The organism is Streptomyces sp. NPDC052236 (assembly GCF_044548015.1).
Taxonomy (GTDB): Bacteria; Actinomycetota; Actinomycetes; order Streptomycetales; family Streptomycetaceae; genus Streptomyces.
In genome coordinates, this window is record NZ_JBIUBL010000029.1 from 1 (window position 1) to 56,122 (window position 56,122).

54 protein-coding genes and 6 pseudogenes are annotated in these 56,122 nt (G+C 68.8%); 31 read left to right on the top strand and 29 right to left on the bottom strand.

The features are described 5' to 3' along the window. Nucleotides 1–187 precede the first annotated feature (187 nt). Complete coding sequence (locus tag ACIHCQ_RS35345; protein ID WP_399672005.1) at nt 188–367, top strand: hypothetical protein; 180 nt, start codon at nt 188–190, stop codon at nt 365–367. Between the two features lie 119 nt (nt 368–486). Here the strand turns inward: ACIHCQ_RS35345 and ACIHCQ_RS35350 are convergent. Together ACIHCQ_RS35350 and ACIHCQ_RS35355 are read right to left on the bottom strand one after the other, a co-directional pair. After that, nucleotides 487–711: pseudogene (locus tag ACIHCQ_RS35350) on the bottom strand (helicase associated domain-containing protein); the annotation flags it as partial. A 1,443-nt stretch (nt 712–2,154) separates the two neighbouring features. Further along, complete coding sequence (locus tag ACIHCQ_RS35355) at nt 2,155–3,129, bottom strand: AraC family transcriptional regulator (protein ID WP_399672007.1); 975 nt, start codon at nt 3,127–3,129, stop codon at nt 2,155–2,157. A 95-nt stretch (nt 3,130–3,224) separates the two neighbouring features. Between ACIHCQ_RS35355 and ACIHCQ_RS35360 the strand changes: the two genes are divergently transcribed. Beyond that, nucleotides 3,225–4,061: an NAD(P)H-binding protein gene (locus ACIHCQ_RS35360; protein WP_399672009.1), complete on the top strand. Its 837-nt coding sequence runs from the start codon at nt 3,225–3,227 to the stop codon at nt 4,059–4,061. Nucleotides 4,062–4,148: 87 nt separating this feature from the next. Next, the gene (locus ACIHCQ_RS35365) at nt 4,149–4,577 is read left to right on the top strand and encodes a pyridoxamine 5'-phosphate oxidase family protein (protein ID WP_399672011.1); all 429 of its coding nucleotides are present in this window, start codon (nt 4,149–4,151) and stop codon (nt 4,575–4,577) included. Nucleotides 4,578–4,611: 34 nt separating this feature from the next. On the opposite strand, the gene ACIHCQ_RS35370 is transcribed toward ACIHCQ_RS35365, so the two are convergent. Further along, a complete protein-coding gene (locus tag ACIHCQ_RS35370) occupies nt 4,612–4,791 on the bottom strand; it encodes a hypothetical protein (RefSeq protein ID WP_399672013.1) in 180 nt (59 codons plus the stop codon). A gap of 298 nt (nt 4,792–5,089) precedes the next feature. Between ACIHCQ_RS35370 and ACIHCQ_RS35375 the strand changes: the two are divergent. Together ACIHCQ_RS35375 and ACIHCQ_RS35380 are read left to right on the top strand one after the other, a co-directional pair. After that, nucleotides 5,090–6,553: pseudogene (locus ACIHCQ_RS35375) on the top strand (NF041680 family putative transposase). A gap of 34 nt (nt 6,554–6,587) precedes the next feature. Further along, nucleotides 6,588–6,932, top strand: coding sequence for a hypothetical protein (locus tag ACIHCQ_RS35380; protein WP_399672015.1), 345 nt, complete (start codon nt 6,588–6,590; stop codon nt 6,930–6,932). 362 nt (nt 6,933–7,294) lie between these two features. Here the strand turns inward: ACIHCQ_RS35380 and ACIHCQ_RS35385 are convergent, their stop codons facing one another. Both ACIHCQ_RS35385 and ACIHCQ_RS35390 read right to left on the bottom strand, forming a co-directional pair. Beyond that, nucleotides 7,295–8,206 (bottom strand): hypothetical protein, encoded by a 912-nt coding sequence (locus tag ACIHCQ_RS35385; RefSeq protein ID WP_399672017.1) that lies wholly within the window; start codon nt 8,204–8,206, stop codon nt 7,295–7,297. Between the two features lie 492 nt (nt 8,207–8,698). Continuing rightward, nucleotides 8,699–9,580, bottom strand: coding sequence for an ATP-dependent nuclease (locus tag ACIHCQ_RS35390; protein WP_399672019.1), 882 nt, complete (start codon nt 9,578–9,580; stop codon nt 8,699–8,701). A 306-nt stretch (nt 9,581–9,886) separates the two neighbouring features. Here ACIHCQ_RS35390 and ACIHCQ_RS35395 point away from each other — a divergent pair, with 306 nt between their 5' ends. Then, a complete protein-coding gene (locus ACIHCQ_RS35395) occupies nt 9,887–10,534 on the top strand; it encodes a hypothetical protein (RefSeq protein ID WP_399672021.1) in 648 nt (215 codons plus the stop codon). A 133-nt stretch (nt 10,535–10,667) separates the two neighbouring features. Beyond that, nucleotides 10,668–11,495, top strand: coding sequence for a class I SAM-dependent methyltransferase (locus tag ACIHCQ_RS35400; protein WP_399672023.1), 828 nt, complete (start codon nt 10,668–10,670; stop codon nt 11,493–11,495). A 51-nt stretch (nt 11,496–11,546) separates the two neighbouring features. On the opposite strand, the gene ACIHCQ_RS35405 is transcribed toward ACIHCQ_RS35400, so the two are convergent. The 3 genes from ACIHCQ_RS35405 to ACIHCQ_RS35415 form a co-directional block, all read right to left on the bottom strand. Beyond that, nucleotides 11,547–12,110 carry a transposase family protein gene (locus tag ACIHCQ_RS35405; RefSeq protein WP_399672025.1) on the bottom strand — a complete coding sequence of 188 codons (564 nt, stop codon included), beginning with the start codon at nt 12,108–12,110 and terminating at the stop codon, nt 11,547–11,549. Nucleotides 12,111–12,182: 72 nt separating this feature from the next. Next, the gene (locus ACIHCQ_RS35410) at nt 12,183–12,443 is read right to left on the bottom strand and encodes a hypothetical protein (RefSeq protein ID WP_399672027.1); all 261 of its coding nucleotides are present in this window, start codon (nt 12,441–12,443) and stop codon (nt 12,183–12,185) included. Between the two features lie 17 nt (nt 12,444–12,460). Continuing rightward, the gene (locus ACIHCQ_RS35415; RefSeq protein ID WP_399672029.1) at nt 12,461–13,366 is read right to left on the bottom strand and encodes an NmrA/HSCARG family protein; all 906 of its coding nucleotides are present in this window, start codon (nt 13,364–13,366) and stop codon (nt 12,461–12,463) included. Between the two features lie 120 nt (nt 13,367–13,486). Here ACIHCQ_RS35415 and ACIHCQ_RS35420 point away from each other — a divergent pair, with 120 nt between their 5' ends. Then, nucleotides 13,487–14,125: a TetR/AcrR family transcriptional regulator gene (locus ACIHCQ_RS35420; RefSeq protein WP_399672031.1), complete on the top strand. Its 639-nt coding sequence runs from the start codon at nt 13,487–13,489 to the stop codon at nt 14,123–14,125. A 273-nt stretch (nt 14,126–14,398) separates the two neighbouring features. On the opposite strand, the gene ACIHCQ_RS35425 is transcribed toward ACIHCQ_RS35420, so the two are convergent. Together ACIHCQ_RS35425 and ACIHCQ_RS35430 are read right to left on the bottom strand one after the other, a co-directional pair. Then, entirely contained in the window at nt 14,399–14,689 is a 291-nt protein-coding gene (locus ACIHCQ_RS35425; RefSeq protein ID WP_399672033.1) for a hypothetical protein, read from the bottom strand. Nucleotides 14,690–15,117: 428 nt separating this feature from the next. After that, entirely contained in the window at nt 15,118–16,419 is a 1,302-nt protein-coding gene (locus tag ACIHCQ_RS35430; RefSeq protein ID WP_399672035.1) for a relaxase domain-containing protein, read from the bottom strand. A gap of 366 nt (nt 16,420–16,785) precedes the next feature. On the opposite strand from ACIHCQ_RS35430, the gene ACIHCQ_RS35435 reads away from it, so the two are divergent. From ACIHCQ_RS35435 to ACIHCQ_RS35475, 9 genes and pseudogenes are all read left to right on the top strand, one after another. Further along, a complete protein-coding gene (locus ACIHCQ_RS35435; protein WP_399672037.1) occupies nt 16,786–18,549 on the top strand; it encodes a HEAT repeat domain-containing protein in 1,764 nt (587 codons plus the stop codon). A 298-nt stretch (nt 18,550–18,847) separates the two neighbouring features. Beyond that, nucleotides 18,848–19,156, top strand: a pseudogene (locus ACIHCQ_RS35440) (nuclear transport factor 2 family protein); the annotation flags it as partial. Between the two features lie 285 nt (nt 19,157–19,441). Continuing rightward, nucleotides 19,442–20,248 carry a nucleotidyltransferase gene (locus tag ACIHCQ_RS35445; RefSeq protein WP_399672039.1) on the top strand — a complete coding sequence of 269 codons (807 nt, stop codon included), beginning with the start codon at nt 19,442–19,444 and terminating at the stop codon, nt 20,246–20,248. Between the two features lie 827 nt (nt 20,249–21,075). Then, nucleotides 21,076–21,738, top strand: a complete 663-nt coding sequence (locus ACIHCQ_RS35450; RefSeq protein WP_399672041.1) for a DUF7019 family protein — start codon at nt 21,076–21,078, stop codon at nt 21,736–21,738. Nucleotides 21,739–21,743: 5 nt separating this feature from the next. After that, a complete protein-coding gene (locus ACIHCQ_RS35455) occupies nt 21,744–26,099 on the top strand; it encodes a protein kinase (protein WP_399672043.1) in 4,356 nt (1,451 codons plus the stop codon). A 254-nt stretch (nt 26,100–26,353) separates the two neighbouring features. Next, nucleotides 26,354–26,515 (top strand): hypothetical protein, encoded by a 162-nt coding sequence (locus ACIHCQ_RS35460; RefSeq protein WP_399672045.1) that lies wholly within the window; start codon nt 26,354–26,356, stop codon nt 26,513–26,515. 21 nt (nt 26,516–26,536) lie between these two features. Further along, nucleotides 26,537–26,941 carry a hypothetical protein gene (locus ACIHCQ_RS35465; RefSeq protein ID WP_399672047.1) on the top strand — a complete coding sequence of 135 codons (405 nt, stop codon included), beginning with the start codon at nt 26,537–26,539 and terminating at the stop codon, nt 26,939–26,941. A 290-nt stretch (nt 26,942–27,231) separates the two neighbouring features. Continuing rightward, nucleotides 27,232–27,480, top strand: a complete 249-nt coding sequence (locus ACIHCQ_RS35470) for a DUF4158 domain-containing protein (protein ID WP_399672049.1) — start codon at nt 27,232–27,234, stop codon at nt 27,478–27,480. A gap of 33 nt (nt 27,481–27,513) precedes the next feature. Next, a pseudogene (locus tag ACIHCQ_RS35475) lies at nt 27,514–27,731 on the top strand (Tn3 family transposase); the annotation flags it as partial. Nucleotides 27,732–27,917: 186 nt separating this feature from the next. On the opposite strand, the gene ACIHCQ_RS35480 reads toward ACIHCQ_RS35475, so the two are convergent. Further along, nucleotides 27,918–28,853 (bottom strand): NADP-dependent oxidoreductase, encoded by a 936-nt coding sequence (locus ACIHCQ_RS35480; RefSeq protein WP_399672051.1) that lies wholly within the window; start codon nt 28,851–28,853, stop codon nt 27,918–27,920. 80 nt (nt 28,854–28,933) lie between these two features. Beyond that, nucleotides 28,934–29,683, bottom strand: coding sequence for a DODA-type extradiol aromatic ring-opening family dioxygenase (locus tag ACIHCQ_RS35485; RefSeq protein ID WP_399672230.1), 750 nt, complete (start codon nt 29,681–29,683; stop codon nt 28,934–28,936). Between the two features lie 270 nt (nt 29,684–29,953). Here ACIHCQ_RS35485 and ACIHCQ_RS35490 point away from each other — a divergent pair, with 270 nt between their 5' ends. Beyond that, nucleotides 29,954–30,427, top strand: coding sequence for a MarR family winged helix-turn-helix transcriptional regulator (locus ACIHCQ_RS35490; RefSeq protein WP_399672053.1), 474 nt, complete (start codon nt 29,954–29,956; stop codon nt 30,425–30,427). 9 nt (nt 30,428–30,436) lie between these two features. Here ACIHCQ_RS35490 and ACIHCQ_RS35495 read toward each other — a convergent pair whose 3' ends face one another. Then, complete coding sequence (locus ACIHCQ_RS35495) at nt 30,437–30,589, bottom strand: hypothetical protein (RefSeq protein ID WP_399672246.1); 153 nt, start codon at nt 30,587–30,589, stop codon at nt 30,437–30,439. A gap of 757 nt (nt 30,590–31,346) precedes the next feature. After that, complete coding sequence (locus ACIHCQ_RS35500; RefSeq protein ID WP_399672055.1) at nt 31,347–31,568, bottom strand: hypothetical protein; 222 nt, start codon at nt 31,566–31,568, stop codon at nt 31,347–31,349. Between the two features lie 572 nt (nt 31,569–32,140). On the opposite strand from ACIHCQ_RS35500, the gene ACIHCQ_RS35505 reads away from it, so the two are divergent. Next, the gene (locus ACIHCQ_RS35505) at nt 32,141–32,437 is read left to right on the top strand and encodes a hypothetical protein (RefSeq protein ID WP_399672057.1); all 297 of its coding nucleotides are present in this window, start codon (nt 32,141–32,143) and stop codon (nt 32,435–32,437) included. Nucleotides 32,438–32,632: 195 nt separating this feature from the next. Here ACIHCQ_RS35505 and ACIHCQ_RS35510 read toward each other — a convergent pair whose 3' ends face one another. Then, the gene (locus ACIHCQ_RS35510; RefSeq protein WP_399672232.1) at nt 32,633–33,499 is read right to left on the bottom strand and encodes a replication-relaxation family protein; all 867 of its coding nucleotides are present in this window, start codon (nt 33,497–33,499) and stop codon (nt 32,633–32,635) included. Nucleotides 33,500–34,280: 781 nt separating this feature from the next. Further along, nucleotides 34,281–35,141 carry a helix-turn-helix transcriptional regulator gene (locus tag ACIHCQ_RS35515; protein ID WP_399672059.1) on the bottom strand — a complete coding sequence of 287 codons (861 nt, stop codon included), beginning with the start codon at nt 35,139–35,141 and terminating at the stop codon, nt 34,281–34,283. 128 nt (nt 35,142–35,269) lie between these two features. Here ACIHCQ_RS35515 and ACIHCQ_RS35520 point away from each other — a divergent pair, with 128 nt between their 5' ends. From ACIHCQ_RS35520 to ACIHCQ_RS35530, 3 genes and pseudogenes are all read left to right on the top strand, one after another. After that, on the top strand, nt 35,270–36,265 hold the full coding sequence (locus tag ACIHCQ_RS35520) for an aldo/keto reductase (protein WP_399672061.1): 996 nt from the start codon (nt 35,270–35,272) through the stop codon (nt 36,263–36,265). Between the two features lie 551 nt (nt 36,266–36,816). After that, nucleotides 36,817–37,398, top strand: a complete 582-nt coding sequence (locus ACIHCQ_RS35525) for a hypothetical protein (protein ID WP_399672063.1) — start codon at nt 36,817–36,819, stop codon at nt 37,396–37,398. Nucleotides 37,399–37,654: 256 nt separating this feature from the next. Next, a pseudogene (locus ACIHCQ_RS35530) lies at nt 37,655–37,867 on the top strand (IS110 family transposase); the annotation flags it as partial. Between the two features lie 144 nt (nt 37,868–38,011). Here ACIHCQ_RS35530 and ACIHCQ_RS35535 read toward each other — a convergent pair. The 5 genes from ACIHCQ_RS35535 to ACIHCQ_RS35555 all read right to left on the bottom strand — a co-directional run bounded on the left by ACIHCQ_RS35535 (nt 38,012) and on the right by ACIHCQ_RS35555 (nt 40,626). Continuing rightward, nucleotides 38,012–38,455 (bottom strand): carbohydrate-binding protein, encoded by a 444-nt coding sequence (locus tag ACIHCQ_RS35535; RefSeq protein WP_399672065.1) that lies wholly within the window; start codon nt 38,453–38,455, stop codon nt 38,012–38,014. After that, complete coding sequence (locus tag ACIHCQ_RS35540; protein WP_399672067.1) at nt 38,452–38,748, bottom strand: hypothetical protein; 297 nt, start codon at nt 38,746–38,748, stop codon at nt 38,452–38,454. Before ACIHCQ_RS35540 ends, ACIHCQ_RS35535 begins: the two co-directional genes overlap by 4 nt. A gap of 143 nt (nt 38,749–38,891) precedes the next feature. Further along, nucleotides 38,892–39,404, bottom strand: a complete 513-nt coding sequence (locus ACIHCQ_RS35545) for a hypothetical protein (protein WP_399672069.1) — start codon at nt 39,402–39,404, stop codon at nt 38,892–38,894. 49 nt (nt 39,405–39,453) lie between these two features. Further along, the gene (locus ACIHCQ_RS35550) at nt 39,454–39,942 is read right to left on the bottom strand and encodes a DinB family protein (RefSeq protein WP_399672234.1); all 489 of its coding nucleotides are present in this window, start codon (nt 39,940–39,942) and stop codon (nt 39,454–39,456) included. Nucleotides 39,943–39,999: 57 nt separating this feature from the next. Beyond that, complete coding sequence (locus ACIHCQ_RS35555) at nt 40,000–40,626, bottom strand: SAM-dependent methyltransferase (RefSeq protein WP_399672071.1); 627 nt, start codon at nt 40,624–40,626, stop codon at nt 40,000–40,002. A gap of 88 nt (nt 40,627–40,714) precedes the next feature. Here ACIHCQ_RS35555 and ACIHCQ_RS35560 point away from each other — a divergent pair, with 88 nt between their 5' ends. The 4 genes from ACIHCQ_RS35560 (at nt 40,715) to ACIHCQ_RS35575 (ending at nt 43,911) form a co-directional block, all read left to right on the top strand. Continuing rightward, nucleotides 40,715–41,323 carry a helix-turn-helix domain-containing protein gene (locus tag ACIHCQ_RS35560; protein WP_399672073.1) on the top strand — a complete coding sequence of 203 codons (609 nt, stop codon included), beginning with the start codon at nt 40,715–40,717 and terminating at the stop codon, nt 41,321–41,323. A gap of 291 nt (nt 41,324–41,614) precedes the next feature. Then, a complete protein-coding gene (locus ACIHCQ_RS35565; RefSeq protein ID WP_399672075.1) occupies nt 41,615–42,361 on the top strand; it encodes a hypothetical protein in 747 nt (248 codons plus the stop codon). 375 nt (nt 42,362–42,736) lie between these two features. Then, nucleotides 42,737–43,501, top strand: a complete 765-nt coding sequence (locus ACIHCQ_RS35570) for a hypothetical protein (protein WP_399672077.1) — start codon at nt 42,737–42,739, stop codon at nt 43,499–43,501. A 218-nt stretch (nt 43,502–43,719) separates the two neighbouring features. Continuing rightward, a complete protein-coding gene (locus tag ACIHCQ_RS35575) occupies nt 43,720–43,911 on the top strand; it encodes a hypothetical protein (protein WP_399672079.1) in 192 nt (63 codons plus the stop codon). A 1,238-nt stretch (nt 43,912–45,149) separates the two neighbouring features. On the opposite strand, the gene ACIHCQ_RS35580 is transcribed toward ACIHCQ_RS35575, so the two are convergent. The 3 genes and pseudogenes from ACIHCQ_RS35580 to ACIHCQ_RS35590 form a co-directional block, all read right to left on the bottom strand. Continuing rightward, nucleotides 45,150–45,539: a VOC family protein gene (locus ACIHCQ_RS35580; RefSeq protein WP_399672081.1), complete on the bottom strand. Its 390-nt coding sequence runs from the start codon at nt 45,537–45,539 to the stop codon at nt 45,150–45,152. 30 nt (nt 45,540–45,569) lie between these two features. Next, nucleotides 45,570–46,109, bottom strand: a pseudogene (locus tag ACIHCQ_RS35585) (transcriptional regulator). 78 nt (nt 46,110–46,187) lie between these two features. Beyond that, nucleotides 46,188–46,355 (bottom strand): hypothetical protein, encoded by a 168-nt coding sequence (locus ACIHCQ_RS35590; RefSeq protein WP_399672083.1) that lies wholly within the window; start codon nt 46,353–46,355, stop codon nt 46,188–46,190. A 343-nt stretch (nt 46,356–46,698) separates the two neighbouring features. Between ACIHCQ_RS35590 and ACIHCQ_RS35595 the strand changes: the two genes are divergently transcribed. Beyond that, entirely contained in the window at nt 46,699–47,925 is a 1,227-nt protein-coding gene (locus ACIHCQ_RS35595; RefSeq protein WP_399672085.1) for an MFS transporter, read from the top strand. A 17-nt stretch (nt 47,926–47,942) separates the two neighbouring features. Here the strand turns inward: ACIHCQ_RS35595 and ACIHCQ_RS35600 are convergent, their stop codons facing one another. Then, the gene (locus ACIHCQ_RS35600) at nt 47,943–48,941 is read right to left on the bottom strand and encodes a recombinase family protein (RefSeq protein WP_399672087.1); all 999 of its coding nucleotides are present in this window, start codon (nt 48,939–48,941) and stop codon (nt 47,943–47,945) included. A 445-nt stretch (nt 48,942–49,386) separates the two neighbouring features. Here ACIHCQ_RS35600 and ACIHCQ_RS35605 point away from each other — a divergent pair, with 445 nt between their 5' ends. From ACIHCQ_RS35605 to ACIHCQ_RS35620, 4 genes are all read left to right on the top strand, one after another. Beyond that, complete coding sequence (locus tag ACIHCQ_RS35605) at nt 49,387–49,938, top strand: hypothetical protein (protein ID WP_399672089.1); 552 nt, start codon at nt 49,387–49,389, stop codon at nt 49,936–49,938. 145 nt (nt 49,939–50,083) lie between these two features. Beyond that, entirely contained in the window at nt 50,084–50,608 is a 525-nt protein-coding gene (locus ACIHCQ_RS35610) for a hypothetical protein (protein ID WP_399672091.1), read from the top strand. Nucleotides 50,609–50,886: 278 nt separating this feature from the next. Next, nucleotides 50,887–51,246 (top strand): DUF6093 family protein, encoded by a 360-nt coding sequence (locus ACIHCQ_RS35615; protein WP_399672093.1) that lies wholly within the window; start codon nt 50,887–50,889, stop codon nt 51,244–51,246. Between the two features lie 78 nt (nt 51,247–51,324). Next, entirely contained in the window at nt 51,325–51,627 is a 303-nt protein-coding gene (locus ACIHCQ_RS35620; protein WP_399672095.1) for a DUF6093 family protein, read from the top strand. Between the two features lie 103 nt (nt 51,628–51,730). Here ACIHCQ_RS35620 and ACIHCQ_RS35625 read toward each other — a convergent pair whose 3' ends face one another. From ACIHCQ_RS35625 to ACIHCQ_RS35640, 4 genes are all read right to left on the bottom strand, one after another. Continuing rightward, nucleotides 51,731–52,078: a hypothetical protein gene (locus tag ACIHCQ_RS35625; protein WP_399672097.1), complete on the bottom strand. Its 348-nt coding sequence runs from the start codon at nt 52,076–52,078 to the stop codon at nt 51,731–51,733. 160 nt (nt 52,079–52,238) lie between these two features. Then, nucleotides 52,239–54,128: an ABC transporter ATP-binding protein gene (locus ACIHCQ_RS35630; RefSeq protein ID WP_399672099.1), complete on the bottom strand. Its 1,890-nt coding sequence runs from the start codon at nt 54,126–54,128 to the stop codon at nt 52,239–52,241. Nucleotides 54,129–54,250: 122 nt separating this feature from the next. Beyond that, nucleotides 54,251–54,691 (bottom strand): hypothetical protein, encoded by a 441-nt coding sequence (locus ACIHCQ_RS35635; protein ID WP_399672236.1) that lies wholly within the window; start codon nt 54,689–54,691, stop codon nt 54,251–54,253. Nucleotides 54,692–54,835: 144 nt separating this feature from the next. Further along, complete coding sequence (locus ACIHCQ_RS35640) at nt 54,836–55,633, bottom strand: inositol monophosphatase family protein (protein WP_399672238.1); 798 nt, start codon at nt 55,631–55,633, stop codon at nt 54,836–54,838. Between the last annotated feature and the right edge of the window lie 489 nt (nt 55,634–56,122).

Genomic DNA, 56,122 nt, shown 5'->3' on the forward strand with positions numbered 1-56,122 from the left:
TCCTACACAGCGATCGAGTCGCGCATCCCAATGAGCGGTCGAGTCGTCGCGGGGTTCCGGGCGGCCAAGTTCTTTCAGCCATCAGACGGCGACAATCGGAGGCCCGCTGGGCCATCAGATCATCAAGCCGCCCGTCGCCACGGGCACGTTCGACCTCGAGGACCTCGCTGAGGATGGGGCACCTCTCGTGGCTGCCACATCTGCCCTCACCACAGGGCTGATCCAGCACTTCGGGTATCCCGAAACCCTGCAGACGACCTCCGACGGCACCATCCGCATCCGCTACTGGGATCAGGGCTACAGCCAGCGCGTGCAGAAGTGGGCAGAGGCGTGCAGCGTGCAGGTCACTCAGGAGACCGTGAGTTGAGCAGGCGAAAGCTCAGAGCCGCAGCTCCAACCTGACAGCACGAGACCCCGGGCATGTGGCCCGGGGGCTCTCTGTGCTCTGGGGTGTCCGACCGGTTCAACGACCAGCCGGCGGGAGTGTCACGCCCACTCCACGCCCAGCTCCCGGAGCGCGTCCAGCTGCTCCTGGGTGAGCTTGTCCCGCCTAGAACGGAGGTTCGATGTCCATACGCCCAGCTCGATGATCACCGGCTCTGGCTCGCCGTCGACCGCGATTTCCTCAGCGTGGCCGCGCGGGACAGGCCGGTGGGCGCCTTCCCGCTCCACCCAGTGCGCGAGGGCCGCCAGACCGCGCTGGAATGCCTGGTATCGCGGTCTTGTGGACATGACTTGCAGAGGTCAGACTCGTGAGCCACCGGCAGGGTAGTTCACGACACCAAGGAGAGTTATGCGGCGTTTAATTTTGGCACTATTCGGGGCCGTAATTTTGGCCATAGGGGCAGGATCGTTTCCGGCTGCTGCGTCCTCCCCCGCGCAGACGGCAGTCAATGAGCAGCAGTGCACCACATTCATCGGCTCCACCTCCAGGGTATGCCTGGCCTTGGTCAGTTCGACGTTCATCGGGCAAGCAACCGTTCACTCCCCTCCCAGCAATTGTGCTGGCTACCGTGTCTCCCTCTATGATTCGTACACTTACAAGGCGGTGGCATCCACCAGTCTCAGGCCCTGCAGCGAGTCTCCCTCAAAACAGGTGACCGCCGACGCCTCGCGCTTCACACAGCTGAGTGCATACGCAATATTCGAAATGTACGACAGTGCTGGCAAAACGCTTGCTTATTACCCAACCCCCGACATCGCTTATCCCTGAATGCGTGATGTCGTCATGGTGGGGCGTGCGTCAAGCCTGCTGACTCTTGCTTCGCTGCGCTGGGGTTTCTCACGAGACGTCCGTCAGTCGTCTCACCATGTGCCGAGGAAGGACCGCGCAGGGCCCGTATCTGGGGACACCGGAGCGAGAAGGCTCTCGGGCACGGAAGTGAGAGTCAGCAGCTCCTCTACCGGCACCGGCCATGCCAACTGCGATGTGCCGGCTTCATGTCAGTGAGCTGTTGGCAGTGACGGTTAATCAGGTAGGACGTGTTCTTGCAGGTTTCTGGTTTATGGCGATGGCTGGCCACTGACACCAGGTGGTGCTTTGTGTCCTGGCGGCTGACGTGGAGCGGTGTATCCGCGGGTGGCTCACTGTCATGAAGGCGGTACATCGCACGTAGGCGGTGCTCTGCGCCCGCACCCACACATCCTGCATCCCCATCAGTTACTGCCCTCCCGTACCACGGCTGCATCGACGCCCGAATCTGCTGCTCCGAAAACACCCGGGGAGTGGACTTCGTGGAAGACCAGCCGACGGGGACAGCACCCGGCACGGTTCTCCCCGGGCTGGCGAGCGACACCAGGCCACGCCACGGCCCGGGGAACCTGCAACGCCAGGTGCAACACAGCGCGTGTTGCGGCCCTGACCTCTGGGAACACCACATGAGTGGGGTACGGGCGAGTGCGTTGCACGTCCTCGCGAGAACCCATGGCCGACCCCCCGACCTGACAGCGCGAGACCCCGGGCCTCAGAGGGCGTTTAACGCGGGCGGGCTCGGTGTCCTTGATCGATTCGGCGCGTTTGACCGTCTTTCCGACGTCGTGGCGCTTGGCCCGGTGTTTGTTCTTTGAGCCGGGAGGCCGTCCCGGTCCTGGGCGGGACGGTTTCGGTGCGGCTGCCGGACGGGCTGCACTGTCCAGCCCGCGCACCGAAACAAATCAGGTCGAGATCGTCCCGCCTGCCAAGACCGCAGACGAACCGGCCGAACCGGTGCGCCGGAACTCGCTCGGGCTGACGCCTCGGATCCGTTTGAACGCCGCGCTGAATGCGAACGCGTCGTTGTAGCCCACGGTGCGGGCGATCTCGGCGACGGTCGCCGCCTCGCGCTCGGCCAGCAGGTCCGCCGCGAGCGTCATGCGCCAGCGGGTGAGGTAGGTCAGCGGCGGTTCGCCGACCAGGTCGGCGAACCGCTTCGCCAGGGTGGAACGCGACACCCCGGTCCGGTCGGCCAGCGCGGCGACCGTCCAGGGTGCCGCCGGTTCGGCGTGCAGCAGGCGCAGCGCGTCACCGACCACCGGGTCCCGCTGGGCGGCGTACCAGGCCGGCGGCTCGCCGCCGGGCCGGTCGAAGTACTCGCGCACCGCGCAGACCAGTAGCCAGTCCAGCAGCCGGTCCAGGACCACCTGCTGGCCCGGGGTGTCGGCGGCGACCTCGGCGGCGAGGTGGTCGAGTACGGCGTCGGCCCCGCCGCCGGAAGCCACGCGCAGCACGACGGGCAGCGCGTCCAGCAGCCTGCGGCTGATCTCGCCGCGCACCGGGTAGGCGCCGACGATCAGCGTCGTCGCTCCGTCACCGGAGTCGCCGCAGGTGTCGTTCCAGCCGAGCCGGTGCCGGGTCCCGCCCTGCTCGGGCGTCGCGCAGAACTCGCCGCACGCGACCGGTTCGGCCCGGGTGCCGACCTCGTCGACGAAGGTGAACGGTGCGGGGCCCCGCACGATGACCGTCTCGCCGGCGCGGAGCTGTTCGGGCGGGCGGTGCTCCGGCACGATCCAGCCCGCCCCGCCGAGGACGGTGCACAACGTCAGCGGCGGGCCGTCCACGAAGTGCAGAGCCCAGGGCGGGGACAGGGTCGAGCTGCCGAACAACGAGCCCTGGGCCCGCATCCCGCGGAAGAGGTCACCGAACGCGTCCACCCCGCCGAGGTTAGACGTCGAGGTTGGACGATGACAAAGGTGATTCGGCTTTTCGCCCATGGATTCGTCCGAGCGGCTGCCGTTGAATCGCTGCCATGAGCAACGACACCACCCTTGTCCTCGGTGCCACAGGCAAGACCGGCCGACGGGTCGCCGCCCGGTTGCGGCTGCGCGGCACGCAGGTGCGCGCCGCCTCCCGATCCAGCCCGACGCGCTTCGACTGGTCCGACCCCGACGGCTGGGATTCGGTCCTGCGGGGCATCACTGCCGCCTACGTGGTACCCCCGCCCGTGCCGGGCCCGGTGCATGAGTTCGTGGCGCGGGCCGAGGCCGCCGGCGTGCGGCGCCTTGTCCTGCTCTCCGGGCATGGCGCCGACACCTGGGGCGACTCCACGTTCGGTCTTGACATGCGCTCGGCCGAGGACGCCGTGCGCGGCTCGGCGCTGGAGTGGACCGTTCTGCGGCCGTCGAACTTCGACCAGAACTTCGACGAGGACCTCTTCCACGCCCCGCTGGTCGCCGGCGAGCTGGCGCTCCCGGCCGGTGCGGTCCCCGAGCCGTTCATCGACCTGGAGGACGTCGCCGACGCCGCGGCCGCGGTGCTGGCCGAGCCCGGCCGGCACGCCGGGCGGATCTACGAGCTGACCGGCCCGCGCGCGCTGACCTTCGCCGAGGCCGTCGAGCTGATCTCCCGGACGTCCGGGCTGCCCATCACCTACAAGCAGGTTTCCCCCGCCGAGTACACCGCGGCGCTGGTCGAGGAGGGCTGGGGCGAGGACGACGCCCACCACGTCGCCGAGATGTTCGTGCTGATGGAGCGCGGGGTGATGGCCGAAACGACGGACGGTGTCGCCACCGTGCTGGGGCGCGCGCCCCGAACCTTCGAGGACTACGTCGTGCGAGCCGCGGCAGCGGGAGCCTGGCGGCCATGACCCTTCCGGCGGGCGGGAGCGCTGCGCGCCGGGGACCCTGCACCGTCACCGTCACCACCACCGTCATCATCTTCTGAAAGGGCCAAGATGAGCACGGCCACCAGCCTGCTGACCGCCGAGGAATTCGAGTTCCTCGGACGCCCCCTGCACGGGTTCCTGTCCGTGGCCGGGGGAACGGAGCCGCCACAGCCCCGGCCAGTGTGGTTCGAGGCCACCGCGGAGGGGACGATCCAGTTGATCACGGAGCCCGACTCGCTGAAGGTGCGGCGCCTACGCCGCGACCCCCGCGCCTCGATCGTTGTCGCGGCACCGGTCGGTGAGCGCGAGCGCTGGGTGTCCGTCGCAGGCCGCACCACGGTGGAAGCCGACGGAGCGCACGACCTGTGCTCCCGCCTCGCCGCTCGCTACTGGGACCTCGACGACCGGACCCGGGCCGATGATCTCGCCACGATCCTGGCCGCCGACCTGCTCCGTGTCGTCATCCACCCGGAGACCGTGCGCCGCTACGGGTACTGACGCGACGCCTCTGAGACTGGTGGGACAGCTCAGCTCAGTCCATCCCCAGGAACGCGGCCGTGGAGAAGGTGACTTGGGGCTTCGCCGCCACCAGGCGCCGCTTCTCACCCGCGTACACTGCGACCGTGTCCTTCGTCTCTCCCAGGTACGTCCGCACGGCCAGGTCCGCGCGGGCGTAGATACAGTCGTAAAACTCGACCCGAAAGCGGGACAAGACGCTCAATGCCTCGCCTGCGGACCCAACGACGGGGAGACTCATACACAGCGGCCGTTCTCTCGTGCTTCGTTACTCGACATCTCGAAGCGTGGAGAACGGCCGCGTCACGTGCCGCCTGTTCCCAGGGATCTCAGCAGGTCGAGTGACCCGCGACGTTAGCTTGTCGTTTAAGGCCCGGCGTCGAACGCGGCTCGAACTTGGTCGAGGTTTTCGCAGTTCGGCGAACGTGAAGGCGGCCTTCGTCTGATCCTGTGCTCCGTCACAGAGGCATAGGAAAAGCACGAAGGCCGTGGTCATGAGTTTGGTGCATCAGGGCGTCCTGCGGGATGCGTTCGCGGAAGTGTCACACTTCCGGTCGGAGTTGTACGCGTGCATGACCGCGCGGGGCGACGCGTTGTTCGAGTTATGCGACGCGCTGTTGTGTACGGACGGTCCGGTGCGGACGCTGGTCGACCTTGCGCTCGCGCCTGAACACCGTCGCGGTCACGGGGCTCTGTACGGCGGGCTCAACCAGGGGCGGATCGACATATCCCGGCTGCGTCGCGCGCTGGCGGGGATGCCGCTGCCGAGGGCGGCGGACGGTCGGCTCGTACTGGCCGTGGACGTCTCACCGTGGCTGCGGCCGGACGCAAACACCTGCGCTGACCGGGCCTTTTGCCACACGTTCGGCCGCGGAGAGGGAAAACACCAGATGGTGCCCGGCTGGCCGTACTCGATCGTGGCCGCGCTGGAAACGGGCCGCACGTCCTGGACGGCGGTGCTGGACGCGATCCGCCTGAAGCCCGGCGCGGACGTTGCTGCCGTGACCGCCGTCCAGATCCGCGAGGTCATCGAGCGGCTTGTCGCCGCCGGCCAGTGGAAGGAGGGCGACCTCAAGGTTCTGGTGGTGCTGGACGCCGGCTACGACGCACCCCGCATCGCCCACCTGCTGGGCGACCTACCGGTGCCGATCCTCGGCCGGCTCCGTTCCGACCGCGTGATGCGGCGGCCCACACCGGCACGTGTCTACGACCCCAAGGGCGGCCGACCGCCCAAGCACGGCAGCGAGTTCATCTTCGGTGACCCCGCGAGCTGGGGTGACGAGCAGGCCGTGACGACCACGGACACCCGCCTCTATGGGAAGGCGACCGCGCAAGCGTGGGACCGGCTGCACCCGCGAATCACCCGCCGCGCGGCCTGGCTCGACCACGACGGGTCGCTGCCCATCATCGAGGGCACCGTCATCCGCCTCCAGGTCGAGAAGCTGCCCAGCTGAGGCGTGAATAAGCCGGTCTGGCTGTGGTGGTCCGGCACCGGAGCCACCGGCACGGACGTCGACCGCTGCTGGCAGTCGTTCCTGCGGCGCTTCGACATCGAGCACACCTTCCGCCTGTTCAAGCAGACACTCGGCTGGACGAAGCCCCGGCTTCGCAACTCATCGGCGGCGGACAGATGGACGTGGCTGGTGATCGCCGCCCACGCCCAGCTCCGGCTCGCCCGCCCGCTGACCAGCGACCTCCGGCGGCCCTGGGAGAAGCCAGCCCCACCGAACAAGCTGACCCCGTCCCGAGTGCGGCGGGGGTTCCGAAACCTGCGTGCGAAGACGGGCTCCCCAGCCGGAGCACCGAAACCGACTCGCCCCGGTCCCGGACGACCACCTGGCTCGAAGAACCGCCACCCGGCCACCCGTCACGACGTGGGTCGAGTGCTCGCCACTGGCGAGGCATACAGTCGGCCGGCCCACCACAAGACGGGCACCAAACCACGCCGCACCACTTGAGCCTCCGCCCAACGTCACAGCCACGAAGCCGGCCATGTTGGATGGCGGCATGGGGAGACGAAAGAAGGAGAAGACGAAGCGGCCACCCTTTGGCATGCCGAAGGAAATCGTCCTGCTGGCGACGCCGGACGGGTGGCGCCACAGCGTTCTCACCGTGGAAGGTGGAATGCTCTGCGGGCGCCTCACCGACGTGCCGATCAACGCCGACCCCCACGAGGCGCGGACCGCCGCGGCCATCATGGTGACGGGACTCGCACGCGACTTCCACGAAACCGACGTCGAAGTGACCTGGGATCCACCCCAGGAACCCTGGTCCTGGACCGGCCAAGTCACCCCCGCTACCGGAGACACGACCGTCCTGTCTGACAGCAGAGGTTAAACGACAAGCTGAGAAGCTGTTTCACAACCTCTTTCCGCAGGTGGCATGGCTATGGCAGGGGGTGTGGAGTCTGCTTGCCGTTCGGTTCAGCGTCGATGGTCGCCGTTCCGAACGGCGGTGGCAGTGCGCTGATCTTCAGGCGGCTGCGAGGGTGACCGGCGGCGCCTCGGTCTGCCGGCGAGGCTGGGCATGCGGCGGGAGCCGCGGGCACCCGGGTCCGCCACTCCCGCAGCATCCCGGGTGCCACAGCGGCGGCGGCACGGTTGCAGTGCCGTCCGGTGGGTGGCGATGTGTGCGCCGCCCGGCGCCCCGAGCGGCGCACACACCTGCGCAGGCCCGAACCGGCGAGGACAGGGCAAGGATCAAGACCCGACCGGTTTGGCCGAGTCCGGCGTTTCGACGATCACGGGTGCCCCGGTGAACGCGTCAAGGAGGATGCGGTCGCCGAGCGGGCGGTCCAGTTTCACCTTGACCTCCTTGATGTACAGGATGCTTGCGCAGACGCCCTCGGCCCTGTTCAGGATCGAGGCGGACAGCACCACGTTGTCCCCGGTCTGGAGGGCCTTGACGGCCGGGCCGTCGTCGCAGGAGCCGTGTCCGGCCGACACCGTGATGCTCCGGCCGTCCTTGGCCACCGACCTGAGGCCCTGGAGTGGCATCAGGTCATCGGTCTGGGCCCGGGACTCCAGCGGTTTGACCGGCGACTTCACCCGCATCGAATCGCTCAACGCGACGTGTTTGAGCGGGGTGTTGTACCCCTTCAAGGTGAAGAACCACGCCGGGACGCGAGCGGGTCCCCGGCTGGTGGTCATCGTGATTTCACCCAGCTTCGCCCCGGTCACGATCAGCGGGTTCTTGTCGTCGTCCCCGTCCGCGCCCCCAGGCCCGTCGCCGTCCAGCTGCTCGAACACCTTCTGCGCCGAGTTGAGGGGGGCGGTTTGCGAACCGCCGCCCTCCCACCGGATCGTGCTCTTCCCCGCCTTGCCGGGCAGTGAGCCCTCCAGGTCGAAGTTCCGGTTCCCGTACGCCACCTTGTCCTCTCCGTTTTGGAAGGTGTGCTGGGGCTCCTGGATCCACAAGTCCAGGGAGAAGAACCCTTCCCTCCACTGCCGGGCGGCTTGCGATCCCTTCCAGGCGTCGGAGACCTGCTGGGCGCGGCCGCCGTCGGGCGCGGCCACTCGAACGATCGGACCGGGGTCCACGTCGGCGGCCACGGTCTGTTCGCCGCATCCGACCACTCCGGCCGCAGCCGGAAGCAGGCAGAGCGCACCCAATCCTCGAACTGTTCGCATATCTCCCCCAGTCGTCGTATCTCACCCGGCGCGGATCGGACGTGCGCCCGGCGCACGGGGTTCCGTCCGCAGCGCATTCCAGCTCGGGGTCGCCCTGCGGGTGCGCGTGGTCGACGGTGATCTCGAACTCGACGCACTGGAATCCTGAGCAGCCTTCAGGAAGCCGTCGAACGCGCCGAGCCGCCCTCGCGGCGTATGGAATTCTCGGTCCGGCTTCGAGCGACTGGGCGTCAGTATGGGCGTCCTCTGACTGGTCCCGCCCGACGACGACCACGCCATGACCGCCTGGAAGGCCGGCGGGGCACGGGGGCAGGCGTCCTGCCGGGTGGCGCCACACCGCGCGGTACGGCGCTGCCGAGCGGTCGGACCGAAAGGGCGCAAATTTGCATGTGCACGCCAAATTGGAGTGTGGCCGGAGTTCGGGAGCTCGGCCAGCGCTGTTGACTGTGCGGCAAGCGGGATCACTACCGCCCTTCATGACCCTGCGGCCTGCGAAAAGAGGATGTGACACAGCTTCTTGGTTTTCTCCCGCGCCTTGGACCCGTCGGGCACGGCGGTGGATGCTGACCTGTTTGCTTCCGCATGGGCCACCGTCGGGGCCGCGGCCTTGGGGGCGAGCGTGCGGCACCGCTTGAGCACCACGAGGTCTTTCACCGTGGTGGCCGCGGCCAGCACCGGGGAGTACGTGGTGATCACGACCTGGATGCGTCCCAGTGGCGTTCCCTCGGCTGCCGGCCGGGGCTGCTGCGAGTGCAGCGCCTGGGTCTTGGGATGGTCCAGCAACAGATTCTGCAGCTGCGGGTGGAGGTGGGCCTCGGGCTCCTCCACCAGAAACAGCGTCAGGTCTGCCCCGCGGGCGGCTTCCAGCTCGGCCAGAACCGTGGCGATGTACAGCAGGTTGGCGTAGCCCAGACCGGAGCGGGCGATGTCCTCAACGTCCAAGCCCTCATCGCTCATGCGCGTGCGCAGAGCCCGCGCGATAGACACCAGCGTCGGATCCGCGAACGACAGCCCCATGTGCTGGGGGTGCGCGCCCGCGGTGAGCACGGCGAGAGGATCATTGATGCGTTTGCGGGTCGCTTTGACCTTGTTGTGCCGCTCCAGTTCGCGGAAGTGCTCGGCCTGTTCTTCCTCGAAGGCCTTGATGGCCTCCTCCCCGCCCAGCTCGGCAGCGAGGATCAGCCGCAGCCGGTTACCGGAACTGGAGGCCAGCTCCTGCTGGGCGTTGCGCATCGGCGGCAGATAGACGTGCCTGATCGTGCGGCGCGCCTCCGGTTCCGGGTCATCCAGCAACCGGCCCGCCGACCACACCGGGCGCTGCGGATGGGCGTCCGCGGCGGGCAGGGCGAACCGCACGGTATATCGAAGTAAGCACACCGCCGACGATGTGCTGTCCGGTGTCTGCGAGCGCTACCTGCACTACGTGCAGACGCGCACTGAGCGTCCTGCCAGCCCGCGCCCCGCCGGGTTCGCCAGCGACGTCCGTGCCTGTCTGCTGGTCCTGCTCGACGGCGACAGCCGTGCCAAGCCCCGGTCCCACACCTGCCTCTACGTCTACTTCGGCTGCGTTCGCCCCCTGCTGGAGAACTGGGCGGCGACCCGTGGGCACCTGCGCGAGATCACCGTCACCGACGTCACGGCCTCGCTGCCACCCCTGCGCGGATGGCAGCGGCGCAACGCGATCGCCGCACTACACTCCCTGTTTCGCTTCGCCAAGAAGCGCGGCCTGATCTTCGCCAACCCCACCACCCGCCTGAAGGCCGAGGACATCCAGCGCAACCTGCTGCCGAGGTCCTCGCCGTCCAGCGGATCGCCGCCACCCCGGCGCAACGGCTGGTCGTCGCGCTGGCCGCCGTCCACGCCGCCCGCGCCACGGCCATCCGACGCCTCACCTTGGACGACCTCGACCTGCCCAACCGCCGGATCACCATCGCCGGACACGCCCAACGGCTTGGCGAACTGTCTCATCAGACCCTGCTGGCCTGGCTCGCCCAGCGTCGCATCACATGGCCGAAGACTCCCAACCGGCATGTATTGATCAACGCGAAGACGGCCCTGGGAACCGGGCCTGTCAGTGCCGAATACCTCAAGCGGCACCTGCTGCACCGGGGCGTCTACCTCAAACGCATCCGCGGCGACCGGGTACTGCACGAAGCACTGACCGTCGGCGCCGACCCGTTGCACCTCGCTCTGGTCTTCAACCTGTCCCACACCGCCGCGAGCCGCTACGCGACCATCGCCCAGAACCTGCTCGACGACCAGATGGGAGTCCGCCGAGATGCGGTCGGAAGGGAGAGCGGGCGCTCTTGACGACTGCCCGTAAGGGGATCCCCGACCGAACGATACTGGCGGAGCAGACAGAAAAGACCAGCACGGCTGCTGTCGAGGAGCTGCCGTTAAACCAGTGGCGTCCCCGTGGACGAGCCTCATAGCTTGTGCGCTCGTGACTGACGACCCGAAGACGCGCCCGAATCGACATGACCTTGGTCGGGTGTTCAACGAGGTGCCGGAGCTCTACGACCGGGTCCGGCCGGGATACCCCGACGAACTGTTCGCGGACCTTGGCGCCATCACCGGCATGGACGAAAGGTCGTCGGTGCTGGAAGTGGGCTGCGGTACCGGCCAGGCGACGCGCTCGCTGGCAGCGCTCGGATGCTCAGTGACCGCCATCGAGCCGGGCGCAGACATGGCCGCACTCGCTCGCCGACGGATGGCCTCCTTCCGCAACGTCGAAGTCGAGACGTCGACGTTTGAGGAGTGGGATGACTGCGGACGACACTTCGATGTTCTTGTGGCTGCGTCGTCGTGGCACTGGGTCGACCCGTCGATTGGCTGGCAGCGGGCGCACGACGTGCTCCGTCCGGGAGGTTGGATGGCGCTGCTCGGCAACGTCGTTGTCCGTCGGCTCGGGGAGCCGGAGGTGTACGCCGAGACCGCCGATCTCCACGAGCGGTTATGCCCCGGGAACCCCGGCTGGGGTCATCCGCCGCTGGAGGACGACGTGCGCATCACCGGCGAGGGTTGGGGAACGGTCGACGATCCCGGAGGATTGTTCGGCCCAACGATCGTGCGCTGGTACCCAACCGTTCAGTGGTTCAACGGGGACGGCTTTGCCGATCTCCTTCGCTCTACGTCGCTGTATCGGCGGCTCGACCGCGACGTCCGTGAGCCCTTGGCTGACGCCGTCGCCGAGCGCATCCGCACGCGGATGGGCGACCGAGTATCACGCCGTTACCTGAGCGTCCTCCGTGTCGGACAGCGCGCCGAGTGAGCCCAGTGGTGAAGGACCTGCCGATTCAGCGGCAACGGACCCACCGCACTTTCATGCCTGCCTGCCGCGCAGGTGGGTCAGGATGTGGTCGTGGCGGGCGGCGGTGTTGTCGTGGGTGCGGCCGGGCCGGGCGGCGGATATCCAGATCAGGCGGCCCTTCTCGTCGGTCAGGGCGAGGAAATGCAGGCCATGGCTGCGGTGCTTGCCGGAATAGTTCCGTCGGTCGGCCCTGCCGGTGCGACGCTGGGTGCGGATGAGGATGCCGTCGATCAGGACCACCTCCCCGCCCTGCTTGGCGACCTTCATCAGGGCGCGGTCCAGGCGCGGCGCCCGGGCGGCGAACAGTGCGATCAGCTCGTCGCGCCAGCGGCGGACCGTGGACTCGGACACGTCGTTGCCGCCGGCCATGTCGGCCAGACGCTGGTCGTGACGCAGCACGGCCAGGACGATCACCGCGATCTTCCCCGGCGGCAGGATCCGCCACCTGGACCGAATCGCCTTCAGATGGCGTCGCAGTAGATCGGCGAGATGGTTGACGGTGCGCGTGGACAGTGGCAGACGGCACTGGTAGACAAGCGAGCAGGTGTCCATGGCGCGCTCTTTGGTATTCGTCACACAATTCCAACGGCCGCCGGGGTCACCCCGGTTACGCCTGTGTCGAGCCGCTCCGAGTGGCGGCGTTCCTGGTCACAGGCGGGTGGTGAACCGGCCGTCGGGCAGTTTCCGGAGCCAGCCGCGATCGACGAGTCTGACCAGCTTGCTGCGTAGTGGTTCCAGCTTGGCCCGCACGCTGACGTCCACTCCCACCGCTTCGCCGACCTCGCGGGCCATGACCGGTCCGGCGGCCTGTCGCACGGCGGCGATGATGCGCTGGTAGTCCGGCGGGAGCATGCTTTCGTCCGCGCCCGGCTCGCGGTACGGGATCAGCATCACCGCCCGGCCGCTCACCGGTGCCGGCCCGCTGCCTACTGGGCGTCCAGGAATGCCGTGATCTGGGCTGCACCGGTTCGCTGCAGCCAGGTGCGGAAGTCCATCGCAGCGGGGTGGATCCGTCGTGCGGCGGCGATGTCGGCGCGGTAGCCGCGTTCGTTGAGCCACTCGTGGGCGAACGCGAACTGCTCGTTGACGGCGCGGATCGTTTCTATCGGGATCTGGACGTACGGAAGCGGGCGCCCGATGGCTGTCTCGATGTGCGCGGCAATCTGGGCCGGGGTCAGTTCGTCGCCGGCCAGATCCGTCGCTCGCCCGATCCACTCCTGGGGCAGGGAGAAGGCCAGCGCGGTGATGAAGCCGACGTCGTCCACGGCCATGACCTGGAGCGGAACTTCGGGGGCGATACCTGAGACCAGATTGCCGCCTTGCAGGGCATATCCACCGGTGTAGTTCTCCATCAAGGACACCGGCCGCAGAATCGTCGCGGGCAGCCCGAGCTTTGCGAGGTGCTGCTCGATCCGCCATTTGCTGACCAGGTTCTGCGGCAGCACCTCACTGCCGTGGCGGCCCGAGCCAGCGACCGAGCTGAAGACGAGGTGCCTGATGCCGACGGCTTGGGCGCCCTCGGCGATGTTCATGCCCCAACGGACCTCGTCCTCGGCGCAGAAGTCCGGCGCCGTGCCGGGAGAGCCCACCGTGGGCTGGACGCTGAACAGTCCGTAGGCACCATCGGCAGCGTCGATCACGGAGGAGATGTCCTCCATCCGCGCGCGTACGATCTGCGCGCCAGCGCTCGCCAGGGCTTTGGCCGGTGCCCCGTCCGGATTGCGAGTGAGGGCGCGCACCCGCCAGCCACCGTCGAGCAGATGCCTGGTCACCGCCCGGCCCTGCAGGCCGGTCGCGCCTGTCACCACGATGGTCTTGTCCGTCGGATCCACTGTCTCTCCAGGATGTCGCACGCAACGGCGAGAACCACGCCCTTAAGTGGGGTGGCACTCCGTTTAATGCTCGATACAATATGGAGGGCCACCCCGGTTAGCAAGCCATCAGGAGCTCCCGTGTCCCAAGACGCCACCGTGCCGTCCTCGCCCGGACGGCCCATGCGCGCCGATGCGCGGCGCAACTATGAGCGGATCCTGGCCGCGGCCGGGGCCGCCATCGCCCAACACGGCGTTGAAGCCTCCCTGGAGGAGATCGCGCGGCACGCCGGGGTCGGCTCAGCCACACTGCACCGGCACTTCTCTTCCCGGCGGGTGCTGCTGGAGGCCGTCTTCAGAGACCGGGTGGAGGCTCTCTGCGCCAAGGCGCGCGACCTGGCCGCCGAGGCCGACCCCGGAGCCGCGCTCGTCACCTGGCTCCACGCAGTTGCGGCCCACGCCGTGACCAACAAGGGCCTGGGAGCAGCCCTGATGCCTGGTGCCGGCGACGCCGATCCGACACTGGGAGAGACCTGCCACACGATGATCGTGAACGCAGGCGGCGAACTACTTGCGCGCGCTCACCAGGCGCACGCCGTACGCCCCGACGTCACCATCACCCACCTGCTCAAACTCGTCGGAGCCATCGCGCTGGCCACCGAACACGACAGTGACGGCGCCGCCGAGACCGAACGCCTGCTGACACTCGTCATCGACGGGGTGTGCCCGCGCGGGACAGGGCGGGGGCGATCCTTCGACACGCCAAGCGAGGACCTATAGCGCATTCCTATCGCCAGGAGATCCCTGGGCTCTCGCACCCCTCTCGCCTATCCTCGGTCGCTCTTAAAGAACTGCGTCATACCGCAGGTTCCGGGATGCGGTAGGAAGTATGCCCCCAGACCCCCGTAGGCGCTTCGCTCGTGTCCTCAAACGCCGGAGGGGCTGAACATCCGGCCCCTCCGGCGTTTGAGTAGCGAGGTCCGGGGCGGAGCCCCCCGATTAGCGGGAAGGGGCGGGGCGGGGAAACAAGCCCCGTGCAGCGGCCGCCCCCCACTACCTCCGCAACCGCCCTGCCACCGCATGCCCCACAAACAAGTAGACGACCGCCGCGAGGCCGTACCCGGCGACGACACGCGCCCAGGCCTCGTCGAAGGTGAACAGGTCGTGGGACCAGCCGGCCAGCCAGCGTGCGGTGTCCTGGACGAAGTTCACCAGGCTGTTGGTCCTGTTGGCGTCCAGCAGGTACATCAGTATCCAGAGGCCGATGATGCCGGCCATGACATCCGCGACGACGGTGATGACCGTCGCGGCCTGACGTGTTCCGTTGCGCAGACGTGGGGACATAGCGCTCTGCTTACCGATTGTGCGCATGTCAAACCTGCCGAAGGCCCCGGCGACGGCGGTTCAGTGGCCGTTCAGCTCAGCCAGCACGCGCAGGGTGTACGGGTCCGGCGCCGTCACCAGCAGGTCGGTGACCGGTCCCTCGTGCACCTGGGGCAAGGAACTGGTGGGCTGAAGCTGTTCTACGACATCGCGGTCGCCAGGGGCTTCGGGCCGCTCAGCCCGTTGACGCGTGACGTCCGGCGATGCCCACCCGGCAGGTAGTCCTGCAACTCAGACATCTTTACGAGACAACATCCAGGTCGGCATCAACGTGATTGATGTACCTCGGCTGTTCGACGCGCACCCGTCCTGTGCCACCTGGACGCGTGATTGCTCGTGTAGCCAATTGATTGTATTTATTTCTTAACGTGCCCTTTGGCCCGTTGTGGCTACGCTGCGACCGGCCACGACTCAAAGCCGCTCAGCAGCCGTCCTGACACAGGAGTTTTCATGTCGCATCGCTTCATCCGCCCCGCGGCTGCCCTGGTTCTGAGTGCTGCGCCCCTCTGCGACTTCGGCTTGCGGGGCCGCTTCCAGATCGGCTCCCAGGACGGCGGCCCGTACGCGGAAGCGCGCTCGCGGGCCCCGTCCTTGACCAGGGCGGCGGCGGCCTGAATCCTCGGGTCGCGTCGGGCGACGTGGTCATGCGACTCCTCCAGTGGGTGTGTTCCTGCCCGGCGCGGGCGGGAGGGCGGGCTGCTGGGTGCGGGGCGGGGTGGGCGCTGCCGAAGCGGGCGGGGGACGTGGGCGACGGCACGTTCGCGAATGCCGTCCCGGAGCTTGGCGGCGGCCTCGATGACCAGCCGGGTCTGCTCCACCGCGGCAACGTCGGTCGCCTGCTCCTGGCCCCGGCCCACCTTGCGGACCTCGCCCCGCTCCGGCCTCGGGCGCGGTGGTGCACCGGCAGGCATGGCGACGGTGTGCGGCAGGGCCCGGGAGCCCAGACGCCGCGAGCGCCGCTCAGCGTGGACCCGGGCGGTCAACGCGCCGGCGGCGAGGCGGGCCCGCTCGTAGCGGGACGCCGACCGGTTGCGGGTCAGCGGGCGCACCACGGCCTGGCCGTCGGTGTCGCGCGGGTACAGGGAGCGCAGATCGGCGGTCAGCCGGCGGCCGATGGATCGGGTGTAGCCGTCGATGGCGGCCCGCAGGATCTGCTCGTCCAGGCCGGGTTCGTGACGTTGGCCGCGCAGGACGTATGTGAGGTGGCGGCGGGCTTCTGTTAGCAGGTGCCGGTGCCGGAACCCGCCGCGCATCACGTACACCACGGCGACCGTGTCAACAGCGGCCAGGGCGACGCCGACCACCGGCCGCACCCTCGCCGCCGCGACCGCCGCACCCGCCCGCTCCGCCAGCCGGTACACGGTGCAGGCGCCCACCTTCCCGATCGCCGAATCCCGCCACGTCGCATACAGCTTCGACAGCGACCTCGCCTCGGACAGCTTCGGCGGACGCGAGCCATCGGCGGCCTGCCGGTCCAGCGCGTAGGCGGCCCGCTCCCCCGGCTCGTGCCCCTGCACCTCTTCGTAGTCGGCCACCAGGACGGGCATCGCGTCCGCGATCTGCTGACGACGGGTCGACTGCCGGCCGACGAGCCCCTGGTCAATGCCCGCGATTTCCATGACCGGCCTTCTGCCGGGCGTCACCTCGCGCGGCTCCCACACCCACCCGAGCCGGGCGGACACCTCCTCCATGAAGGCGATGCGCCACGATGGGGAGACCTGCTGCGCTGGGAGGCCAAGGACGCCGCGGACGGGTGACGTGTGAGGGAGGGTGGCCTGGTACGCCTCGGCGTCGTACGGCTCCTCTGGCCAGGCACGGATCCGAACGGCCGCCAACTGAGGTGTGCCGGGCGCGAGGCCCAGGTAGCGTCGCCCGACCGCGGGCCACGCGCATAGCCACCACCTGAACCGCCCTGCGGGTTCCCGGTTCCGCAGCGAATTCTACGACTGCCCCTGCACCGGGCGGCAGGTCCGCTCCGGCAGGAGCCGTGCATGGCTATGGATCTGTTCCCGCCTCGTGGTTGACCGCGCGGGCGCGGCCATGGAGCGTTGCCCCGTATGAAGGGGATACGGGGGAGCGGCGGCGCCGCCATGGTCGAGCACGCGCGCGCGCTGACCGAACGGCTGATTCGAGAACGTGGCTATGGGTATGTGCGTAACCACTATTGCGAGGAGTATTACCAGAAGGCGCTCGCGCTCGCCGAACTGCTGGCCCGGCGTGGACACGGTCCGCGTGTCGCGTCGGCCGCCCTGCTGCGGTGCGTGCTGCGGTACACAGACGTGACGTACGACGAGCTCCGGGCGGAGGGAGTGAAGCCGCGCGTGATCGGCCTGTTGGGCGTGTTCGCGGGGAGCCGCAGCAAGGGTGGGGACCCGCAGTGGGCGCGGATCGCCGTGTGGCCGGAGGCGGCGGCGATCGAGCGTGCGCGGCTCGAGCTCCGGTTCGCGGCAGGGCCCGAGGAACGGCATGTGCGGGCACTGGTCCGGCTGGACTGGCACGCCGGGAGCCTGCCGCCGCCGGCCCGCCTGCTGAAGGACTTGCCCAGCCGGGACAGCTTCACCCGCACCTACGCGAGCGCCGCGCTGGGCCGGTTACGCGCCCGTGAGGCGGTGGTCCCGCTGCTGCGTGTGGCCAGAAGCACCGACAAGAAGGCGTCGGAACTGGCCCTGCGCGAACTGGAGATCATTATCACCGGCCGGAGCTACGGGGGTTACTGGGAGGAGCCGCCCAGGCCTCCGGACGCCGACATGGTGGCGCTGCTCGAAAGCCTGGTGAGGGAACCGGTCGGCGAAGTGCGTGCCTTAGCCCTCGACCTCCTTGGGCGGCTCCGCGATCCCGCCCGGCTGCCCGTCTTCGCCGAAGCGCTGCGGGACTCGCACCCGCGGGCACGGGAGGCCGCTGCCATCGCGTGTGCGAGGACCGGCGACCCGGCTGCGTACGAGCCGCTGGTGGCCCTGGCCGGCAAGCGGGAGCTGTACCGATCCGACTACTACTGGGACCGCCACCGTCCCCTCATGGAGGCCCTGTACATACTCGGCGACCCCCGGGGCGTGCGCGTGCTCGCGCCCTGGACCGTTGACCAGCCGGGTGACATGGCATGGTGGGCCGCACGGGCCTTGGTGGCGTGCGCCGGGCCGGGCGCGACCGCCGAACTGGTGGCCGTCCTGCGTGGCAGGAGCGGGAAGTCGCTGGCCAATGACCATCACGCCTTCTGGGCGCTGGGGCAACTCGGTCAGCCGGGGGAGGAAGAGGCCGGGGCGGTCCTGGTCGAGTCACTGCGGCAGCTCCTCGTCCACGCACGGCCCAGCCAGGGCGCGCCCGCCTGCGTGGAGGCGCTCGGCAAACTCCAGGTCCGGGCGGCTGTGGACCTGCTCATCGAGACTGCCTCCGGCGGGGCCGAAGCCCCACCACTGTCGGCAGAGTGGGACCCACTGGCGCTTCTGCGACTCCGGTCGGTGGTCGCACTCGGCCGCATCGGCGATCCGCAGGCAATCGACGTGCTCATCGCGGCCACGGACGATCCACAGCCCGAGGTCCGCAGGCAAGCTGTGTACGCACTGGCGGCCGTCACCCACCGGCACGCCACGGACGGGCAGGCGGCCGGGCGCCGGCCCGACGAACGGATCATGATCCGGCTGATCGAGTTGTGCGACGGCCCCTACGCGCGACCAGTGCTGCCCGCCCTGCTCCGCGCCGCGGACCCTCGCGCCGTCCCCGCCCTCGAACGGCTGCGGGCGACGACGGACGACCCCAGGACTCGGCGTTTGGCCGGGCGCGCCTTGATCGCCTGCGCCCCCGGCGGACCCGCTGTGGCCGGTTGACATGTGACCTGGTTGGTGTCGGCTGGTGGTGGTTCAGTCATGGTCGATTGTGCGGCTGGGGACGCGTCCGAGTTCGCGTCCTCGCCGTTTCTCTCATCGTCCCGCGCCGCGCTCAAGCCCCCGCCTCTGACAACGGGCATCCGCCGCGGGCCCGCCGCTCCGGAGGCAGGCCCGCGGCGCACGCGTCGAGATCCGCCAGACGCAAGCCCGGTCTGACCCGCGAGGAGTTCGCCGCGCACTACCGCACGGTGCACGCCCCGCCCGCACGCCCCGCCGGCACGCTCACCGGCTCGTCCCCCGGCCCGCGGACCGGCTGTCGCGTCGTATGTGCACCAACATCCTGGTCACCGTGACCTCTTCGGAGTCGGCCGCCGCCACCACCTACTTCGCCACGTACCGGGTCGACGGCTACTCCGAGGGCATGGTGTCGCCCCGGCCGCCGACCCAAGTGGGGCACTACGAAGACACGTTCCGCAAGGTGGATGGCACCTGGCTGTTCTCCACCCGGGCCACGTTCCTACCCTTCGCCGGTCCTACGGGACGCCTCGACGAACCAGGCCGTCGTGACGTTGAAGTGATCACCTCCGAGTTCCCAGGGCTCATCTGATCGAGGGCCCCAATCCGCAGAGATTCACGGAGCCGCGGAAGAGTCGATTCCAAGGACTCTCGACAACGGAGAGTGACGGCCCCACAGACCCTGAACCAGAGCCGAGTTTTGACAGCACTGCGGTACTTGCCAGGGCAGCATCGGGATGCTCCTGGCGAAAGGTGCTGGTCATGCCGGAGTAGGGGTCAAGTTGCGAGGATTCCGCGCAGGATGGATCGTCTGGGCGCTGTAATCGCCGTGGAAAACCACTCGGCGGCATACGAAGCCGCGAGGCACAGTGATCCCATGAGTGGAAGAGGGCTGAACCAGGATGGGACGATCGCGCGTGAAGGTGCACTGAGCCGCGTGCCAGAAGCTTTCGCCCCTGTCGTCGATGCCTCCCGCGCTCAGATCACCGAGATGTTCGGCAGCACACGACTGCACAGCGCCTACCTCTACGGCAGCATTCCCCGCGGCGCCCCCATCCCCGGCGTATCCGACCTCGACCTGCTTCTCGCCCTCCGCGACGAGCCCACTGAGGCCGACCGAGCGGACGCCAAGACGATCGAGGCCGCTCTCGACCGTTCCTGCGCCCAAATCAACGGCGTCGGCATCCTCCTGTCCGGCGCACACACCCTTCTCAGCGAACTCGAACGCCATGACGGCGGCTTCTTCGTCGCCTGCCTGTGTACCCCGCTGCTGGGCCACGACCTCGCCGAACAGCTTCCCCGCTACCGCCCCACATCCTTGCTCGCCCGCGAGACGAACGGCGACCTCCCACTGGTGCTCCCGCGATGGCGCGCCCGAGCGGCCGAGGCCGCCACGGACGCCGACCGCAAGACCCTCAGCCGCGTCGTAGGCCGCCGCATCGTCCGCACAGGGTTCACGCTGATCATGCCTCGCTGGGGCGGCTGGACGAGCGACCTCAGCGACTCCGCCGAGCTATTCGGCAGCTACTACCCCAAGCGCGTCGAGCAGATGCGCGTGGCCGCGGCCACTGGCCGCACGCCCTCGGCAGACCCGGCGGTACTCAGCATGTTCATCGACCACCTGGGACCCTGGCTCGCAGCCGAATACACAGCCGTGCACGGCGAGAAAGCGCCCCGCCCCTGAGTTGACAGCACTCGCTTGTCACATGACGCTCCGCCCAGCGACTTACCGGGGCCACAAGCCAGCTGGCTTGTGGCCCCGCTCTTGCAAGGCGCTGCGTCAGAGGAACGCCGTGCCGTCAAATCTCAGGCTCTGGCTCACTTTCCGTGGGGCAAGCACGCTGAGTGACGGTTGTCGGGCGAGTGGTCCTTGGGGAAGTCGCCTGAAAATGGCCTGTCCCTGGTGTGGTGTGGTGTGGCTGACAGTTCGGCCCGTGGAAGAAGTGGTGCTCCGGCTGGAGGAGTTGCTGTTCCCGTCGATCGCGGACGTGGTGGTGCTCTCGGTCAACGTGAACGATGAGGCGATACGCATTGAGGCCCGAAGCACGGTGGCCGGGTCCGTCTGTCCCGGCTGCGGAGCTGGTCACGGCGGATTCACTGCCCCTATCTGCGGTTTCCCGCCGATGTGCCCAGCGGAGGCAGACGGGTCGTCCTCTGTTTGCGTGACCGCAGGTTCCTCTGCCCGGTCACTTCGTGCGGGCGGCGGACCTTCGCTGAGCAGACGCCAGGGCTGGCCCGTCGATACGGCCGGCGGACCGAGCGCAGCGAGCTTGCTCCACGGAAAGTGAGCCAGAACCCGAGAAGTGATGGCACTGCCCGTTGCTCCCCGTGCCGTCAGCCAGTTCCCCAGGGCCTTTGCATGATCGCGACTTGGTCTCCTGAATGTGCGCGTCATCCTGATCGGAGCGCGGGCGCCGCAACCTCACGATGCCCGACCACACATTTGATGACTCGTATTGGGCCGGGATCGCTAGGCTGGGACAAGTCAATGGCTGGAGGGGGGAGCTGGCGATGTCGTTCAGCTACTACGTTTATGTCAGCGATAGCAAGATCGACATGCTGTTGCCGCAGATCGACCCCAGGTTCGGGGCGAAGCGCCAGACAGAACTGGGCGTGAATCTCACGGTGCTGTCGGCGAAGCGAACGACTGAGGGCCCGTCCGACGACCGGATCGGCCGGCTGGAGACCGTTGTCCGGTACCTGCGCGATCACGGCGTCCTCGGCTCGGTGGACGAGCCGGGTCAGTTCTTCTGGGGGCGGCTGCCGATGCGCTGGGGGGCGTTCCCCGCCGATCCCACGTCCTCGCTGGTGTTCTTCGGCGGGCGGAGCGAGCATACCGTCGTCGGGCTGGGCGGCTCGTACAAGCACGTGTGCGACTCCGTGCCGGACGCCGAGGCGCACGGGATGGGGCGCTCCATGATGTCGTCGATGCTCGACGGGCTGGGAGTCACCTCGGACCTGGAGGATGAGTACGTCGCCGACGCGGTGGACGGCGACCTCGACCGGGCCGATCGCGCCGCGCTCGCCCGGGTGCAGGGCGCCGTGGCGAGCCTGCGATGGCCGGCGCAGAACGTCGAGTTCGTGGCCAAGCGCCTGCTGCACGGCGACAGCCCGGACGGCACAGCCAGGTCGGTGCTGCTCGGGACGCCGGTGTACGTCGCGATCGTCGACTGACGGCGATGGAAGCGTGGCACCGCGGAGACCTGATCCTCGGCCTCTACGAGGTCTTGGACGTGGTGCGCACCGGCGGCATGGGACTGGTGCACCGGGTCCGGCACCGCGGCTGGGACATCGACCTGGCGGTGAAGACCCCGCGCCGGGCCCTGGTCCGCTCGCCGGAGGCGATCCGGGACTTCGAACGGGAAGCCGAGGTGTGGGTTGGGCTGGGCCTGCACCCGCACATCGCGAACTGCGTCTACGTCCGCACCCTCGACGGCGTGCCCCGGGTCTTCGCGGAGTGGGCGGACGGCGGCAGCCTGGCTGAAGCCATCCGGAGTCGGAGCCTCTACGGGAATGACCCCCTGGGATCGCTGCTGGACGTCGCCATCCAGTCCGCGTGGGGGCTCGACCACGCGCACGAGAACGGGGTCGTGCACCAAGACGTCAAGCCCGCCAACGTGATGCTCACCCGGGACGGCACGGTCAAGGTCACCGACTTCGGCATGGCCCGGGCCCGCATGGCCACCGGGGAGGACGCCGGGGACACGGATCCGTTCGTCAGCCGCGGCGGCCTGACTCCCGCGTACTGCTCGCCCGAACAGGCGCAGTCGCCGGGCGGGCTCACGACGGCCACGGACACCTGGTCCTGGGCGGTCACCGTCCTTGAAATGTTCCTCGGCCGGCCACCGGACCCGGACGGGACCGCAGCGGGCGGCGTCTTCGACGCGTTCGCCCGCTCCGGGGTCCCGGACGCGATCCTGCCGGTACCGGGCGAGGTGGCGGAACTGCTGCGCAAGTGCTTCACCGAAGACCCGGCCGCGCGCCCCGGCCGGCTCGGGCCGCTCGCGGAGCGCCTGATCCGAGTGCACGAGCGGGAAGTCGGCCCGTACCTCCGGCGCGTTCCGGCGGCGGCCACCCTGCTCGCCGACGGCCTGTCCAACCACGCACTGTCCATGCTGGACCTCGGCCGCCGCGACAGGGCCGAGGAGCTGTGGACCCGGGCTCTGCGGGCGGATCCGCACCACCCGCACGCCCGCTACAACCGCGGGCTGCACCGATGGCGGACCGGGGTGATCACCGACGCCGAGCTGGTCGACGAACTGGAATCCGTGCGGTTCGGGGACTTGGGTGACGGCGTGGGGGCATACCTGCTCGCGCTGGTGCACCGGGAACGCGGTGATCCGGTCGCGGCGGCCGCGCTGCTGCGGGACGCGGACGCGCGGACGCCCGAAGATCCGGAGGCCGCCGCCGCGCTCGCGTCGGTCGAGTACGCACCCGCCCCCGCGCAATCGGTCCTGCCAGGGGAGCACGAGGACAGGATCGCCGCCCTCGCACTGACCCCGGACGGCCAGGTCGCGGTCTCGGCCGACCGCTCCGGCGGGCTGCGGATCTGGGACGTCCCGGCGAAGGAGTGCCGGCAGCAGCTGCAGCTCGAGAAATACAGCGCCTCGGCCGTGGCGGTGCGCGACGACGGACAGCTCGTGGTCGTCGGCGGGGGAATCGGGCGGGCACTCGTGCTCGACCTCGAAGCCGCGGCCGGGTTCGAGCTGCCCGGCCACCCCAGCTGGGTGGGCCTGGTCGCGCTGACGGCGGACCAGCGGCACGCGGTCACCAGCGGCTTCGAAGGGGAAACCGTCACCTGGGACCTGGAGACGCGCGAACCACTGGACGTCCGGCAGTTCGAGAACAAGGCGGACGTCCTCGGTGCCCACGGCACCCTGTGCTCCGTCATCGACTGGCAGCGTCGCACGACCTCCGTGTACGACGTCCGCACGGGCAGGCTGGTGCACCGGTTCGACCACACCCTGATGGAGGCGCGGTTCAGCGGCGACGGTCGCCTCGCCGTGATCCGCCCCGGCAGCACCGACGTCCGCCTGGTCGATCTCGAATCCGGCGAATGCCGGCGGAAGCTGAAGACCGGCTACAGCCGGATCGCCGTCAACCTGGACGGCACGGTCGGCTTCTCCAGCGGCGGCCGCGACGAGCCGTCGCGGGTGTGGGACCTGAGCAGTGGCCGGTGCCGCCTGTCCCTGGACCCGGCGCCCGGCACCGAGGAGGTCGTGCTGAGCGCGGACGGGGCGGTCGCCTTGACCACCGAGGGGAAGTCCATGCGGGTGTGGCACCTGCCGCCCGCGGGACCGCCAGCCCCATGGAGCTACGTCCGTCCGCACGCAGCCCCGGACGTCGCCGTCACCGCCGCCCGGGCGGCTGCGCTGCTGGCGGAGGCGGCCACGCTGGCCGGCGCCGGGCGGCTCGACGAGGCGGCCGGCCGGATCCGCTCCACTCGCGCGCTGCCCGGGCACCGGCGGCAGGCGGAGCCGGTGCGTCTCTGGCGCCGGCTCGGCGCCCTCGGCCGCCGGACCGAGCTCGCCGACGCCTGGGCCGCGGGCCGGATCGTCTTGGAGGACGGCTGGTCATGGGCCCTGGAGTTCAGCGGCCGCAGTCCCACCGCGCTCGCTCGCAACGGGAACGCCGCCGAGGCGTGGGTCTTCGACGTCGAGACGGGGCAGCTGCTGCACACGCTCAGCCTGCACACCGGCCACCTCAGCGCCGTGGCAATGACCGCCGACGGCCGGCTCGCGGTGTCCGGGGGCGAGGACGGCCGCGTCGTCGCCTGGCACCCGCGCGACGGGCGGATCGTCCAGCTATTAACCAGCCCCCGCGACGACGTGTACTACGTCGCGGTCAGCGAGGACGGCCAATTGGCTCTCTCGGGAACCGCCGACGGCCTGGTCACGGCCTGGGACATCGGCAGCGGCCGGACCATCGGGCGCTGGCAGGCGCACCCAGGGGCGGTGCTGGACGTGGCCGTCAGCGCTGATCACCGCTACGGGCTCTCGCGCGGCCAAGACGTCAGCGTGAAAATCTGGGATCTGCGGAAAGGCGAGCTCCGGTGGGTGCTGCGCGGGCACGACGAGTGGATCGGCGCCGCACGGCTGAGCGACGACAGCCGGTTCGTGGTCACCGGTGGCGCCGACGCCACGGTGCGGGTCTGGCGGACCGCCGACGGGCAGTGTGAGGTGGTGCTCACCGGGCACACGGACGCCGTGGTCGACGTCCTGCCGAGCGCGGACGCCCGGCTGCTGCTGTCCTGCTCAGTGGACGGCACCGCCCGGCTCTGGGACGTCGTGGGTGCTCGCTGCCTCCACGTCCTGGCTGGGCACACCGGCATCGTGCGCAGCCTGGCCGTCACACCGGACTTCCGGCTCGCGGCGTCGGGCGGGGAGGACCGCAAGGCCCGGCTGTGGGACCTCACGACCGGTCGGCAGCTGCGCGCCTTCACCGGCTTTTCGGACGCGGTCACGCACGTCGCGCTGGCCCCCGACGGCGCCCTGCTCCTGGCCGGCGACGAGGGCGGGCGCCTGCTGACCTGGGCACTGGACTGGGAGTACGACTTCAGCTCGGCGACCGGCTCCCTGCGGCCGGAGGCCGAGCCCGCACTCGACGAGCTGCGGGCCGAGGTCGCCGTTCCGCTGCCTTCCCGCAAAGACAGCCGCCCGGCGCTCGTCGAGGCGTTCGCCCGCCTCGACGACCGGCAGCGGCACGCCGTCACCCGCACCCTGGAACTCGTCGGCGAACTGGACAAGATCCCATCGCGCGACGCGACCGGCTATCGGCTGTACGTGCACGGCGTGGCCGAGGACGCGGCGACCCGCGAGCCCACGCAGGTGCCCAGCACGGCCGAACTGCTCGCGCTGGTGCTGCGGCCGGAGGCGGAGCTGGGCCGGTCCGACAAGGCCTGGGCCGGCTTCTTCGCCGGCCAGCTCCAGAACGACCTCGTCACGCTCGCCGAAGGCGCCGTGGCCCTGCGCCGCGCGGGCGATCTCGCCGCGGCCGAGCACGCGTGGCACCTCATCGTCGACGTCCGCTCCCATCTGTGGGACGCCGGACACGTCGAGACCCAGGGCGCGATGCTCGGCTGGGCGGAGGTTCTCACCGACCTGCACCGGGAGGCGGAGGCCCTGGCGCTGGTCCGGGCGGTGACCGGAGAGCGCGCACAGGACCTGGGGTCGGACCACCCGGCCACCCTTGAGGCGACCGTGAAGCTCGCGTCCCTGCTCTCGGCGAGCGGCGAGCAGACGGAAGCGAAACGGATGTACGACGACCTGCTGCCCCGGCTCGTGAAGCGCTTCGGCCGCGACGACGACCGGACGCTCGACGCCCGGGTGGGGCTGGCGCGCGTGCACCACCGGCTCGGGCGACTGGGCGACGCCGAGCCGGTCTTGCGCGAGGTGCTGGCGAAACGGCGGCTGCGGCTGGGCGACGACCACCCGGACACGCTCGCCGTCCAGACCGAGCTGGACAGCGTGCGGGGACAGCAGGAGGTCGCGGACTCGGGGAAGCAGGCACCGTGGCGATGGAGGAGGAGGCGGTGATCCCGGGTCGGCCCAGTATCGAAGCCCTGATCACCGGCACGGTATTGCCCCTACTCTCTCATCATCACGCGTCTCTCCTTCTGCTGAGGCGACCTCTACCGGCCCCTCGAGGGCCGGGCTCCCGCCCGAGGAAGCGACCGGCAGCCCCGACACCCCGGCCGCCGCTGCGCTCCCCCACGCAAGCTGGTGGCCATCGTGAAGAGCAGCCCCGGCCGGCACTGCACCACCAGACCGCCACCCTGGAACGACTCCGCGTGGACCGCCAGCTCGAAGAAGCCCTCGCTCATGGCCCTGACCCGCTCCACCTCGCCAAGGTCTTCGGCCTCAGTGAGAAGGCCGCGATCCGGTACGCGAACTCCGCACGGGCACTACTGGAGCAGGCCGCCGAACAGAACACCTGTGAGGGCCGGCAGTGACCATCTGCCATTCTCCTTTCCATGTCCGCACGAAATCGAAGACTGCCCCGGCACCGCGCCTGGCCACTGACCACCACCGACATCAACGAGCATCTCGGTCCCTACATGACCCGCGTCACGGACCTGCGGTTCCTCACCGGACATGACGGCGGGACCATCGTCCTGGGAGCAGCATGGATCGCTCCGAACCCCCACAACTACGGCAGCGGCATCCACCCGGACATGGTCGGCTTCCGAATAGACGTCCACCCAGTCGATGCCACTGAACGTGCTGCCACCCGCGCTGTTCTACGAGCGCATGCCCTCCCACAACTCCACGAATGGATCACGCAGGCGATCGCTGCCGACGAGACCTGGCACCTGACCCCCCACCAGCACTACTGGCGACTCACCGGCGGCCACCTCACCCACCGCGACGAAGCGTGAACCGAGTTCGGACGCCACGCACACCCCCACATCAGCAAGGTCACACGCGCGGGTTCACAGCAAACCCGAGGGGCTGCACATGGAATCCGGGCACAGGAACCCTCGGGTTCCCGCCGAGGAACCCTCAATTCCCGTGAACTCACGGGACTCAAGGCCCTGTTCTCCCGAAGCTGCCGCGAAGTGACAAGTAGCTCTCTGTAGCGGATCAGGGGTGTGCTTGTCAGTGTTTTCGATCTTCTGGGCTCATCGGAGGCCATGCTCGGCGACGTTGGTCCGGTCATGGCGACCGGATGGAGACCGGGGTGCGGCAGGAGTGGGAGCCGGAGGACCTGATCGAGGTCTGGACGCTGCTGGAGGAGGACCGGGAGCGGCTGCGGAACAAGTCGGAGGCGAACCGGTTGGGGTTCGCGCTGTTGCTGAAGTTCTTCGAGGTGGAGGCCCGGTTCCCGGAGAACGCCGAGGAGTTCCCAGCACCGGCGGTGTCGTATGTCGCTCAGGCGGCACCGGGTGGAGATCCGGAGCGCGTTCGGCTTCCGTGAGTGCACGGAGGAGGACCAGGCCCAGCTCGCCGAGTTTGGAACACCCGCTACCTGGACACCGCCGTCGCCCAGTTCCGCGCCGAAGGCCACGAGATCAGGGACGAGGATGTGGCCCGCCTCTCCGCGCTCAAGACCGGCACATCAACTTCCTGGGCCGCTACCTGTTCCACATCGGCGCGAGCGGCCCCGCCCAGGGCCTGCGGCCCCTGCGCGACCCGGACGCGGTCGACGACGAGGACACCGAAGACTGACCAGGTCAGGGCCGGGCACGGCGCCACGACGCCGACGTTGCCGCGCGGCCGGGCTGAGTACAGGGCCTGCCGCATGGCCTCGCCGGTGCCGACGGGTCGCGGGTGCGGCTGCCGTCGAACTTCCGGGCCGCCCACCGGCGGGAGAGCGAACGGCGGGCGGCCCGGTCGGGTGCGGTCAGGGTGTGATCAGGGAGCGAGCACGACCGTCTTGCCGGGCAGCCGCCCGGCGCCGGCGTCCTCATGCACGGCGGCCAGCTCGGCCACAGGGCGGTGGGCGGCAACGTGGAGCCGGAGCTTGCCGGCATCCACCTTGGCGACCAGCTCGGTCAGTTGGGCTCCGTCGCTGCGGACCCACAGGCTCGCGCTGCGCACCCCCCGGGCGGGGTCCTCGGGAATCGGACCGGCTGTGCTGGCGGCGACCCCGCCGTCGGCGATGTAGTTCGTCAGCTGCGCGAGCTCCTCCGGGGAGACCCGCACATGGTTCACCACGACCTGGAACGGACCGCCCACGGCGGCCGGACCCGCGGCGAGGGCGAGGGGGCCGACGACCCGGTCCGCGCCGTAGCCCCGAAGGCGGTCGGCGTGCTGCGGCGCGTCCACCGCGGTCACGTGCGCCCCCGCGTCGACGGCGAGCTGCACCACGAGGCTGCCAACCGCGCCCCCCGCCCCGTTGACCAGGACGGTCTGACCGGGCTTCAGCTCGGCGAGCTCGAACGCCGTCTGCCAGGCCGCCAGGCCGGTCAGCGGCAGCGCCGCGGCGTCGACCAGCTCGGTCGTCCGGGGCGCCGGGGCCAGGGACTCGGCCGGGGCGAGCACGTACTCGGCGGCGCCGCCGGCGGAGTCGAGGGGCAGCATCGCCACGACCCGGTCGCCGACCTCCAGGCCCGTCACGTCCGCGCCGAGTTCAGCGACGGTGCCCGCCAGGTCGATCCCCGGCACGTACGGGAGAGTGATCGGGATCATCTCGGCCAGGACACCGGCGCGGATGTGGTCGTCGACCGGGTTGAACGACGTGGCCGCCACCCGCACCAGCACCTGCCCGGTGCCGGGGACAGGACGGTCGACGTCCTCGTAGCGCAGGACCTCGCTGCTGCCGAACTCATGGAAACGCATTGCCTTCATGGCACTTTCCTCCAGGGGGTATTGATGTCGTCGCCAAGGGATGAGGCGATCAGGCGGGAAGGTGAAGCACGCCGAGGCGCTCAGGTCAGTTGCACCGACCGGGTGGAGTTGCCCATCACCATGCGGTCGATGGTGCTCACGGCGCTGCCGGGGTCATCGGCGGCGCCGACGGTGAGCAGCAGCGGGACGAAGTGGTCGGCCGTCGGATGGGCGACCGCGGCGCCGGGTGCCTTGTTGCGGTAGTCGGTGAGGGCGTCGGCGTCGCCCCGGGCGAGGGCGTCAACGGCCCATTCGTCGAAGGCCGTGGTGTCGGCGGCGAGCTCCGGCCGGCGGAAGACGGCGAAGCTGTGCGTCATGAAGCCCGAGCCGAGAACGAGGATGCCTTCTTCGCGCAGAGGCCGCAGGCGTGCCCCGAGCTCGAGCAGAGCGCTGGGGTCGAGGCTGGGCATCGACAGCTGCACGACCGGGACGTCGGCCGCGGGGTACATGGCCATGAGCGGGATAAAGGCGCCGTGGTCGAGGCCGCGGTCGGCGAACTCGTGCACCGGCGTCCGGCCCAGCAGGCCCATGAGTCGCCGAGCCAGGTCGGTGGCGTCCGGGGTTGCGTAGGGAAGGGTCTTGTAGCGGGGGTGGAATCCACTGAAATCGTAGTAGAGCGGGGTGCCGGCCGCGGCTGCGGATATCGCGACCGGTGCCCGTTCCCAGTGGGCCGAGATGACGACGATGGCCCGGGGTTTGGGCATCGACTGGGCCCAGTCGAAGAGGTCGCTGAGCCACTGCGGATCGTCGAGGGTGAACGGGGCCCCGTGGCTGACGAAGAGGCTGGGCAGGGGACCGTCGGAGGGGGTCCACACCCGCTGCTCGCGCGCCTGTGGCAGGACCCGGGCAAGAAGATCGTCGTACGCCGCGGCTGGTGTGCGCGACGGGAAGGGGGAAGTCAGGCCGTTCGGGGAGGCCAGGCTGCTCGTGGTGGTCGTCGAAATCAGCTCCTTCACTTGCCTTGGCAAGTATTTTCACTTGCCTATGCAAGTGAAAAAGTAGCCCATCGAGGGTTGCCTAGGCAAGTGATGCGAGTTGCTCGGGCAAGTATGATGGGGCTCATGGACACCCAGTCACCCTGGCTCGACGACGACCAGCAGAACCTGTGGCAGGCGCTGCTCACGGTCGTCATCGCCCTCCCGGCGGCCCTCGACCGCCAGCTGCAGCGAGACGCAGGCATCTCCAACTTCGAGTACGGGGTTCTGGCCCAGCTGTCCATGGCCGACGAGGCCACGATGCGGCTCAGTGACCTGGCCCGGGTCTGCGACAGCACCCAGCCCCGCCTGTCGAAGGTGATGGACCGCTTCGAAGCCCGCGACTGGGTCGCCCGCCGACCCGACCCCAGCGACGGTCGATATACCCTCGCCACCCTGAACGACGCCGGCCGGCAGAAGCTCGTCGAGAGCGCACCGGAACACGTCGCGCAGGTGAAGCGGCTCGTGTTCGATCCGCTCAGCGCCGCTCAGCGCCGCCACCTCGGGGCCGCACTCACCCGCATAGCCGCTACCGTGCGCCGGGAAGTCGAAGGAGGCTGAGCTCCACCCTCAGGCGGGGTCTTCCGTCAGCTCTGCGACGCCGGTGATGCGGTGCATGGGGAAGGTGCGGACCTCGGCGGCGGTGTGGTCGTACGCCGTGACGAAACCGCCCTCCACCCGGACCGGGGCGATGACGCGCCCAGGAGACCGCCCGCCGAACACCGTCAGAGAGCAACCGCAGCTGCTCTCACAAATGACCCTTTCCCGGAGCAAGGTCACTCGACAGCCGCGAAGGCCCTCCGGATCGTTCGCACAACTCGTTCTCACTCAAAAGTGGGATCACCCTCTTCGCGAGGTCGGCCGGCAGGGACGGATTACCGGCGAGTTCGACCAGGTGGACGCCCTCGGAGAGGAACCGCTCGGCGTCCGCGCGGTCGAGAAGCCCCGGCGCAGCGCCTTTGGCAGGGCGGCGGGGTCGCGGAGCAGCGCCGCCGTGAGTCGTGCGTCGTGAGGACACGCGCACAGCGCGGCCGACCGTTCCGCTGCGGCTGTACGTGTAGTCGCCGGACGCGCTGGAGCAGCCCGATAAGCTCGATCCGTCGATCTGCCACTGCGCGGTGGCGCTCGCGGGGGCCTGTGCGACACCCACCGCCAGGGCAGCGGTCGCGGTGACGAGGGCGAGACGCCTGCCAACTCGTGTGGTCACATGTCCTTGCGAGTACATGGTGGCCGCCGGGTCCGGCGGCCGGGTGCACGCCCGTACCTGGGTGATGATGCGGGGTCAGGTGACAGATCCGGGGCGGGCTCGGCCTGGACGGCGGCGCGGCCGGTCACTCGTCTCCAGTGTCATCCTGTCGGAGCCTTCGGGCTCCCATGGCCGGCGCTTGAATCGGCCAGTCCCGAAGACCCGAAAGCCGTCACGCCATGCGAAGCGGCCACAGCCAGTGTGGCTGTGGCCGCTCTCCCTGTGCGTTGTGAACTAGAGGAAGTGCACGGTCTCCACATCGCCTTCCTTCCGCTGGACGCGTATCGAGCCGCCTTCGTCAATGACTTCCATCAGGAACGCGTACGTCTGAATCGCGCGATTGATGGTGTCCGTCTTGGAGTCCTCGGTGAGCTCGACGGCTCGGTCGAGGGCCTGTGCCGACTTAGGGGTGAGGTTCAGCGAGACCCTCTCAAGCGGCTGAGCCTTACGGCTCACCTTTTCGGTCCTTCGGTTGGTTGGGTCAACGATGGTGCTCACAGGTCTCTCCTAGCGGAGTCGAAGGCATGACTTCGTGGTCCGGTCCACCGGAACTCTGTCGCGCTGCTAACAACGTACTGCCCGAACCGACAGATCGCCATACTTTACGCACCTGATAACCATCTGTTGTCAGTATCTCGCGAGCATTTTACGCGCCTCGTCTGCGCACAGTAAGCGGTTCTTAATCATACGAAATGATGACGACGTATGCTTCGTAAGATCTTCACGAGCGTCTAAGGTGGCAATATTCGGCTCCGCTCCAGCCGAGCCGCTCCTCTCAGAAGGAGACGACCGTGGGTATTCGACTCGCGCGCTTCGGCTCGGCGACTCATGCGCCCAGCCGAGCCAATACCACCGAGCCCGTCGCCCTTGAGCCCGTAACCGCAAGGGCTGACCTCAGCGCCCCGCCCGTCGCCACCGACTCGTGGGGCGCCCGTGTGCGGTACCGACTTCGTGCGCTCCGTCGAGTCGACTCGGACCTGCCTGCTCAAGAGGGGGACCCGACATCGAGGGCCGACATCATCAGCGTGGTGGCTGCACTCCAGGGGACGCAAAGGAACGAGCTGGAGATCCATCTCAAGAACCGCTCGGTGAAAACGATCTCCACCTCGTCGGAGACCAGCTGGGTCGGCATCCTGGGAGCGCTGAAGCGCAGCACCATGTGGGGGACCGGGTTGAGCCTGCTTGCTGCGCTCCTGCTGCACAGTCTGATGCCGGTCTGGGCCACCGTGGCCACGTCCATCGCGATCTTCACGATGTTCAGCATCGTGCTGCCGATCGCGGCCTACCAGATCGCCAAGGCCCACCGGACCGTGCAGGCCCCATAGGAAACTGACCCGGTCCCCGGGTGCCCCTCCGGTCATATCGACCAGAGGGGCACTCGTCTTCCGGCCGTGAGCTGTCACTGTGACGGCCTCTGCGCGGATGCGCGGAGCGAGGCTGCGACGTCCGCCTGGCGCTCGCTGACAGCGACCCGGCGGCGGCGCGGGAAGTCGGCGCGAGCCGCAGAGAGGGCGCCTGGGTCAGCGTCTGCTCGCCCGTCCCAGGCGCCGCCACACCGCCGTGTCCGCGCCGTGCTCACGCAGCTGCTCCAGGGTGGTGACGAGGACGGGCACGACCTGGCGGTAGCCCCGGGCCGTGATGCCGCGCTGGTACACGTCGCGCCGGCGGGACGCCCAGTACCGGCGGCCGGCCTCCTCCCGGACCGCGATGGTGTTGGCGACCTTGGCGGGCGTCGTGTCGGCGAACACGAACGCCAGCGGCGGCGTGCCCTCCCTGCCGGTCGGCGGGTAGTACCAGCGCCACAGCCGCTCTTCGTGGTCAATGTGCTCGATGTCGTCGGCCCGGGTGCGGGCCAGCCGCACCGTCCTCTCGTCCGCGTCCGAGGGCAGCAGCCGGAACCAGTCGGCGTACCGGCGCAGCTTGTGCACCAGCTCGTGGGGGTCCTCGGTACGGCGGTCGATCTCCAGCAACATGACCGGCACCCCGGCGTCCGGTGCCCGCATCACCAGGTCCGCCCGCTGTACGAATCCGTTGCCGAGCCGGTGGGCGACTTCGGTCTGCCGGCCCAGCCGGTGCCCGATGCCCGCCCGGTGCAGTTCGGCGGCCGTGGACGTGACCGCCGCGGCGTGGGCGTCGTAGCCGGTGCCCAGCACCTCACCCGTGAGCGGGTCGTGCTCCTCCTTGCGCAGCGCCGACACCCGTATGGCCTTCGGCTCCAGGAGCTGCTTGGCTTCGCGGTGTCCTCGGGCGGTGAGCACCCACACCTGCCGATGGTCGTCCTGGACGGACGCGATCCTCGCCAGGCGGTGGTCTTCGAGATCCAGGAGGTTGTCCCGCGTGAGCCGGTCGTGCCGGTTCTCCGGGGGGGGGCAGCTTCCACAGCTGATCGGCGGTCACCCGCTGGAAGATGCCCAGTGCTTGCAGCAGCTCCCTGCGCCGGGGCTCTGTCGAGTTCTTCCGGTGAGCAGGACGCCTTGGGACATGAGGGTTGTCGGACCTCCGGCGACCCCTGACCGCCGGGACTGACCTGCCAAAACGCTCAGGCGGCGCGCGTCGGCCGCGGAGGGGCCGACGGAGGAGTCGACGGAGGGGGTCGCATGGGCACCGCGCGGCGGCTCGGCAGAGCGCTTGTCTGCGACCAGGTAAGGCTGCTCGGGCGGATTGCTGACGGGCATCGGATCCTCGGTTCTCCGACCGGCGGCCGGGTCGGTGAGCTGGACCGGCTCGCGCACCGCTGCGCACAAACCAGTGGCCACCGTGAACAAGTACCCCTTGACCGCGGTCTGTTCACCCCGGCCCGGCTCGTCCGCCAGGTCCCTTGACCACCCCTCGACCGACCGTTTTGTCCGTGACCAGCACCACCGCCCCCCAGGGCTGCCGTATCCGGCCAGGAGGGAGATCCCTCCCCTCCTGCACATGGATGGGCAAGCGACGAAATGCAGCTCCCGAAGTGACGAAATGGCTGTCGCCCACAGCGTGCTGGACGGCCGCGACGGGAGCTGTCCGCTGTCATCCAGTCGAGGCGATTGACAAGGAACCCAGCCGTTCGGGCCTCCTTTGCCAGCAAACCTAGTCGTGGGACGGGTTGTGCTGGGAGTACCGGGCGACGACGACTACTCCGCCGACCGGACCGCCGAATACCGAGCCGGTGCGCCGTGGTCAGCCGCTTCACCGTACGAGCGGGCCGGTCTGCCCTGTGGGGAATTCCTGGATGCCGAGTACCCGCAGCAGGTCCAGCCGCTCGCGGGTCTCGGCGTCCGCCGGGGTGAGCACCAGCAGTTGCTGCCCCTGGTCGGGAGTGACCAGGGTTTCGCAGTCCATCAGCAGGCGGCCCACTCTCGGGTGCAGGAAGGTCTTGCGGTCGGCGCGCCGGACCGCCACCTCGTGCTCGGCCCAGAGCCGGCGGAAGTCGGCGCTCGCGGCCTGCAACCGGTCGACGAGTCCGGCGACCGTGGGGTCGCCGGACCGGCGGCCGGCGGCCGCGCGCAGGTCGGCCACGAGCCGGCGGGCGCGGTAATCCTGCTCCTCGGGCGGGCAGACGGCGCGGGCAGCGGGGTCGGTGAACCAGCGGTATGCGACGTAGCGCCGGTCGCCGCAGAAGCCGGTGTGATCGCCCGTCAGCAGGACGGATGCCCGGTTCTGGGCGAGGACCTCGCCCAGGTCGGACAGCACCAGGGCCGGGGTGTCGCCGAGCAGGTCGAGCATGCGGACCAGGCCGGCGCGGGCCAGTCGGGCCACCCCGTCGGCGGGCGGGGGCCGGTGGCCGGCCAGGTGGAACAGGTGGTCGCGCTCGTCGTCGGACAGGCGCAACGCCCGGGCCAGCGCGCCGAGTAGCTGGGTCGAAGGCTGACTGCTGCGGCCCTGCTCAATGCGTACGACGTAGTCCACCGACATGCCGGCGAGCATGGCCACCTCTTCCCGGCGCAGGCCGGTGGTGCGGCGGCGGGGGCCGTCGGCGATGCCGACCTCGGCCGGGCGGATCGCCTCGCGGCGGCGGCGCAGGAAGTCGGCGAGCTGATCACGTTCCATGCCCCCCATGGTCCCGCGCGGGGGCGAGCCGAGCCAGGGAGCGGCTCTCCCATGATGAACACTCCGCTCCCGTACGTCGCGGCGCGGGCGCAAGGTGGGTGACAGATCCGACGACGAAGGAGAACGCGATGCAGATACGAACTCTGGGCACCACCGGCCCGGCCGTTTCCGCGCTGGGCCTGGGTGCGATGAGCATGTCGGGCGCCTACGGCGCGGCCGACCGCGCGGAGAGTATCGCCACCGTGCACGCCGCGCTGGAGGCCGGCGTCACGCTGATCGACACCGGCGACATCTATGCGATGGGCCACAACGAGCTGCTGCTCGCCGAGGCGCTGCGCGGCCGGGATCGGGACAACTACCAGCTGAGCGTCAAGTTCGGCATGTTGCGAGGGCCGGGCCGCGAGCACGGCGGGATGGACGGCCGTCCCGAGGCGGTGAAGAACTTCCTGGCTTATTCGCTGACCCGGCTCGGCACCGACCACATCGACATCTACCGTCCCGCCCGGCTGGACCCGGCGGTACCGATCGAGGAGACGGTGGGCGCGATCAAGGAGCTGATCGACGCCGGGTACGTGCGGCACCTCGGCCTCTCGGAGGTCGACGCGGCGACGATCCGCCGGGCGCACGCCGTGCACCCGGTCGCCGACCTGCAGATCGAGTACTCGCTGATCTCCCGCGCGGTGGAGGCGGACGTTCTGCCCACGCTGCGAGAGCTCGGCATCGGCCTGACCGCGTACGGCGTCCTCAGCCGCGGCCTTATCTCCGGGCACTGGTCCGCCGGCCACACCGCCGGCCCCGGCGACAGCCGCGACTTCAACCCGCGGTTCACGAGCGGGAACGTGGAACACAACCTCGCCCTCGTGGAGGCTCTGCGCCGGGTCGCCGAGGCGAAGGGGTGCACCGTCGCCCAGCTGGCCATCGCCTGGGTGGCCGCACAGGGCGAGGACATCGTGCCACTGGTCGGCGCCCGCACCCGCGAGCGGCTGGCCGAGGCGCTGCCCGCGACGGAGCTGAACCTCACCGCGGACGACCTCGCCGAGATCGAGAAGGCGGTACCGCCGGGCGCGGCGCGTGGCGACCGATACCCGTCCGCGTTCATGTCCAGCCTCGGAGTGGGGAACTGAGTCCGGCTCTCCGGGAGTCGTCACCGTGCCATCGATGGCTAGCCAATTGTCGTCGTATGAGTCGCCCCGGACCGTGGCGAACTGATGGCGCACGGGCGGAGTTCGACACTGCTCATATGATCACTAAAGAGCACTGTGCCAGCGCGCTGGCCGACGGGACGGACTGTCTGCCATCCAACCCAGTCGCCGCAGGTCAGAGCACGGCTCCGGACTAACTTCCGCGTCAAAGAACAGGAGCGGTGGCTCAGGCCAAGGCCGCACCGTCGGCAGCGACACTATGCGTCTGAATTGTCACTGTCAGTTCGCAATCGCGCGTGGTGAGGTGAGGCCACCAGCCTCGCTGAGAACGTGGCCACTGACGAAGCAGTCCCGGCGGAGGGGACCGCTGAACCGGAGCACCGGCTGGTCATGATCATGCTGTCCCTACAGCGCAGGACATGGAGCGCGCCGAACTCGCCCGCAAGGAACTGGCCGCCCGGGGTGTGGACGGGGTTTCGACCAGCAAGCATTGGTGAGGCTTCGCGATCCGTCTCAGCGCCGAGGCTGCCGACGTGGCCGCAGACATCAGTGAATACATCGGCGATATCGCCGGCTCCATCCTGCCGTCTCCCTTCAATAAGATCGTCGAGGCGTTCTGCAAGATCAAGGCAGCGTTGATCAAGGCCGTCTCCGCCGGATATGGCTGCCGGCACTCCTCCAACCCGGCCCTGGCCGTCTACAACGGCAAGCTGTACTGCGTCCACTGCGGCAACAACGACGCAAGCATGTGGTGCACCACCTTCGACGGCACCCGCTGGAGCCGCGCCATCCGCATCCCCGACGCGGCGACCGTCGCCGGACCGGCGCTCGCCGTCTTCAAGGGCAAACTGTCCTGCGTTCACCGGGGCAACAGCGACCAGAGCCTGTGGTGGATGACCTTCGACGGCAGCCGCTGGAGCCAGGACACCGAGTTCAGCCGGCACGGCAGCGGCGCCGGACCGGCCCTGATCGTCTACCGCGACCCCTACGGCACCGAAGACCAGCTGATGTGCGTCCACCGCGGCTTCGGCACCAAGAGCGCCCCGACCGAGACCGACGGCGTCCTGGAACCGGCCGCCGTAGAGGGCACGTCAGGCGAATCGGCCACCAGCTGACCGGCAGCATCAGCCTGTTCACCTCGCCAGGCGCCATGAAACAGCTGGCAGTTAACGCCCAACTAACGCGCTTGCGCCCGCCCCGGCTTGACCCACCGAGCCGCGGCACCGCCTTAACCACCCGAACCGGCGACGTCGGCGTCTGCGACGCTCACGGGCTATCTCCACAGTTCGACGCGGGAACTCCACACGGTAGCCCTGGGCGGTCCCGCCAGTACGTCTGGTACCGGTGGGACGCCCAGTACTGGCGGCCGGTTACCACCGCGACCTGCTCCGGACCATGTATTTGTCAGGGATGGCCAGCCTCAAGTCCTGCCCCGCCTCCAAGGCCTACTACCAGCGCAAACGAAGCGAAGGCAAGGGACACAAGCAGGCTCTCCTAGCCCTGGCCCGCCGACGCGTCAACGTCTTGTGGGCGATGATCCGCGACGGAGAGTGCTACCACGCTTCACTCCCCGCCGCGGCTTGACATCAGCATTGGGAAGTCCCGTAAGTGCTATGTCGCCTGACAGCATCCGACTTATTGCTGTATGGGACTGCTGCGCTCGTGCTACAAACCCGCACGAAACGGGTCACGTGGACCTTGGCGGCGATGCCCAGCGGCGGCTAACCCTTAGGCAGTGTACTTTTGCCACATTGTGACAGCTATCTTCGGATTGCTTGCAGAATTCGATTTGTGCGTCACCAAGCAGCGATACTGCTTGCCCAAGTAGGCAGCACGGTCATTCGCTGAGTATTGCCGGTTGACTTTCCATTCCGAAAATCCCGCTGCCATGTGATGACGCCCTTTCACTGGACCGGCTCGCTGCCGACCCGCGTGAATCTTCCCACGGCCGACTTTCCCACCCCATCGGAGGTGATCCCCCATGCCCCGAAAGCTCGCCCCCCTTGCTCTGTCCCCGGCTGCCCCGAACTGACCACTGGTGGACGCTGCCCTTGGGTTCGCGGGGCAGGGCGCTCGGGGGAGCGGGGTGAGCAACAGAGTGTCCATAGAGGCCAGGTAGCGTTCCAGGTCCTCGGGCCAGCCGGGGATGAGCAGATACTGGACAGTGCTCATGGTGATGGCGGCCTCGCCACCCACTCCATCCGGCGCGAGGCCGCCGACGCGGGCCCACTGGTCCCACACGCATCGTTCATCAACCGCGGGAGGATCTCCGGCGTGTACATCGCTCGCTGCCACAGCACCGCCAGGGTCCCGGACGCCTTCGTGCAGGTGCGCACGGCCGCGCACAGGAGCCGGTCCTCGGCCGCCTCGACCGCTCGCAGGTCGGCGAGGGATACGTAGGAGCTGCCCCGGCGGCTGGTGACTGAGAGCAGGTCATGGAAGAGGCGGCGTGTGGCTTCGTTCACTTCTAGCAGCAGCGTCTGTCCGGCACTTTGGGCAGCAGATGGAAGTCCACGGGCTCGGGAATGTTCACGAGAAATGACGTCAGTGCATGGGACGGCCCGCCGCCCGTAAGGGCGGCGGGCCGTCGAGGCGGGCTAGGTTGAGGTCAGCCAGCTTTGGCGGAGTCGAGATGGCGGGTGTCACCGAGGCTGACGACTTGGCGGTTGTGGAAGAAGTCGTCTTCGCGCAGTGTGGTGATGCTGCCGGAGGGCGCCCGGAAACTGGCATAGCCAGCTGACTCGATCGGCATCTTGATCCAGGACGCCACGACGAACGTCAGGGAGCCGCCGTGCGTCACGATAATCTGGTGCTCGCAACGGTTCTGCAGGATCTCGTCCATGGCCGCGTACGCCAAGGCCGCAAGGGTCCACCGCTCCCGCAACGGAGAGCCGGAGCGTGCCACCACGCTCGCCCACCAAGTCCAGCCGGCCGCGACGCAGAACACCACGGCGGCCGGCGGCAGCGCCACCGGCGCCCACCGCGCCGTGTCGCCGTCGGGCAGCCGCTGCCCGGCCCGGTAGCCGACTTGGACCAGCCACACCAGGTACAGCGGCACGGCGACCACGATCAGCACCCACATCGCGGCCCTCGGCCCGCGTAACGCTCCCCGCCTGCCCACCTGCCCACCTGCTGAGCCCCCCTCACCTCGTCCGCGTGGATAGGGTGGATCAGCGGCCGGTCGAGCCGTCGATCAGTTCGCGGAGAATATCCGCGTGGCCCGCGTGACGGCCGGTCTCCTCGATCATGTGGGTCAGTGCCCAGCGGACGCTGGGACCGGGGCGCCCCGGCCGCGGTCGAGGGACCGGAGCGCCGAGATCGGTGCACCCGTCGAGAACGTCGTTCGCGCGCTCGACCGTCTCTTGGTAGCGGGCCACGATATCGGCCACGCTGTCCGCCGGTGCGGCCTGGAACGTCGCCTGCCAGTCAGTGACGTCGTCACCGAGAAACATCGAGCGCTCGACGGAAGTCAGGTGGTTGAGCAGGCCGAGCAGGTTCGTGCCTGACGCCACTGCGGCTGTTCGCACCTGCGGCTCGGGGGCGCCGTCGACCTTCGTGGCGATCGAAGTCCGGAGGTAGTCGAGGAGTCCGCGCAGGACCTCGGTCTCGCTGCTTCCGGTCCGGGGCGGCGGGGTGTCGCCGCGGCGGTTGTGGCGCATGTTGCTGGGCAACAGTGGTCGCCTTCCTTCGTCGGGGGCGCGGCGCCGGCCACCGTGTCAGGCGGTGCGGCGGATGAGGAGGACATGGTCGGTGACCTCGGCGGTGCGCCCACCCGGTCCAGTCGCGATCCGGCGTGGTGCGTCAGCCCGCTCGACCGTCCATGTCTCCGGGTCCAGATCGATAGCAGCGGCGACCTCCTGCGGGCTCCGGTACTGCGTATCGGGGTCCTGCTTCCACGACCATGGCGCGGCCGAGCCGTGGTCGACGACCAGCAGCCGCCCGCCCGGGCGCAGGGCGTGCGCGGCCGAGCGCAGGACGGTTGCCCGGGCCAGGTCACAGGGGGTATGCAGGTAGTGGGCGCAGATCAGGTCGAATCCGCCGGGCGGGAAAGACTTGTGCAAGTCGTACCGCACGGTGATGACACGGTCGCCCAGGCCGTGTGAGCGGGCGAGGGCGGCGAGCCGCTCGACCGCCACGGCCGAGATGTCGGCGGCGGTGACCTGCCACCCCTGGCCGGCGAGCCACAGCGCGTCGCCGCCGTTGCCGCATCCGAGGTCCAACGCGTCACCGGGCGGCAGGCCCGTCACCGTCTCGGTGAGGCGAGCATTCGGCTGCGGGTTGCCGGCTGCCGGCCGGGCCGCATAGACGCCGTCCCAGAACGCGACCGCATCGGTGGTGCGCATCAAGACTCCTTGTGTCGGTGGGCGCCCAGTCTTGCCAGGCGCACCACGACCTGGCACGAAAACTTGCGGTAACGGCAAGATGGGCCTCATGGACCACAAGACGGACGACAACGTGCTCGACGCGGTGGGACCGCGGCTTCGTGCACTGCGCCGTGACCGCGGCATCACCCTCGCCGACCTCGCGGCGACGACCGGGGTGTCGGAGAGCACCCTGTCCCGGCTGGAGAGCGGGCAGCGCCGGCCGAGCCTGGAATTGCTGCTGCCGCTGGCCCGTATCTACGACGTTCCGCTGGACGACCTCGTCGGTGCCCCGCGCACCGGCGACCCTCGGATCCACCTCAAGCCGATCAGACGGTACGGAATGACCTTCGTGCCCCTGTCCCGGCGACCGGGCGGGGTGCACGCCTTCAAGATGATCATCCCTGCCCGGCCGGAACCGCTCGAACCGACCCCGCAGACCCATGAAGGCTTCGAATGGCTCTACGTGCTCAACGGTCACCTGCGGCTCTTGATCGGCGAGCGCGACCTGACGTTGCCGCCCGGTGAGGCAGCCGAGTTCGACACGTCCTTGCCGCACTGGCTGGGCAGCGCCGATGGCGGCGTGGTCGAGCTTCTCATCCTGTTCGGCCTGCAAGGGCTGCGTGCGCACGTACGCACCGACACCAATCGGTCGTCTCAGATCGAGCCCCAGCGATGAAGTCAGCGAGACACGATGACCGCGTGAGCGAGGAACTCCGTCACCGTTACGGCTCCTTGGCCGTGACCTCGGCTGCGGCTGCGGTGTCTTCGGCTTCTACCGCCCGGATGTAGTTGAAGTGGCCATCACCGTGTGCGGGGTGAGCGGGGTGAGCGGTGCGGCAACGGTGGTCTCGGGCATGACCCCGGTGTCGGCGAGGGCCGACCTCGTGCGGCGCTGGGGCGCCGCAGGTCAAGGAGACGGGACGTCGTCCTAGCGCTGCTCTGACCAGCGCCGCGCATGCCTGTGCTCATGGCGAGGGCCGCCAAGAAGGGCTTCTACGGCGAGTGCATCGCCGACGCGCCGGACGCCGTGACCAAGAAGAAGGGAGACACCGGCCGGACCCACGCTGATGCCGAGAGCCGGCACGGCCCGCCGCTCCGTGCGGGTCGGCCCCGGCGTACACTCACGGGCCCACCGCCGAGCGATGGCGAACCCGAGGGGAAGACACCATCCGTGCATGACTACGAGGACCCGGCCTGGGGGCCGCTTCCCGTCCGCCCGGCCGCACTGCGCCGGCTGCTGCTTCTCCCCTTGACCCTGGTGTTCCTGCCGCTGTGGTGGGTCGTGTGGGTCTTCCTCGCTATCTGCTTCTGCTGCGTAGCGACGGTGGCCGAGCTGATCGTCTACATGGTGCCGCGTGCCGAGAACGGCGCGATACGGGTGCTGGATGCCACGCTGGGCCGGGTGCCGTTCGTCCCGCTCTGGTGCGTGACCCCGGTGGCGCTGGTGCGGGAGGGCGACACGGCGTACTACCAGGCGCGCGTGGACCGGCGCATCGAGAAGCAGACCCGGCGAGTGGAGACCTCCCAGTACCGTCGCGAGTACCACCGCGACCTGGAACTCGGAGCACACTACTTCCGGGGCGCCGGCGCCGGTTACGTTTTGCGCGTCGCCGCGGAGCGGGGCTGGAACCTCCATCCGGTGCTGCGCTCGCACCCCCGGCGTCGGCTCCGGCTGCGCCACAACGGTCGGCCACGGCCAGACTTCAGGAACTGACGGCTCCGGACGGTCCTCGTCAGGGGCCGCCCACCCCGCCCAATTGACCAACGGCGAACCAACCGGCGCACTCCGGACCCCGGCACAATTGCCGCCAGGCGCGGCACGTGGCCTCAATCCGCCCGCTCCCGCTGCGAATTGACGAGGCGCCGGCGTATGTACCGCTGGAGAACCTGGGGATCAGCCGTGCGGCTTCGCCTCGGCCAAGAAGGCAAACCCGCTCACCGTCGACGAAACAGGAGCCATAAGCTGGAGCTGGTCGCGACCACCGCAGGCCAGGCCCGGGGCTGATCGGCCCTGGCCGGCTCACTCGCTTTGAAGGAGACGGCACTGAGAAGAAACGCCCTGCGGTGCCCGATACCGATCATTCCGTTCATGCTGGGCCTGACCTTGTTGACCGGCTGCGCCATCGACAAGGGCACGGCACTCGCCGCGGATTTCGAAGAGAGCTGGGCCGGCACGCCGGACGTGGCGAAAATCCGCACCACCAAAAACAACACGCTGCCCTTCAGCGGAACGTCGACCGGCACGCTGATCCTCGAGGACGGCACTTCGGCCGACCGTATGAGCGAGCTTGCAGGCGAGATGGGGCAGTACGTCGCCCGTCACGGGGCGGTCACCGGCCGGATCGCGGCGGATGGCGTCACCTTCACCGTTGTCGCGGACAAGGGGCGCACCGGCGAGGTCCTGGCGCTGTGGCGGTCATTGACGGCCGACGACCGTGTGGCGGACGCCGACATCGATGATGCGCCCTGGAAAGAAGCAACCGAGCGCTGGCAATCCGAGGTCACCGCGGTCGATGCCACCGGCGCAATGGCGGTGTTCAAGGACATGGTCGCCCAGGGCGACCGGCACCGGCCACTTTCTGGTGTGATGGCCCTGGCGGTCAAAGGGCCGGGGCTCTTGGTGGAGACCGGCTTCAGCGACGATTTCCCGGCCGAGGCGATCGCCGCGTACGAGGCGGTGCTCGCTCAGTACTCGGTCGTCGGCGCGACTCTGCGACGTGATCCTGTGTCTGGATCGGCGGTAGGCATCGTCGTGACGGAGAGCGCGGATCGGGACCATGCCGGCGAACTCGCCAGGAGGGCGGCACCGAACCTCGGTGCCGCCGTCGAGGTCACCAGCGACAGCGGCGACTGATCTCTGGCTGGATCAACCAGCGCGGCCGCGAACCCGGCCGGCCGTTCACCGGCCGCCCGTTCACCGGCCGGCGCGGGCCGCTGTCGATCTCCGGCATCACCCAGGTCGTCCTCGCCATCGCCCCAAAGACCGGCATTCCGTCGCTCAAGCCGCACCGGGCGAGGGGCAGTGGCCGTCGGCGAAGCGGCTGGAGCAGGAGTCAAGGCCCGGATGCCGGAGTGCGCGCTGATTGTGATCTGCGCGCGGACCGCGTACTGGATGGAGTGGTGGCGCCGCTTCGGGCCGCCCTCGGCAACGATCCCAAGCTCACCGACCCGTTCGGCCGGTACGTCCTCACCACGTTCGTGAAGGGAACGAACATGGGCCCGTACGAGGCGGCCCGTCACATCTCCGGGGGTCTCGGGGCATGAGCTGTCGTACTTGGCGAACCGGCACCACCTCGCCGCCTCCGCACTCGTTTCCATCGAACTCGCCGACGCCGGCCGTCCGCCGCCTCACCGAACTGCTCGCCACGGACGGTGAACAGCAGGCATGAGCAACCAGAATCCCTGTCGCGTGTAGCAAACGAGACCAATAGCCACGCTCATTTCATCCACAGGTCTTGACGATTACTCCCCGGACCTGCGGCCGTGGGCAACGATGGCTGAGCAGTCACACCTGCCAGCACACTGTGCCGCTCACCCATGTGCACAGGAATAGGCATTCACACGTCAGCCAACGACCGGGTGGGTTACGCCGAACTCGCAGAACATGACAGCTACTTGGTCAACTCATAACAGCCATGAAACCCTGCCACCGGCCCCGCGAAGAGCAGTGCAGCGCCCCTCACGAGGGTTCATACCTGCTGCCGCCCAACCCGCTGACACCACACCACACACTCACAGAAATCGACCCCGCCTGGTGCCCCACCTGGGACACCGGATGGCAACGCTGCTTCCGCCTCACCCAAACCCACATCCAAGGCGGCGGGACAGTGCCGATGTCTCCAGGCGAAGCCTTGGTGCAGGGCGAGGACCTCGGCCGCTGGGTGATGTCGTGCCGCCTGGGCTGGGACAGCCTGCTGCCCGCCCAGCAATGGCTCCTCGAGAACGTCCTCGGCCTCGAAGCAGCCGGGGAAGACGAGCGGCCCGTCAAACGCACCCAGGACCACAAATGGACACTCAACCTCCGCGCCGCACGCCAGTTCCACACCCGCGGAGGCCACCTGAACGTAACCCAGAAAACACATCGAACACCTGGAACCGGAAGGTGGCACAGAAGGCTGTCAGGGCGGTGCTGAGGGGTCGTGGAGATCAAACTCGGCATGACTCTTCCTCGACAACACCCGCAGACGCGCTGACAACCTCACCCGACAACGCCGCACCAACCTCAACGCACTCGGCATACGCTGGACCTCTACTGCCTCGGGCAGGAGCCTGCGGTAGACACTCGCGCGAAAAAGCCAAGAGGGGCCGCATCCCAAGGGACACGGCCCTTCTTCATCGCGCGGGCTCCATGCAGCCGTTGCCTTACTGAACATGATCGCTGCGTTTCCGCTGGTGGGCGTGGACTCCTCTCCGGCGAGGCAGGGATGAGGCGCCCTGTGGCCTCTCGATCGTGTGGGGAGTTTCAATCGGCCAACCACGCCGATCGGTACGACAACGGCTGCTCAGTCCGATGCTCGTACGGCGTCCGCACCGGCGGGTTCCCAGAGCTGGATCGGGGTGCCCTCCGGGTCGCTGAGCTCAGCGAACCGGCCATTGGGGTAGTCCTGCTCATGAACATCGGCCTGGATGCCCGCGCTCCGCAGCTGGGCCACCATGGCATCGAGATCGCGAACCCGGAAGTTGATCGCCCACTGCTGTCCGGGCGTGCGGAAATGCTCCGATCCGCTCGGGAGCGGCGCGAACACAGTTGGCCCGGCCTCGGTCTCCCAGGACCGCTCATCGTAGGTATCCGGTGGGCGTCCAACGCCGAGGTGAGTCTCATACCAGCTGGCCAGTGCCTCTGGGGCGCTGGCACGGAAAAAGATGCCGCCTATGCCCGTCACGCGTTCCATGCCGTCATTCTGCCTGTACGACAACGGCTTCTATGCGGCGAAGCCCATGTTGGTGACGTATTCGTACTGGCCCCACTGCGAGCCCAGGTCCACGATCGTGTCGTCCCACACGTCGTCCAGACCCTGGTGGTCACCGGCCGCCCAGGAACCGACGATGCTCTCCCAGCGGCGTATGTTCATCGTCCGGTACGCAACGACGCGCTGGTGCGGGCGCGACACCTGGGACTGGTTGAGGGGGTGGATCTCCACCCGAGTCCCGCCGTGCGAGTTGAGGCACTGCAGGAGGTGGCGGGCCACGTTGCGGCGACGTACTACCCGGTAGGCGGCGTCGATGCGTTCCAGGTTGGCCTTCGAGGGCTGGCGCTTGCCCTCCAGCCACGCCTCAGCGTCCGCTCGCTCACCCTCAGCCCGGCTTCTTGGGCGGCCTTGCGGGTGGGGACCGACTTCGTCAGGTGGTTCAGGCGTGCCATCAGTCCGCGCTTGGCGGTCACTCAACTTACGGGCGACGGCGTCACTGCCCCTGATGCCCCGGGCACCGAACCTCCCGAACTCAAGGTTCCTCTCCGGCATCCACCGCCCCTCCCCCATCAGCGACTGAAGCGACCGTCCGTTGCGACTCCCCTGTGACCCGCATCAACGCGGCCACCATCAGCGCAACGACTCCTCCACCTTCAATCCCATGCCCCCACCCCATCCGAGGGTGATGCGTATCTGGGGTCCGAGTAGGAAGGAACCGGCGAGCTGCCCCTCGTCCGGGTCCTCCACGAACCGGCCGAAGCGCCTGCGTTGGTCCTCGCTCAAAAAGCTGGTGGGCACCGCGCGCTCCTTGATCGTCACCATGACTCGCGCACGATGTTTTCAGCCCGTCCAACCGCCTGTTCGGCGATCATCCATTCCGGTCCGGACCATCACCCCGTCTGGTAGGCGGACCGCTGGCCGTGGATACCGGGGCCGCCTCTGGCCCGCACGGCCTGTCGGAGGCCGCAGCCTGCTAAGTTTTCCGGATGCTCATTGTGATGTTCATCTGACGGTCTTGGGTCTCTCCCGCCCAGGTTCTGATCCGTTGAGGGTGTGGTCTGTCATGCCCTCCGGACCTTGAAAACCGTCAGACTTTGGCGGCCGCGCGTACGAGCCGGTCGCACATCATTGGAGCTTCTTCGTGCTCGCAGTGCTTCTGCTTCCTGGCGCGCTTCGCGCCTTCCTCCCCGCCCTGATCGGTCGGTCCGCTCTCGCGATGGGCGGTCTTGCTCTCCTCCTCGCCGTCCAAGACAGCACGGGTTCGTACACGCAAGCCGGTTTCGCAACAGCGACGTTCGGAATCGCCAACGTCATCGCCGCCCCTTGGCGCGCCCGGGCCGTCGATCGATTCGGTCAACGAGTCGCGCTCACCACTATGGCGTCAGGCCAAGCATTAGGGTTCACCGCTCTCGCGCTCATCACGGAAGCCGAGGGAGTTGCGGATATCTGGTTCGTCATTCTCAGCGCGGTGGTCGGCCTGACATCGCCACCCCTGGGGGCGGCGATGCGAATGATCTGGGCGTCGCTCACGACGGCCGGTGACCAGCGAACAAAAGCATTCAGCATCGACGCGGTGTGCGAAGATCTCCTTTTCGTCGGTGGCCCCGTCATCATCACTGCGGTCATCGTGGCCAGTTCTCCCAGCGTCGGGCTCTGGGTGACTGCGGCAGTAGTTTCCCTCGGCACTGTAGCGATGACGTCCAGCGCGTCGTCGGGGGCGCTTCGCGGAACAGGAGGGGGCGTCGCGCGAGGTGATCGCCCGCTGCGACAGCCAGGTTTCGCAAGGGTATTGATCGTCCTCCTCGGCGTCGGTGGTGTACTGGGCGTTGCGGAGATCGCAGCGCCGGCAGTTGCTGCGCAACGTGATGCTGTCGCAGCTTCGGGCTGGCTCCTGGCGGCCTTTGCCGGTGGAAGTGCTCTCGGAGGACTTCTCTATGGGCAGCTGAACCTCAAGGGGGGAATCGGCAGGAGACTGTTCGCCCTGTGCGTCAGCATGGGGCTCGCCGCGGTGCTCGTCTCCCAGCTGGACACACTCGGCCTCTTCGCTGCGGGCCTCGCACTCGTCGGCTTTTTCCTCGCTCCGTCTCTGATTACCGGGTACCTCATCGCCGACACCATCGTTCCGGAAACCAGCCGGACGGAAGCGTCGACATGGATCAACACTTCCGTAAACCTCGGCGCATCGCTGGCGTCCGCAGCAGCTGGAATCGTCATCGACAATTCGGGCGTCTGGCTCGCCCTCTTGCTCGTGGGAGTGATCGCTCTTGCGCTTGCCTCAGCTGTGCCATTCACACGGCTGCGCATCATCGAGCCGCCTGCGGTTCACGCTCCCGATCAGCCCGGTTTTCCCGAAGCTGCCGCGAAGTGACGAGTAGTTCTCTGTAGTCAGAGTGACGCTCGGTCAAGGTGGGCGGGGCGGGGTCCGGGAACTTCGCCAGTCTGAAGGGCGGCGAAGTCGGCGTGGGCGGCTTCGACAGCTTCGGGGTACGCCTCACGCGTGGCGTGCTCGGCGAGCGCCCGGTAGATGCTGGCCAGGGAAGGGTTCTGGCCCTTGCGCTTGCCGGTGGGGATGAGCAGGTCGGGGCGGATCTGCTCGACGGACTCGCCCAGCGCGCGGCGGCGGAGCACGGTGTGCAGCATGTCGTCGGTGATGACCTGGGGCCGGCCGCCGTGCTTGCCCTTGCGGGCCGCGGTGTCGAGCCCCTCGAGTGTCGACTCGCGGATGTTTTCCCGCTCGGTCTCGGCCATCGCCGCGAAGAAGGCGAACAGCAGTCGTCCGGCGCCGCTGGGGTCGTACATGCCCTGGAGGGGGCCGGCGAGCATCTCCAGGACCAGGCCGTGCGCGGTGAGGTGGTCCGCAAGGGCTGTGAGCTCGGCGGCATCGCGTCCCAGTCGTTTCATCTCGTACACCGTGACGATGACCCGGCAGTGCGGGGCGTGGGCCTTGATCTCCCGGGCGGCCTTGAGCGCGGCCTCGAACTGCGGGCGCACCCGCACCCGGGTGCTGATCTTCTCGCTGAAGATCTTGTCTCTCGGGATGCCGTGCTTGGCCAGGGCATCCAGCTGAGACTGGAGCTCTTGGCTCAGGTGCGAGCATCTCGCGTACCCGATGCGGATGTCCGCGCTCGGGGTGTCCGGGTCGATCGGTGCCGGGGGCGGGGTGCCGGGCCGCCACGGCTGCCCCGGGCTCCGGTCGGCCGGGGTGGGCACCCGCAGGAGTTTGGCGAGCCGGGGCACCTTGGTGAACCGGCCGGTGTGGTAGGTGCCGGCGACGGCGCCGCCGCGCGAGCGGCACGGCGAGCCTGGCTCGGCGCCGCAGCGGGGGCAGGGGTGGCGCTCGGCTTCGTCCGCGTCGGTCGGGGAAGGCTCTTGAAGGTCCGCCATGGCCCTGGATTTTGTCACAAACATTTCTCAGAAGGGGGCGACTCGCCTCTTTGCGTGAGAACGGATTCTGAGAACCGATTCAAGATCAACGGGGTCCCGGTGGCCGTTCTTGATCTTGCTCCGGCAAAGGTTCGTTTGTGAGAGTAACCGCGCGTGCAACTCTGGCCCTTGCTCCCTCAAAGGAGATCGCCAGCAGTCGGCGGACGCGTTCGCGGCCATCCGTTCGAACTCCGCAAGCAGGAGTGGGCAGCCGGTGACGAGCTTCGGCCGACGGCTCGGAGCCGTTCGAGCAGTTCGGCGACGGAAGCGGTCTGCGCGTATCGCGACAGCTCCGGTTCGAGGTCGCGGATCATCGTCACGCACATGGGGGCGTCGATCCGGCTGGCCAGGTCGAGGGAGCGTGTGGCTGTCTCCGCGGCGATGTCGGGTTCGCCGTCTCGGAGGTATGTCTCGGCCTGGTCGCGAGCGCGTTCGGCTGACGGTCCGCGCCATCGCCGGGCGAGCTGGCCTGTCGGTCACGTTCTGCTACGAGAACACCGACGCCCGAGCCCTCGTGAGAAACGCCGCCGTCAGCAGCCGCAGCCGCCACGACCGGGAAGGCCAAGCGGAGCACGAGCGGACCGAAGCCTCCTGGCGGGAACGCGCACTCAATGCCGAGGAGGAACTGTCCCGGACGCAGAAAGAGGTTCTCGCCCAGCGCCAGCAGATCGGCGAACTGCTGGGCCAGATCCGTTACTTCGACCAGATGGTCCCCGGCGAATCCGTCCAGCGGCTCGTCACCGAGAACAGCACACTCAAGCATCGAGTTCACCAGCTCACCCAGGAGCACCGGAAGCTACAGGAGCGGCTGGAGGGAGCCCGGTCCAACCTCCGCTTCGCCGAAAGACGCATCGCCGACCTCGATGCCCGATTCCTTGATCAGAACACACCGCAGCAGCCCCAGGGCCTGATCGCTGGATCGCAGGACCGAAGCAAGAAAGGTTCACCTTCGAAGTGACAAACGCCCACCCACCCAGCATCTGAGGCCGGGTGTCGACATCGTCCCTCAGTGCCTCTTGCCGCGATGCGCGAATGACCTCAAACGGCCACCCGCGCAACGACCATGACAACCAACCGCGTGCCCACCTCCTGGAGAACAGGCGGTGCGGGAGTCGGGTGCGGAGTGGACTGTCGTGCGGGCGGGGTTCATCACGCAGAACTTCAGCGAGGCGTTCCTCGTAGAACTGGTCCGGGCCGGTGTGGTCGCACTTCCGGTCGGCGATGTAGCGGAACCGTTCGTTGACGCAGAGGACATCGCGGATGTCGCCGTCGCGGCCCTGACCGAGAACGGTCATGCTGGCCAGATCCACGAAGTGACCGGACCACGACTGCTCACCTTCGCCGATGCCGTCGGCGAGATAGCGAGGGTGACCCGCAGGGAGGTTCGTTATCTGCCGGTCACGCCCGAGCAGTTCGTCTCATCGCTGACCGGACGAGGTGTGTCGACCGAGTACGCGAGCAAACTGGCCAGCCTGATGGTCGAGGTCTTCGACGGCCGCAGGGCCAACGTGACCGACACCGTCGAGCGCATTCTCGGCCGACCACCCCATGACTTCGCGGAGTATGCCCGCAAGGCCGCCGCTACCGGTGTATGGGATGCCCGTGCTGAGTCCTCCGATGGAGCCTGACAAGACCAACAGCCCAAGATCGTGATCAAGTTCAGAGAACACGTCAAGGTCGGCAAGACCCTCTACTCGGTGCCGTGGCGGCACGTCGCGCTCCCCGCGAAGGCGGGGGTGAACCGCGGCCCACGACGCCGCCCGACCCCGCCCGACCCCGGGCGGCGGTGCCCCCTGCGAAGGCGGGGGTGAGCCGGCCCTTGGCTTGGTCCGGTTCTTTGAGGGAAGCCTGTTGACGATCTGCGCTGCGCACCAGGTTGTCTGCGGCACCAACTACGCTCGATCGTATGAGCGTTCCTGTGAATGAGGGGCTGACTCTGGGGGCTGTCAGCGAGTTGGTCGAGAAGAAGATCCTTACCGACACAGTGAGGATGTACCGGCCGGGTGCGCCGGTGTTCAACCCGGACACTGGTCAGTACGAGCCGGGTCCACCGGTCACTGTGTACGAGGGGCCGGGCGGGGTTTTCCCTGAGGGTGGTCCGGGCATCGTGCTGCACCTCGAAGGGCAGGCGTACGTGGACGACTCCAAGTCCCGGTACAAGCTGCTCACTCCACTTGCCGCGCCGGTTGCCTCCCGTGCGGACACGGTGGCAATCACGGTCGCCGCCGATCCGGCGGCGGTGGGCCGTACCTGGCGGGGTACTTGATATCGGGGAGACCTCCACGCTTGCCGTGGTGCGCACGACCTGGCTGGATCAGGACAAGCAGAGCAGTGGAAGCGCGTCGTGAGCACACCCATCGATACGAAGGCGGAGCGGCAGCGCCTGGAGGCCGTAGTGCTGGTGGACACCGTGCGCATCACCCGGCCAACTGGCACGGCGGTTCTGGATGCGGAGACGGGGCTGCTCGGCCCGGTGCCTTCGGCTCTCGTCCATGAAGGTCCTGGCGCGGTGCTGTCCGGGCATGGGCAGGTCACTGCGCAGCATGTGCTCGGCCGTGAGTGGCTGGATGACACGGTGTCCTCGTACCGGCTCCTTACTCCGATCTCCACCCGTGCCGTCGCGCTACGACCGGGTGGAGGTCATTGAGGCGGCGGCGGAGCATGCGGCGACGCTGGGTCGGGTGTGGCAGGTCCTTGATCGTCGGAAGCCTCGACGGTGGAGATTGCGCGGGTTACCCGCTTGGACGAGATCACTCCGCCGTGAAGGGGACCGGCGGCAGGCCAGCGGCTCCGCCGATGCGCGAGTTCTCGAGGTCGATGGTGCCAGGGTGAAGGACCGGCAGCTGGTCCTCGGCCTGGTCACCGGTGCCGAGGGCGCCGCTGCCGTAGAGGCGCTTCATCGCGTAGTCCTTCGTACCGGACAGCGAGATGGTGGCGGTGACGGGCTGGCTGCCGTTGGCGGAGGGCCAGGTGGCGGCGGTCGCCGTGGTGGACAGGGTGACGTTCGCCGCGAGGGCGGCCCCGGTCATGCCGAGGGCGGCGCCGAACGCGACGAGGGCGCGGCGGGGGGTGAGAGTGCGGCGGTATGCGGTGCGCAATATCGGCTCTGCTGGTCATGGATCCCAATCCCTGGTGGAGCGGTGGGGGTGGACCTGCGCTTGCGCTGGAAGGTCGCCGGACGGGGATGGGTTGCTGCACCGAGGAATATTTCTGCCGTCAACTTGAGAGCGTTCTCAGACGCTTTGCCCCATGGGGCCGTCAGCGGGTGGGCTGCGCTTGCTCCGCCTCCGGGCGCTCGAACTGGGTGCGGTACAGCTCCGAGTATCGGCCTGCGGCGGCCAGCAGTTCGGTGTGGGTTCCCCGTTCGGCGATCCTGCCCTCCTCGATGACCAGGATCAGGTCGGCGGCCCGCACGGTCGAGAGCCGGTGGGCGATCACCACGGCGGTGCGGCCCTCCAGCGCCTCGGCCAGGGCTTCCTGGACGGCTGCCTCGGAGGTGGAGTCGAGATGGGCGGTCGCCTCGTCCAGGATGACGACCCGCTGGCGGGCCAGTAGCAGCCGGGCGATGGTGAGCCGCTGGCGCTCGCCACCCGAGAGCCGGTAACCGCGTTCGCCGACCACGGTGTCGAGGCCGTCGGGCAGCGAGGCCACGAGCCCGTCGAGCCGCGACCGGCGCAGGGCGTCCCAGACGTCCTCCTCGGTGGCGTCGGGCCGGGCGAGGAGCAGGTTGGCGCGGACGGATTCATGGAAGAGGTGCCCGTCCTGGGTGACCATGCCGAGGGTCTCGCGGATCGAGTCGGCGGTCAGGTCGCGTACGTCGACGCCGTTCAGCCGTATGGAACCGGCGTCCGCGTCGTACAGCCGCGGCAGGAGCTGCGCCATCGTGGACTTGCCCGCGCCGGAGGAGCCGACCAGGGCGACCATCCGTCCGGGTTCGGCGCGGAAGGAGACGTCGTGCAGAACCGTGGTGCCACCACGGGGGTCGAGGGTCGCGACCTCTTCGAGGGAGGCGAGGGAGACCTTGTCGGCGGAGGGGTAGCCGAAGGAGACCCCGTCGAACTCCACGGACACCGGCCCGTCCGGCACCCGGCGGGCATCCGGCTTCTCGGCGATCAGCGGTTCCAGGTCGAGAATCTCGAAGACCCGCTCGAAGCTCACCAGGGCGCTCATCACCTCGACCCGGGCGCCGGCCAGTGCGGTCAGCGGGGCGTAGAGGCGGGTGAGGAGCAGGGCGAGGGCGACGAGGGCTCCCGGGTCGAGGCTGCCGCGCAGCGCGTAATAGCCGCCGAGTCCGTAGACCAGGGCGAGCGCCAGGGCGGACACCAGCGTGAGAGCGGTGATGAACGCGGACTGGAGCATGGCAGTGCGGATGCCGATGTCGCGCACGCGGCGGGCGCGGGCGGCGAATTCGGCGGACTCGTCGGCGGGCCGCCCGAAGAGCTTGACGAGGGTCGCGCCGGGGGCGGAGAAGCGTTCGGTCATCTGGGTGCCCATGGCGGCGTTGTGGTTGGCGGCCTCGCGCTGCAGCTTCGCCATCCGGGAACCCATCCGGCGGGCGGGAACGACGAACACCGGCAGCAGGACGAGGGCGAGCAGGGTGATCTGCCACGAGATGCTGAGCATCACGGCGAGAGTCAGCAGCAGGGTGACGAGGTTGGAGACGACGCCGGAGAGGGTGTTGCTGAAAGCCCGCTGGGCACCGATGACGTCGTTGTTGAGGCGACTGACGAGCGCCCCGGTCCGGGTGCGGGTGAAGAAGGCGACCGGCATCCGCTGGACGTGGTCGAAGACCGCCGTGCGGAGATCGAGGATCAGCCCCTCGCCGAGGGTGGCCGACAGCCGGCGGGTGAGCAGACCGAGCGCCGCCTCGGCGATGGCGATGACGGCGATGAGCAGCGCGAGCCGGGTGACCGTGCCGGTCTCACCGTCCCGGACGATCGTGTCGACGACGCGGCCGGCGAGCACCGGAGTGGCCACGGCGAGCAGGGCGGTGACCACACTGAGCAAGAGGAAGCTGTACAGGCGGCGGCGGTGCGGCCGGGCGAAGGAGCCGATGCGGCGCAGGGTGGCGCGGGAAAGGGGCCTTCGGTCCTCTTGGGCGTTCATCGCGCTGTGCAGTGATGTCCACGCGGTAACTTCCATGTCCATGGGTGGTGCCTCCGGAAATTGATGGTCCGACGCTCGGTTCCCGTCGGCCGGTGTGGCCCGGGGCGCACACGGAACGCTAAAGCCTCAACCGAACTTGAGGTCAAGGTCTTCCGCCGAGACTCTCAGGCGGGGAGAACGTCGGTGGCCGAGGTCAGCGGGACGACCTCGCCGACGGGCGGGGCGACCGCCTTCACCGGCTTTCCGAAGTCCGACAGGGTCATCGTCGCCGAGCCGTTGGCACCGGCGCCGTAGGAGGGGATGCGGGTGCGGACAACGCGCCCCTGGCCGTCGACCCAGGCGTCCGCGTAGACGGGGATGTCGCTGCCGAGCGCATCGGGGATGACGATGAGGTCCGTGACCTTGTTCTGAAGCCCCTGGCCGATGGTGACGGCGAGGCAGCGGAGGTAGCGGCAGAGCTTGCGGCCTGCTGCCCCCTTTTGAGTGCTCCGGCGGCGTGCTGGTGGCTCAGGGTCGTACACCAAGGCCGCAGGCCAGCGCCGGTGCAGTTCCTCGACCAGAGTCGTCTTCCCACTCCCGAAGGCACCGTTCACCCAGACGATCAACAGATCTCCCATCCTTGATGGCGCTTCTTGAATTTCCTCGCCCTCCGCTCAGGGGTGGGCTGCTCCGGCTCATTCTCATTCCTCACCCCCACGGAGCGCCGACCCGGTTGCGGCCGGCGCCGGGACGACTTTTCAGGTGCAGTTCTAGCTTCGGCTGCGGATCATCGACATCAGCAGCCCGTGGGTTTCGGCGTCGGCGGCCACGACAAGTCCGCGGTTTGCCTGCCCGATCGGGGCGCCGTCGATACCGGTGACCAGGCAGCCGGCGGCCTGGCACAGAGCGATGCCGGCGGCGAAATGCACGCTCCCGGACAGGTCGCCGCCATCCGTGACGTATGCGGCGCGCTTGCCTGCGGCGACCCAGGCCAACGCCAGCGTCGTGGACACGACTCGCGGCCGGAACCGCTCAACGAACCCGGGGTGGGCCAGCAGGTCCACGGCCCGGAAGCCGGGCGCGCTCGGGAATGGCGGGTCCAGGTTGACGTCCACCAGTTGGGTGGCGGACGTGGGTACCAGCTGCGCATCGGCCCCGTCGTGCCGCACCCAGGCGGTCTCACCGTCGGTGAAGAAGACTTCGCCACTGAACGGGTCGGCCACGGCTGCCGCCCCGTCGCGCAGCGCCACGTTGACGGCCACCAGCATGTTGCCGACGGCATAGTTCAGCGTGCCGCACAAAGGATCCACCAACCACTGGCGCACAGCCTCGGCCGCACCCTGCTGCCCGCTCTCCTCGCCGAGCACCGCATCATCGGGTCGGGCGGCACGGATGATGCCGAGGATCGTCTTCTCGGCCTCGACATCGGCGGCGGTGGCGAAGTCCCCGGCACCCTTGTCGACGCGGGTGAGCCGCTGGCCGTACATGTTGTGCACCACGTCCGCGCCGGCACGTGCCGCAGCTATCGCAACCCCAGCATCGTCAAGGTTCGCGTATGAGTTGATCACGTCGTGCAGGATATCGGCGGCGAAGCCCATACCCACCGGTCAGGCCGGCATCGCCCGGCTTCCGCTGCGGAGGTAGTGCGGTTCACCGCCCTGCGCGCAGGGCGGCCGGCAGCCGGCGTGACGTCTTCTGCAAGCCCCAACCCTCGGCTCGCGCATGACCACCAGGACGCTCACCAAGGTTCCCCACTCCGTTGCCGAGCGAACATTCGAGGCGAACAGCAGCCCCGGCCGTTTCCGGGGCTCTGGCCGCAGTTCCGTGAAGGACCGTCTCCCTGTCCTCTCATGCCGAGTGCTGGTGCTTGTGTTTGTGCTTGTGCTTGTGCTTGGGCAAGGCTGCGTTAGCCCGGAAGCGGAGTCGTCCGCAGCGGTCCTTGTCTTCGTCCGTTGCGTCGTCGGCGCAACAGCAGTGCTGCACCAGCCAGCGCAAGTCCTCCGCGTCAAGCCGGAGAGCGATACGGCCTTGTGCGGCCTCGGCTTGCGGATCCGTGG

What these genes read in the sequence shown, in the direction of transcription:
- ACIHCQ_RS35365 (WP_399672011.1), top strand. Translation starts at nt 4,149, where the DNA reads ATGAGCACGGCCACCAGCCTGCTGACCGCCGAGGAATTCGAGTTCCTC.
- ACIHCQ_RS35360 (WP_399672009.1), top strand. Translation starts at nt 3,225, where the DNA reads ATGAGCAACGACACCACCCTTGTCCTCGGTGCCACAGGCAAGACCGGC.
- ACIHCQ_RS35550 (WP_399672234.1), bottom strand. Translation starts at nt 39,942, where the DNA reads ATGCGCCACAACCGCCGCGGCGACACCCCGCCGCCCCGGACCGGAAGC.
- ACIHCQ_RS35615 (WP_399672093.1), top strand. Translation starts at nt 50,887, where the DNA reads ATGAGCGTTCCTGTGAATGAGGGGCTGACTCTGGGGGCTGTCAGCGAG.
- ACIHCQ_RS35630 (WP_399672099.1), bottom strand. Translation starts at nt 54,128, where the DNA reads ATGGACATGGAAGTTACCGCGTGGACATCACTGCACAGCGCGATGAAC.
- ACIHCQ_RS35445 (WP_399672039.1), top strand. Translation starts at nt 19,442, where the DNA reads ATGAGTGGAAGAGGGCTGAACCAGGATGGGACGATCGCGCGTGAAGGT.
- ACIHCQ_RS35450 (WP_399672041.1), top strand. Translation starts at nt 21,076, where the DNA reads ATGTCGTTCAGCTACTACGTTTATGTCAGCGATAGCAAGATCGACATG.
- ACIHCQ_RS35455 (WP_399672043.1), top strand. Translation starts at nt 21,744, where the DNA reads ATGGAAGCGTGGCACCGCGGAGACCTGATCCTCGGCCTCTACGAGGTC.
- ACIHCQ_RS35425 (WP_399672033.1), bottom strand. Translation starts at nt 14,689, where the DNA reads ATGTCCCCACGTCTGCGCAACGGAACACGTCAGGCCGCGACGGTCATC.
- ACIHCQ_RS35520 (WP_399672061.1), top strand. Translation starts at nt 35,270, where the DNA reads ATGCAGATACGAACTCTGGGCACCACCGGCCCGGCCGTTTCCGCGCTG.
- ACIHCQ_RS35515 (WP_399672059.1), bottom strand. Translation starts at nt 35,141, where the DNA reads ATGGAACGTGATCAGCTCGCCGACTTCCTGCGCCGCCGCCGCGAGGCG.
- ACIHCQ_RS35435 (WP_399672037.1), top strand. Translation starts at nt 16,786, where the DNA reads ATGAAGGGGATACGGGGGAGCGGCGGCGCCGCCATGGTCGAGCACGCG.
- ACIHCQ_RS35580 (WP_399672081.1), bottom strand. Translation starts at nt 45,539, where the DNA reads ATGGAACGCGTGACGGGCATAGGCGGCATCTTTTTCCGTGCCAGCGCC.
- ACIHCQ_RS35465 (WP_399672047.1), top strand. Translation starts at nt 26,537, where the DNA reads ATGTCCGCACGAAATCGAAGACTGCCCCGGCACCGCGCCTGGCCACTG.
- ACIHCQ_RS35560 (WP_399672073.1), top strand. Translation starts at nt 40,715, where the DNA reads ATGGACCACAAGACGGACGACAACGTGCTCGACGCGGTGGGACCGCGG.
- ACIHCQ_RS35470 (WP_399672049.1), top strand. Translation starts at nt 27,232, where the DNA reads ATGGAGACCGGGGTGCGGCAGGAGTGGGAGCCGGAGGACCTGATCGAG.
- ACIHCQ_RS35565 (WP_399672075.1), top strand. Translation starts at nt 41,615, where the DNA reads ATGGCGAGGGCCGCCAAGAAGGGCTTCTACGGCGAGTGCATCGCCGAC.
- ACIHCQ_RS35535 (WP_399672065.1), bottom strand. Translation starts at nt 38,455, where the DNA reads ATGAGCACTGTCCAGTATCTGCTCATCCCCGGCTGGCCCGAGGACCTG.
- ACIHCQ_RS35395 (WP_399672021.1), top strand. Translation starts at nt 9,887, where the DNA reads ATGGCAGCGGCGCAACGCGATCGCCGCACTACACTCCCTGTTTCGCTT.
- ACIHCQ_RS35570 (WP_399672077.1), top strand. Translation starts at nt 42,737, where the DNA reads ATGCTGGGCCTGACCTTGTTGACCGGCTGCGCCATCGACAAGGGCACG.
- ACIHCQ_RS35380 (WP_399672015.1), top strand. Translation starts at nt 6,588, where the DNA reads ATGTTGGATGGCGGCATGGGGAGACGAAAGAAGGAGAAGACGAAGCGG.
- ACIHCQ_RS35480 (WP_399672051.1), bottom strand. Translation starts at nt 28,853, where the DNA reads ATGAAGGCAATGCGTTTCCATGAGTTCGGCAGCAGCGAGGTCCTGCGC.
- ACIHCQ_RS35600 (WP_399672087.1), bottom strand. Translation starts at nt 48,941, where the DNA reads ATGGCGGACCTTCAAGAGCCTTCCCCGACCGACGCGGACGAAGCCGAG.
- ACIHCQ_RS35490 (WP_399672053.1), top strand. Translation starts at nt 29,954, where the DNA reads ATGGACACCCAGTCACCCTGGCTCGACGACGACCAGCAGAACCTGTGG.
- ACIHCQ_RS35555 (WP_399672071.1), bottom strand. Translation starts at nt 40,626, where the DNA reads ATGCGCACCACCGATGCGGTCGCGTTCTGGGACGGCGTCTATGCGGCC.
- ACIHCQ_RS35430 (WP_399672035.1), bottom strand. Translation starts at nt 16,419, where the DNA reads ATGGAGGAGGTGTCCGCCCGGCTCGGGTGGGTGTGGGAGCCGCGCGAG.
- ACIHCQ_RS35605 (WP_399672089.1), top strand. Translation starts at nt 49,387, where the DNA reads ATGTCTCGGCCTGGTCGCGAGCGCGTTCGGCTGACGGTCCGCGCCATC.